The 55606-nt window shown below is 40.6% G+C and carries 69 protein-coding genes and 1 tRNA gene (1 of these 70 cut by a window edge); 53 read left to right on the top strand and 17 right to left on the bottom strand.

The genetic code is table 11. The features are described from left to right. The 6 genes from bla to Q0791_RS02400 form a co-directional block, all read right to left on the bottom strand. Window positions 1-781, bottom strand: partial view of a class A beta-lactamase gene (gene bla / locus Q0791_RS02425; protein ID WP_299002379.1) — the 5' portion only. 104 nt of this gene lie to the left of the window's left edge; only the first 781 of its 885 coding nucleotides appear in the window; its start codon is at window positions 779-781; its stop codon lies beyond the left edge, outside the window. Window positions 782-991: 210 nt separating this feature from the next. After that, window positions 992-1591 carry a LysE family translocator gene (locus Q0791_RS02420; RefSeq protein ID WP_299002378.1) on the bottom strand — a complete coding sequence of 200 codons (600 nt, stop codon included), beginning with the start codon at window positions 1589-1591 and terminating at the stop codon, window positions 992-994. 274 nt (window positions 1592-1865) lie between these two features. Further along, complete coding sequence (locus Q0791_RS02415; RefSeq protein ID WP_299002376.1) at window positions 1866-2075, bottom strand: hypothetical protein; 210 nt, start codon at window positions 2073-2075, stop codon at window positions 1866-1868. Between the two features lie 163 nt (window positions 2076-2238). After that, window positions 2239-3264 carry a hypothetical protein gene (locus tag Q0791_RS02410; RefSeq protein ID WP_299002374.1) on the bottom strand — a complete coding sequence of 342 codons (1026 nt, stop codon included), beginning with the start codon at window positions 3262-3264 and terminating at the stop codon, window positions 2239-2241. 290 nt (window positions 3265-3554) lie between these two features. Beyond that, entirely contained in the window at window positions 3555-4280 is a 726-nt protein-coding gene (locus tag Q0791_RS02405) for an EboA domain-containing protein (RefSeq protein WP_299002372.1), read from the bottom strand. A 146-nt stretch (window positions 4281-4426) separates the two neighbouring features. Next, entirely contained in the window at window positions 4427-6313 is a 1887-nt protein-coding gene (locus Q0791_RS02400; RefSeq protein WP_299002371.1) for a VTT domain-containing protein, read from the bottom strand. Between the two features lie 834 nt (window positions 6314-7147). Here Q0791_RS02400 and Q0791_RS02395 point away from each other — a divergent pair. The 3 genes from Q0791_RS02395 (at window position 7148) to Q0791_RS02385 (ending at window position 8517) form a co-directional block, all read left to right on the top strand. Then, a complete protein-coding gene (locus Q0791_RS02395) occupies window positions 7148-7303 on the top strand; it encodes a hypothetical protein (protein WP_299002370.1) in 156 nt (51 codons plus the stop codon). Between the two features lie 130 nt (window positions 7304-7433). After that, a complete protein-coding gene (locus Q0791_RS02390; protein ID WP_299002369.1) occupies window positions 7434-7607 on the top strand; it encodes a hypothetical protein in 174 nt (57 codons plus the stop codon). Window positions 7608-7632: 25 nt separating this feature from the next. Further along, the gene (locus tag Q0791_RS02385) at window positions 7633-8517 is read left to right on the top strand and encodes a hypothetical protein (protein ID WP_299002367.1); all 885 of its coding nucleotides are present in this window, start codon (window positions 7633-7635) and stop codon (window positions 8515-8517) included. A gap of 72 nt (window positions 8518-8589) precedes the next feature. On the opposite strand, the gene Q0791_RS02380 is transcribed toward Q0791_RS02385, so the two are convergent. Then, the gene (locus Q0791_RS02380; protein ID WP_299002365.1) at window positions 8590-9210 is read right to left on the bottom strand and encodes a hypothetical protein; all 621 of its coding nucleotides are present in this window, start codon (window positions 9208-9210) and stop codon (window positions 8590-8592) included. Window positions 9211-9418: 208 nt separating this feature from the next. Between Q0791_RS02380 and Q0791_RS02375 the strand changes: the two genes are divergently transcribed. The 3 genes from Q0791_RS02375 to Q0791_RS02365 all read left to right on the top strand — a co-directional run bounded on the left by Q0791_RS02375 (window position 9419) and on the right by Q0791_RS02365 (window position 10610). After that, a complete protein-coding gene (locus Q0791_RS02375; RefSeq protein ID WP_299002363.1) occupies window positions 9419-9718 on the top strand; it encodes a hypothetical protein in 300 nt (99 codons plus the stop codon). An 87-nt stretch (window positions 9719-9805) separates the two neighbouring features. Further along, a complete protein-coding gene (locus Q0791_RS02370; protein ID WP_299002361.1) occupies window positions 9806-10297 on the top strand; it encodes a hypothetical protein in 492 nt (163 codons plus the stop codon). Next, the gene (locus tag Q0791_RS02365; RefSeq protein ID WP_299002359.1) at window positions 10290-10610 is read left to right on the top strand and encodes a hypothetical protein; all 321 of its coding nucleotides are present in this window, start codon (window positions 10290-10292) and stop codon (window positions 10608-10610) included. The genes Q0791_RS02370 and Q0791_RS02365 overlap by 8 nt, the downstream gene beginning before the upstream one ends. A 43-nt stretch (window positions 10611-10653) precedes the next feature. Here the strand turns inward: Q0791_RS02365 and Q0791_RS02360 are convergent, their stop codons facing one another. After that, entirely contained in the window at window positions 10654-11133 is a 480-nt protein-coding gene (locus tag Q0791_RS02360; protein WP_299002358.1) for a helix-turn-helix transcriptional regulator, read from the bottom strand. Between the two features lie 168 nt (window positions 11134-11301). Here Q0791_RS02360 and Q0791_RS02355 point away from each other — a divergent pair, with 168 nt between their 5' ends. The 12 genes from Q0791_RS02355 to Q0791_RS02300 all read left to right on the top strand — a co-directional run bounded on the left by Q0791_RS02355 (window position 11302) and on the right by Q0791_RS02300 (window position 16885). Next, window positions 11302-11598, top strand: coding sequence for an AlpA family transcriptional regulator (locus tag Q0791_RS02355; protein ID WP_299002357.1), 297 nt, complete (start codon window positions 11302-11304; stop codon window positions 11596-11598). A 13-nt stretch (window positions 11599-11611) separates the two neighbouring features. Next, window positions 11612-11878 carry a pyocin activator PrtN family protein gene (locus Q0791_RS02350; protein WP_299002356.1) on the top strand — a complete coding sequence of 89 codons (267 nt, stop codon included), beginning with the start codon at window positions 11612-11614 and terminating at the stop codon, window positions 11876-11878. Between the two features lie 3 nt (window positions 11879-11881). Then, on the top strand, window positions 11882-12343 hold the full coding sequence (locus Q0791_RS02345; RefSeq protein WP_299002354.1) for a hypothetical protein: 462 nt from the start codon (window positions 11882-11884) through the stop codon (window positions 12341-12343). Window positions 12344-12408: 65 nt separating this feature from the next. Continuing rightward, a complete protein-coding gene (locus tag Q0791_RS02340) occupies window positions 12409-12654 on the top strand; it encodes a hypothetical protein (RefSeq protein WP_299002353.1) in 246 nt (81 codons plus the stop codon). A 1-nt stretch (window position 12655) separates the two neighbouring features. Then, window positions 12656-12913, top strand: a complete 258-nt coding sequence (locus Q0791_RS02335) for a hypothetical protein (RefSeq protein ID WP_299002352.1) — start codon at window positions 12656-12658, stop codon at window positions 12911-12913. Next, a complete protein-coding gene (locus Q0791_RS02330) occupies window positions 12913-15294 on the top strand; it encodes a replication endonuclease (protein ID WP_299002350.1) in 2382 nt (793 codons plus the stop codon). The genes Q0791_RS02335 and Q0791_RS02330 overlap by 1 nt, the downstream gene beginning before the upstream one ends. Continuing rightward, on the top strand, window positions 15281-15496 hold the full coding sequence (locus Q0791_RS02325; protein WP_299002348.1) for a hypothetical protein: 216 nt from the start codon (window positions 15281-15283) through the stop codon (window positions 15494-15496). The genes Q0791_RS02330 and Q0791_RS02325 overlap by 14 nt, the downstream gene beginning before the upstream one ends. Next, on the top strand, window positions 15493-15675 hold the full coding sequence (locus Q0791_RS02320) for a hypothetical protein (RefSeq protein WP_299002346.1): 183 nt from the start codon (window positions 15493-15495) through the stop codon (window positions 15673-15675). The genes Q0791_RS02325 and Q0791_RS02320 overlap by 4 nt, the downstream gene beginning before the upstream one ends. A gap of 103 nt (window positions 15676-15778) precedes the next feature. After that, a complete protein-coding gene (locus Q0791_RS02315) occupies window positions 15779-16015 on the top strand; it encodes a helix-turn-helix transcriptional regulator (RefSeq protein WP_299002345.1) in 237 nt (78 codons plus the stop codon). After that, a complete protein-coding gene (locus Q0791_RS02310; RefSeq protein ID WP_299002344.1) occupies window positions 16012-16167 on the top strand; it encodes a hypothetical protein in 156 nt (51 codons plus the stop codon). The genes Q0791_RS02315 and Q0791_RS02310 overlap by 4 nt, the downstream gene beginning before the upstream one ends. A 78-nt stretch (window positions 16168-16245) precedes the next feature. Continuing rightward, window positions 16246-16425, top strand: a complete 180-nt coding sequence (locus Q0791_RS02305) for a type II toxin-antitoxin system HicA family toxin (RefSeq protein WP_299002342.1) — start codon at window positions 16246-16248, stop codon at window positions 16423-16425. A gap of 49 nt (window positions 16426-16474) precedes the next feature. Next, the gene (locus Q0791_RS02300) at window positions 16475-16885 is read left to right on the top strand and encodes a type II toxin-antitoxin system HicB family antitoxin (protein ID WP_299002340.1); all 411 of its coding nucleotides are present in this window, start codon (window positions 16475-16477) and stop codon (window positions 16883-16885) included. A 34-nt stretch (window positions 16886-16919) separates the two neighbouring features. Here the strand turns inward: Q0791_RS02300 and Q0791_RS02295 are convergent, their stop codons facing one another. The 5 genes from Q0791_RS02295 to Q0791_RS02275 form a co-directional block, all read right to left on the bottom strand. Further along, window positions 16920-17165 carry an ogr/Delta-like zinc finger family protein gene (locus tag Q0791_RS02295; RefSeq protein ID WP_299002338.1) on the bottom strand — a complete coding sequence of 82 codons (246 nt, stop codon included), beginning with the start codon at window positions 17163-17165 and terminating at the stop codon, window positions 16920-16922. Window positions 17166-17539: 374 nt separating this feature from the next. Then, entirely contained in the window at window positions 17540-18010 is a 471-nt protein-coding gene (locus Q0791_RS02290) for a hypothetical protein (RefSeq protein WP_299002336.1), read from the bottom strand. Continuing rightward, the gene (locus Q0791_RS02285; RefSeq protein WP_299002334.1) at window positions 18010-18336 is read right to left on the bottom strand and encodes a phage holin family protein; all 327 of its coding nucleotides are present in this window, start codon (window positions 18334-18336) and stop codon (window positions 18010-18012) included. Before Q0791_RS02285 ends, Q0791_RS02290 begins: the two co-directional genes overlap by 1 nt. After that, entirely contained in the window at window positions 18333-19376 is a 1044-nt protein-coding gene (locus tag Q0791_RS02280; RefSeq protein WP_299002332.1) for a phage portal protein, read from the bottom strand. The genes Q0791_RS02285 and Q0791_RS02280 overlap by 4 nt, the downstream gene beginning before the upstream one ends. Continuing rightward, entirely contained in the window at window positions 19376-21139 is a 1764-nt protein-coding gene (locus tag Q0791_RS02275) for a terminase family protein (RefSeq protein WP_299002331.1), read from the bottom strand. The genes Q0791_RS02280 and Q0791_RS02275 overlap by 1 nt, the downstream gene beginning before the upstream one ends. A 211-nt stretch (window positions 21140-21350) precedes the next feature. On the opposite strand from Q0791_RS02275, the gene Q0791_RS02270 reads away from it, so the two are divergent. The 21 genes from Q0791_RS02270 (at window position 21351) to Q0791_RS02170 (ending at window position 38776) form a co-directional block, all read left to right on the top strand. Continuing rightward, window positions 21351-22250: a GPO family capsid scaffolding protein gene (locus Q0791_RS02270; protein ID WP_299002329.1), complete on the top strand. Its 900-nt coding sequence runs from the start codon at window positions 21351-21353 to the stop codon at window positions 22248-22250. 62 nt (window positions 22251-22312) lie between these two features. After that, window positions 22313-23347 (top strand): phage major capsid protein, P2 family, encoded by a 1035-nt coding sequence (locus Q0791_RS02265; protein WP_299002327.1) that lies wholly within the window; start codon window positions 22313-22315, stop codon window positions 23345-23347. 9 nt (window positions 23348-23356) lie between these two features. Continuing rightward, window positions 23357-24127, top strand: a complete 771-nt coding sequence (gene gpM, locus Q0791_RS02260) for a phage terminase small subunit (RefSeq protein ID WP_299002325.1) — start codon at window positions 23357-23359, stop codon at window positions 24125-24127. Window positions 24128-24238: 111 nt separating this feature from the next. Continuing rightward, window positions 24239-24685, top strand: a complete 447-nt coding sequence (locus Q0791_RS02255; RefSeq protein WP_299002323.1) for a head completion/stabilization protein — start codon at window positions 24239-24241, stop codon at window positions 24683-24685. Then, on the top strand, window positions 24682-25167 hold the full coding sequence (locus tag Q0791_RS02250) for a phage tail protein (protein WP_299002321.1): 486 nt from the start codon (window positions 24682-24684) through the stop codon (window positions 25165-25167). The genes Q0791_RS02255 and Q0791_RS02250 overlap by 4 nt, the downstream gene beginning before the upstream one ends. Then, window positions 25167-25790 (top strand): phage virion morphogenesis protein, encoded by a 624-nt coding sequence (locus Q0791_RS02245; protein ID WP_299002319.1) that lies wholly within the window; start codon window positions 25167-25169, stop codon window positions 25788-25790. Before Q0791_RS02250 ends, Q0791_RS02245 begins: the two co-directional genes overlap by 1 nt. Before the next feature lie 14 nt (window positions 25791-25804). After that, window positions 25805-26908 (top strand): DUF2586 domain-containing protein, encoded by a 1104-nt coding sequence (locus tag Q0791_RS02240; RefSeq protein ID WP_299002317.1) that lies wholly within the window; start codon window positions 25805-25807, stop codon window positions 26906-26908. A 9-nt stretch (window positions 26909-26917) separates the two neighbouring features. Continuing rightward, window positions 26918-27370 carry a phage protein gene (locus Q0791_RS02235; RefSeq protein WP_299002315.1) on the top strand — a complete coding sequence of 151 codons (453 nt, stop codon included), beginning with the start codon at window positions 26918-26920 and terminating at the stop codon, window positions 27368-27370. After that, a complete protein-coding gene (locus tag Q0791_RS02230; protein ID WP_299002314.1) occupies window positions 27370-27990 on the top strand; it encodes a hypothetical protein in 621 nt (206 codons plus the stop codon). Before Q0791_RS02235 ends, Q0791_RS02230 begins: the two co-directional genes overlap by 1 nt. 35 nt (window positions 27991-28025) lie before the next feature. Next, window positions 28026-28328 carry a putative phage tail assembly chaperone gene (locus Q0791_RS02225; protein ID WP_299002312.1) on the top strand — a complete coding sequence of 101 codons (303 nt, stop codon included), beginning with the start codon at window positions 28026-28028 and terminating at the stop codon, window positions 28326-28328. A gap of 5 nt (window positions 28329-28333) precedes the next feature. Further along, window positions 28334-28483, top strand: a complete 150-nt coding sequence (locus Q0791_RS02220) for a hypothetical protein (protein WP_299002311.1) — start codon at window positions 28334-28336, stop codon at window positions 28481-28483. After that, on the top strand, window positions 28483-30927 hold the full coding sequence (locus Q0791_RS02215) for a phage tail tape measure protein (protein ID WP_299002309.1): 2445 nt from the start codon (window positions 28483-28485) through the stop codon (window positions 30925-30927). Before Q0791_RS02220 ends, Q0791_RS02215 begins: the two co-directional genes overlap by 1 nt. Beyond that, on the top strand, window positions 30924-31244 hold the full coding sequence (locus Q0791_RS02210) for a DUF2590 family protein (protein ID WP_299002308.1): 321 nt from the start codon (window positions 30924-30926) through the stop codon (window positions 31242-31244). Before Q0791_RS02215 ends, Q0791_RS02210 begins: the two co-directional genes overlap by 4 nt. Then, window positions 31241-32380: a baseplate J/gp47 family protein gene (locus Q0791_RS02205; protein ID WP_299002307.1), complete on the top strand. Its 1140-nt coding sequence runs from the start codon at window positions 31241-31243 to the stop codon at window positions 32378-32380. Before Q0791_RS02210 ends, Q0791_RS02205 begins: the two co-directional genes overlap by 4 nt. Continuing rightward, window positions 32377-32898: a phage tail protein gene (locus Q0791_RS02200; protein ID WP_299002305.1), complete on the top strand. Its 522-nt coding sequence runs from the start codon at window positions 32377-32379 to the stop codon at window positions 32896-32898. Before Q0791_RS02205 ends, Q0791_RS02200 begins: the two co-directional genes overlap by 4 nt. After that, complete coding sequence (locus Q0791_RS02195) at window positions 32895-35621, top strand: phage tail protein (RefSeq protein WP_299002304.1); 2727 nt, start codon at window positions 32895-32897, stop codon at window positions 35619-35621. The genes Q0791_RS02200 and Q0791_RS02195 overlap by 4 nt, the downstream gene beginning before the upstream one ends. 39 nt (window positions 35622-35660) lie before the next feature. Beyond that, on the top strand, window positions 35661-36011 hold the full coding sequence (locus tag Q0791_RS02190) for a hypothetical protein (protein WP_299002303.1): 351 nt from the start codon (window positions 35661-35663) through the stop codon (window positions 36009-36011). A gap of 9 nt (window positions 36012-36020) precedes the next feature. Further along, window positions 36021-36662, top strand: a complete 642-nt coding sequence (locus Q0791_RS02185) for a hypothetical protein (protein WP_299002302.1) — start codon at window positions 36021-36023, stop codon at window positions 36660-36662. Between the two features lie 4 nt (window positions 36663-36666). Continuing rightward, window positions 36667-37149: a hypothetical protein gene (locus tag Q0791_RS02180; protein WP_299002301.1), complete on the top strand. Its 483-nt coding sequence runs from the start codon at window positions 36667-36669 to the stop codon at window positions 37147-37149. After that, on the top strand, window positions 37149-37856 hold the full coding sequence (locus tag Q0791_RS02175) for a hypothetical protein (RefSeq protein WP_299002300.1): 708 nt from the start codon (window positions 37149-37151) through the stop codon (window positions 37854-37856). Before Q0791_RS02180 ends, Q0791_RS02175 begins: the two co-directional genes overlap by 1 nt. Continuing rightward, complete coding sequence (locus Q0791_RS02170) at window positions 37829-38776, top strand: hypothetical protein (RefSeq protein WP_299002299.1); 948 nt, start codon at window positions 37829-37831, stop codon at window positions 38774-38776. Before Q0791_RS02175 ends, Q0791_RS02170 begins: the two co-directional genes overlap by 28 nt. Here the strand turns inward: Q0791_RS02170 and Q0791_RS02165 are convergent. After that, a complete protein-coding gene (locus Q0791_RS02165; protein ID WP_299002298.1) occupies window positions 38756-39850 on the bottom strand; it encodes a site-specific integrase in 1095 nt (364 codons plus the stop codon). The two genes, Q0791_RS02170 and Q0791_RS02165, sit on opposite strands and share 21 nt — an antisense overlap. Before the next feature lie 125 nt (window positions 39851-39975). Here Q0791_RS02165 and dusA point away from each other — a divergent pair, with 125 nt between their 5' ends. The 3 genes from dusA (at window position 39976) to Q0791_RS02150 (ending at window position 41823) form a co-directional block, all read left to right on the top strand. Continuing rightward, on the top strand, window positions 39976-40962 hold the full coding sequence (gene dusA / locus Q0791_RS02160) for a tRNA dihydrouridine(20/20a) synthase DusA (protein WP_299002297.1): 987 nt from the start codon (window positions 39976-39978) through the stop codon (window positions 40960-40962). Window positions 40963-41187: 225 nt separating this feature from the next. Then, complete coding sequence (locus Q0791_RS02155) at window positions 41188-41493, top strand: hypothetical protein (RefSeq protein ID WP_299002296.1); 306 nt, start codon at window positions 41188-41190, stop codon at window positions 41491-41493. 138 nt (window positions 41494-41631) lie between these two features. Then, the gene (locus tag Q0791_RS02150; RefSeq protein WP_299002295.1) at window positions 41632-41823 is read left to right on the top strand and encodes a PspC domain-containing protein; all 192 of its coding nucleotides are present in this window, start codon (window positions 41632-41634) and stop codon (window positions 41821-41823) included. Between the two features lie 114 nt (window positions 41824-41937). Here Q0791_RS02150 and Q0791_RS02145 read toward each other — a convergent pair whose 3' ends face one another. Continuing rightward, window positions 41938-42693: an enoyl-CoA hydratase-related protein gene (locus tag Q0791_RS02145; RefSeq protein ID WP_299002294.1), complete on the bottom strand. Its 756-nt coding sequence runs from the start codon at window positions 42691-42693 to the stop codon at window positions 41938-41940. Window positions 42694-42734: 41 nt separating this feature from the next. On the opposite strand from Q0791_RS02145, the gene Q0791_RS02140 reads away from it, so the two are divergent. Genes Q0791_RS02140 through Q0791_RS02130 form a run of 3 tightly spaced genes read left to right on the top strand, consistent with a single transcriptional unit; the run spans window position 42735 to window position 44933 of the window. Beyond that, entirely contained in the window at window positions 42735-43205 is a 471-nt protein-coding gene (locus tag Q0791_RS02140; RefSeq protein ID WP_299002293.1) for a copper chaperone PCu(A)C, read from the top strand. A gap of 16 nt (window positions 43206-43221) precedes the next feature. After that, a complete protein-coding gene (locus Q0791_RS02135) occupies window positions 43222-44193 on the top strand; it encodes a DUF2333 family protein (RefSeq protein WP_299002431.1) in 972 nt (323 codons plus the stop codon). Between the two features lie 2 nt (window positions 44194-44195). Next, window positions 44196-44933: a TIGR04219 family outer membrane beta-barrel protein gene (locus Q0791_RS02130; RefSeq protein ID WP_299002292.1), complete on the top strand. Its 738-nt coding sequence runs from the start codon at window positions 44196-44198 to the stop codon at window positions 44931-44933. An 86-nt stretch (window positions 44934-45019) separates the two neighbouring features. Here Q0791_RS02130 and tolC read toward each other — a convergent pair whose 3' ends face one another. Next, window positions 45020-46354, bottom strand: a complete 1335-nt coding sequence (gene tolC, locus Q0791_RS02125) for an outer membrane channel protein TolC (RefSeq protein WP_299002291.1) — start codon at window positions 46352-46354, stop codon at window positions 45020-45022. A 267-nt stretch (window positions 46355-46621) separates the two neighbouring features. Here tolC and Q0791_RS02120 point away from each other — a divergent pair, with 267 nt between their 5' ends. From Q0791_RS02120 to parC, 7 genes are all read left to right on the top strand, one after another. Then, complete coding sequence (locus Q0791_RS02120) at window positions 46622-47266, top strand: NUDIX domain-containing protein (RefSeq protein WP_299002290.1); 645 nt, start codon at window positions 46622-46624, stop codon at window positions 47264-47266. After that, entirely contained in the window at window positions 47253-47726 is a 474-nt protein-coding gene (locus Q0791_RS02115) for a DUF1249 domain-containing protein (RefSeq protein WP_299002289.1), read from the top strand. Before Q0791_RS02120 ends, Q0791_RS02115 begins: the two co-directional genes overlap by 14 nt. Before the next feature lie 21 nt (window positions 47727-47747). Further along, complete coding sequence (gene cpdA, locus Q0791_RS02110) at window positions 47748-48587, top strand: 3',5'-cyclic-AMP phosphodiesterase (RefSeq protein WP_299002288.1); 840 nt, start codon at window positions 47748-47750, stop codon at window positions 48585-48587. 67 nt (window positions 48588-48654) lie between these two features. Then, window positions 48655-49233 (top strand): YqiA/YcfP family alpha/beta fold hydrolase, encoded by a 579-nt coding sequence (locus tag Q0791_RS02105; RefSeq protein ID WP_299002287.1) that lies wholly within the window; start codon window positions 48655-48657, stop codon window positions 49231-49233. Window positions 49234-49280: 47 nt separating this feature from the next. Next, window positions 49281-51167, top strand: coding sequence for a DNA topoisomerase IV subunit B (gene parE / locus Q0791_RS02100; RefSeq protein ID WP_299002286.1), 1887 nt, complete (start codon window positions 49281-49283; stop codon window positions 51165-51167). Between the two features lie 55 nt (window positions 51168-51222). Beyond that, complete coding sequence (locus Q0791_RS02095) at window positions 51223-52347, top strand: PQQ-dependent sugar dehydrogenase (protein WP_299002284.1); 1125 nt, start codon at window positions 51223-51225, stop codon at window positions 52345-52347. Further along, window positions 52348-54615: a DNA topoisomerase IV subunit A gene (parC, locus tag Q0791_RS02090; RefSeq protein ID WP_299002283.1), complete on the top strand. Its 2268-nt coding sequence runs from the start codon at window positions 52348-52350 to the stop codon at window positions 54613-54615. A gap of 79 nt (window positions 54616-54694) precedes the next feature. Here the strand turns inward: parC and Q0791_RS02085 are convergent, their stop codons facing one another. Then, a complete protein-coding gene (locus Q0791_RS02085; RefSeq protein WP_298773229.1) occupies window positions 54695-54829 on the bottom strand; it encodes a DUF3149 domain-containing protein in 135 nt (44 codons plus the stop codon). Window positions 54830-55183: 354 nt separating this feature from the next. On the opposite strand from Q0791_RS02085, the gene Q0791_RS02080 reads away from it, so the two are divergent. After that, window positions 55184-55268, top strand: a tRNA-Leu gene (locus Q0791_RS02080). Window positions 55269-55606: the final 338 nt, after the last annotated feature.

Genomic DNA, 55606 nt, shown 5'->3' with positions numbered 1-55606 from the left:
AATATACACTGAGTATGAAAGGGTTATATTTAGGTGGCCAGAGTACTGCAATGTCATTCGTGGCGCCAAAACGACCGCTACCGGTTTTGTCACCAATGATCCAAGTGCTTGGTACCATGGCACGAATTTTTGTGTCGCCTGTTGTATTATTAATGAGCCAGTTTTTGAGTTTATCTCTTTGTGGTTTTTGCAATATATCACCTAAGACTAATTTTTGCAGGCTTAAGGACATAGCATTGGGCGTTGTTGTGTCTTGCGTTTCTCCTGGGTAGACAAGATTAAGTTGTGGCTCCCAGCGAGTGAGATTAAATTGTGTGTCTCCTATATGACGTGCAAATGCGGTCACCTCATCAGGGCCGCCCAGTTGTTGCATCAATAAATTTACTGCAGCGTTATCACTAAATTGAAGCGCTGCGGCGCATAAAGCCTCAATGGTCATCCCTGTTTTTAAATGTTTCGAGGTGATAGGCGCATAGCCAGAATCTTTCACTTCTTGTTCTGTATAGGCAATCTTTTTTGCTAATAATTGAGGCTGAGACTCACTTTCTTTTAACATGGCCGCGACTGCCATGACTTTGAAGGTACTGGCTAATGGAAAACGTTCAGAGGCACGGTAATGAATAGCACTATTATTCTGAGTATTCATTAAAGACAGACCAATGCGGCCGCCATATTGGTTTTCAAGGGCGAGTAGTTTTTGCATTACTTGTACGTCGATTGAATGCTGCGTGAGTGTCGTGTTGGTGTGTGGTGCCTTTATAGCGGGGTTGGCATATGACATTAGTGGCGTCACTGATAGCAAATATACACTAAATAGGCAGAGAGTGATGGTTTTTTGTAATTCCATATAGGGCCAAAGAGAGAGTGTTATATGAGGCATTAGAGCATATTTTAAATTCAATATGCATTATTTAATAAAGGTGATATGAAGATAGAATATGTCAATAAAATGAATTGAGTCGCATTTCTTTTTACCTTCACTTCAGGTTTATTAGGTTATGAAGGTCCAAATAACGGTAAGTATCATGAGAATAGCAAAAGTGACTCTTAATATTCTTGCTTGTATAGGGTGACTAAAAAGAGGACGTAACAGCCCGCCAAAGCATAACCATAATGTATCGACAATCGCTGCGACTATTAAGCAGACGATGCCCGTGGCGATATAGGAATGAGCCTCATTGGAGAAGGGGAGAATGAACTGGGAGAAAATAGCCAAAAATGCAACATAAGCTTTTGGATTGAGCAGGTTTAAAATAAACCCGTCACTTAATAAAGGTGTCGACTCCTTTGTCGTGTTAAGTGGTGAGGTGATTGGTGCAGTGGCAATTTTAAAGGCAACATAAGTAAGGTAGAAGGCGCTAAGTAATTGCATGCTCCATTGTAGTTCAGGCCAGTAAGAAAAAAGTGTGGTGAGTCCCAAAGTGGCTCCAACAATGGCAAAGGATAAACCCAGTAGAATACCGATTAAAAAGGGCGTGCCTTTCTTAATGCCATGTGTCGCGCCAGTTGCGGCTAACGCAAGTGGTGCAGGACCTGGAGAGCCGAGTAATAAGGCTGTTGTGGTGATTAGAGTGATGATTGCTTCAATCAAAATCTGACTCCTTGATGCGATTGATTTAATTTTTATCGTAAAAATATAGCGTTACAATTATGTTAACATTATTTTGAGGAGAGGGATATGCTCCAATAGAAGATGACTTTTTAATGGTCAGCTTGAACATTGAGGCTAGTCATTTTAAGCCGGTTAAGCCGATGCTTAATAACACAGTATAAAAGCACCGACTTCTACCTTGCGTTATCTCATTTGATGTTAAGCGTTTCGTTCCCTTTATCTTTAAAAAGAGCACGCCTTGAATGAGGCATTTTTACGCATTTCGAAAACAGGCATCTTGAAGTATCAGGGGGATATATTGATTGAAGTTGGTCATTGCGCCTTCTGATGAATGAGGTGCGTTATTGGGAAAGGGGCTGGGGGTATTTGAGGTGGTTTGTGTAGAATGTTGAGGGGAGAAAATCAGTGATAAAACACAAACAATAATGATGGCAAGCGCTAAATAAACAATAATTTTATTCATAATTTATCCCTTTACATGGCTTTTTTAAGTCAGGTTTATGTTGCATTTTATCTATGTTTTAGAACAATTAATGTGCGACTTTATGATGAGAATCAAAACAGCAAGTAAGGACTTTTTGAATGAAAGCGTCCACAACAATAGAGATCCTTATTAATAATTAGCATCAATTAGTTTCGGATTTAATTTTGTCCCAGCCAGAACCTGCTGGCAGTATTTTTAATTGATTTTCATCTGTTTTTAACAAACTTGAATAATTAAAAAGCTGGCAAGGCTTAGGCGTGACTGGACACATCCTAGATACACGTTCCCAGGTGTGTTCTGGATCGGGTTTCTCGGTTCTAAAACTGGTGTAGTTCTGACTGACTATGGGAGCGTTCGCAGTATTAAAGTCGCCCGAGAAAAAGTAGGAGTGAGGGTGCTGGTATCCTGGCATGTTAAATGCGTCGGGTGAGACCGCTTTGTTAAAGGCGAATCCAAAAAGTACTTGTCCATGCATGGTTAACTGTTGTCTTGAATACACCAAAACTGAATGATTAAGTTGCTTGCTGCGTAAAAAATCATAGTTTAAATGTTTGACAAAATCGGGACGCATTGCGTGATGATTGGAGGAGAATAAACAACAAGCAGGCATGTATTTAGGTCTATTATGTTGATAGGTTAGAAAGTAGGTTTTGTTACCTAAGGAAATAAAGCTGCATGTGTAATTATTATCTGCAATGGGAAAAATAGGTAAGCAGTATTTATCATAATGCACCATCATGGCGCCAATTCCGTCCCCATGTAGTGGCAAGTAGTTAGCGTCATAGAAAGTGGTTCCATAGGAAACACTGTAATCTTCAGGATCCAATGTTGAAGGTGGGTTTGTGTAAGGTGGAGGATTATCTTTGTAACCTTTTTTCACTCTAAACATAACCCAGTCACTGATCCATTCTAATGGAAGAACAGGGTTGCTAGGCGCATTTCTAGAACGAGGAGCGAGGCAGTATGCATTATCTTTATTACAGCCGAGATTATTATGTACACCGTAAGTTTCGTAATGATTAGCAGGTTTATTGATGTTTATCTCTTTTTTAGGGTTTAATGCGTTTGCAAGGAGCGGAGGACTAAAAAATAGTAGGTAAGATAATAGCAATAAACTCGATTTTAATATTAAGTTGAGAAGATAAGTGATGCGGTAAAATGGGGGCATGCTCGCTTCCTTCTTTCCTACGGGATCATGGTGGGCTGCAAATGGTTTAAACAATCTTTTATTCTTGTTGTTTATTTTAGCTTCTGGAGTGATATTTCGCTGAATAATATAGCGCGAAATATTATTAATCCAATATTATTCGTTTTTGGTAACAGGTTCAGGGATCTAGGTTGGGGACCTCAATCGGCTCAGATTATCCTTAATCTCATTCAATTTTCTGAACGAATTTGGCATATATAATATTGATATGCGTTAGCCTGATTGTGGTGTTGTTTTATTAGAAAAACATTTTAGGCTGGGATCCCTTCTAAACAAAAACGATTGATTAAGGTCTTATCATTGATATTTAGATGTTGAGGGTTAATGACGGATAAGATTGCTTGGGGTGGTTGACGTTTACTTGATAGACGGTCGCGCAATAAGTCTGCGGCTAAGATTGATAATGCTGGATTTTGTCTTTTTTTGAGATCTATGATTTCAGAGGCATCTAAATCAAGAAATAAAGCTTTTAAGACGAGTTGATTAAATTCTTCAGTACTAAAGTAAGCGGCTGGCCAAGGATGTTTGAGTGCAATAGCAGAAAATAGCGGTGGGTAGTTAGTATGGCTTAATTGAATAAATTGTTGGACTAATTTCCCTTCAGTATCGGCGAGATGTAAGCCTTTTACAATGGATATGGCTTCTAAATCATCTGCAAAGTGAAAGCATAATTCACATAATTCTTTTCTTTGAAGTTCATGGCAGCAAGATAATGTATGAGTAAAAAGTAAAAAGCGTGCCAAATGATCGCATTCCCAAGTGGTTGTCTTATATTGTATGGGGGCTTTATCGAGGTAATGGGATATTTGACTACTGGCTTTGCTCCATAACTTAGCTAGTTGTATTGCTGTATTATTTGGAAGCGTGGCTTGTATTTGACCTATGACGTCATAAAACCAATGAGTTTGCTCGATATTCAATGTTTCTGTGAGTTGTTGTGTTAATTGTTTAATTGCTTTTTTATTTGATGAAACCATCGTAGCTCCTTGCATTCTTGTGTCTTTAACTATGATTATTCGACTTCATTTTCAAATAATAGGGTTCATTTATCATGGGACTTTGCGCTGTATCTCGTCTCATTATTTTTAGAAGAGGGCAGAATGCTCTCTTCTCACTATTACCTTTAAGAGATGAACACCTTTCTTAGAGGTAGTTGTGTTATTTGATCTTCATTGTTAGATAAAGCGTTAAGTACTTTTTCTATTACATTCAGTTTAATACCGTGAACTGTTTTACTGTATCCGATTGTGGTTAATAAAGGAATGGATAAGTCTGATAAAGGCTCAACGGCTAATGTTTCGATAATACTTTTATTTTTTTGTTTATTCTTTAGCTTTGAATACCATGACGTTATCCCTAATTTATTGAATAAATTTACGATCCTTAAAGTATATTCTTCACTGAGCAAGCCAATATAACTGGAATAATAGGCGTCTAATAGGATCCCCGTTGCGATAACTTCAGCATGATCTAACGGGAGTGTTAGCCAATTTGAGATGGCTTGATGACTCCATTGTCCATATTCTAGTTGGCTGGTTTCCTCTTGATGATAAAAACGTGATGAACTCTTGATATGTTGAAGGATGAGTTGCGTGCATCGTGAAATGGCATATTGGGTTTCATTGGGCTGGGCGATAAGCAGTGTGTTGAGATTTCTTTCAATCCAATTAAAAAACTGAGCATCTTTGAGCAGTGCGACTTTGATGATTAATACCAGTCCTCGCAAGTGCTCTTTTTCTTGAATGGGGGTTAATAAATTAAAATCATTAAAAATTGCTAATGGTGGTATGGCGTTTTCAGACACTTTGTGCGAAACCGCTTGAATGAAGGTATTGTCATTAATGATACTGGTATAAGCTTGTGCCGATAACGTCGACGGTATAGGCACTATGGGAGGCTTAAGGTGCTCCCTATCTAGTGTTAGATTGAGTGCACTAAAGATGTTTTCAGTGCCAATGGCAAAGAATAAAGTGGTTTTATTGATTTCTTTTGCTTTAAAAAAGGGAGCGAGCTCTTTGATTATTTCTGTTGGGGACGCCTCAGTGATGATGGGGTAACAAAGAAGATTTAAGTGTGAATGGAAATTGAAAAAATCTTGGATTTTTTCAATTAAATGAGGATGTTTTTTAAGGACACTTGTTTCAATCACGCAGCAAAAAGGAGAATGATTATCTTGAGTATTTAAAAAGGCTAGCAATGGTGAATGATTATTGGAGTGGGTTGACCATAAATACTCCATAAAGAAAATAGGATAACTGGCTTTAGGTGCGCGTGAACTTTGTATTGAAGAGGTTTTCTTTGCAGTATGGGGGGCTCTGTTCATCTGATTGACGGCCCCTCTTTTTCTTTGATATTGCAATACACTTTTTATTACGTAGAAACTGCTTTGTATAGCAATGGCGCAGCCTGGTAAAATGGCACCAGCAATGATTAAGAATAAAATTGAATGACTACTTGAGGCTAATACACCTAATTGATAGTAGGCTATGGCTAATCCTATATTACTTAAGCTCATGATCCATATAAATTGTTTAAAAGGCAGTTTTATGATCCCTGCGGTGATGACAGAGAGTTCTGCTAGGACAGGAATAGCACGAAATAAAATAAGCAAAATGATTGAAGCATGATGAGTACCTCTTTGTGTTTTATCTGTCGCTTGATAATTGGGACTGGGCTGAAAGGTTATTTTTTTAAGTGAGCCGCCAAGCCAATAGCCAAAAAAGGCGCTGATGGTGAGCCCCAAGCATATCATTGTGGGGGCTAAAAATTGATTAAAGTGACTTGTTGCAATAACGGATGCTAAGCTGTCGGGAACGGGTAAAATGACATTGAGACTTAATATCGCGGTTAAAAAGATCATTGATAGATAAGGTTGCTGGTTTTCTTGTTGTAGCTTTTGAAAAATACTTGTAATGATTTCGGTGGTATTTTTTTCAAGGAAGAGAAAAGAGAGAATGACCATTAAAGTTAGGCTGGTTAAGAGTATGCAAAGGTGAGCCGAACGAAACATGTTTATCTCCTATGTAAATTGGCCCTAAAAGTGACTGCCCTAAATCAAATAAATGGCGAGCATTGATACTCAAGATCGCAATAGGTAGTTTGGTGTAACCTCAGTGCGACTCAATATGCCTTAGTCTGTGCTATTGATTCGCTAATTGAGTGAAAATTGATACCAAATAAGCCCTGTTGATACAAAATATACAATTAGACATTCAATCCCAACATAAATCAACATAATGGTTACATTTGATTAGCGCAATAGTGGTAATCATTAAAATGTGAAATATGTCACTTTTCTTACATTGACTATTAATGAGTAGATAACAGCAAGTAGCTAGTTGAGAATGTGTTGTTTCTACTTATTGTGTGGTGAAACTTTGGAAGTCTTCTCGTCAAATATTATAACGAACTCAATTAAATAAGGTGATTTTTGCATTATTAAAACAGTATATTGCGTTATTGGTGTTTTTGAACTTTTAATTTTGTAATAAGGATTCATTTAGTGGGTGAAAAGAAACTATTTTTTATTTCATATTGATAAAGACATTTAAAAAATCACATTAGGTTTTTGTACTTGAGTGATCAAGGCAAATATATAAAGTCAATTTCATTGCATTATTCACTCTGGTTGATTTTTTGGTGATTTGACTTGCCAGCCTGTATAATTCGGCCAGATTTTTTAATGATAACTGTGCCACAGTGGTCAGTATTAACCGTTTTATCGGTTATTGACTGTGTTGAGCGGTTTGATGACCATAAAGTTATTTTTCATCAACTTGGCAAAAACTATCAGTATTTATAGGCAGTTTTCGTTAATTGTAAAGCAGTATTTTTAAGGTAAGTCATGAAAAGTAAAGAAAAAACCATTGATAGGACGCTTTCCGTTGCGCCCATGCTGGATTGGATGGATTTTAATGCTTTTACTGGCTTTCAAAGGTTTAAGGGGGCTTATAGGGGTACCGTTAAAATGTCATTAATTTTTCGGTACCCCTTTTCATGAGGAGGCGGCTTCTCTTAAATAGGTTATTTTAGTATGAAAATAGTACGTATTTTTATACTGTGTTGATTGTTAGCTATACTCAATGTAAGCTGGCTTTACATGTAGGAAGTTGTTTAATAAGGAGCTCATAATGTTATTTGAACAGTATTTTGCTAAAAAGAAGCGTAAAGATAAAGAAGTTCGCGCTCAAACAACGTTTGAAAAGTTAACGGCTGACGGTGAATTCTCATTGGATTTATCAAACGCAGGGAATCGCAAAATTATTATGGAAAAAATAGAGAGATTTAAAGATTTGAAGGTGTAAATAGGAGAACCTAAAAGGAATTTTCATGGGGGCCTTAATTGTTATATTTATCCTGATATCAGGATATTTTTTTGTACATAATTCAAAAAAAACAAGGTTTAAGTCTAGAAGAGAGGAAGCTCAACGATACTATTTTCGATGTGGCGCGGTAGGTACTGCATTCATTTTTATAGGGATAATATTTGCTTTTTTTATTGATCATTTCAACTGGGCTTCTTGGCTTTTAAGATTTACTCCTTATTCAATAGAAAACTTCATCTTTACTCAAGATGAACATTTTACAGTTAGGGATTATTGGCAAGTAAAAATAATTATTGGTGCACTTCTAGCTGTACCTTTATCGCTTCTGTGTGCGAAAGTAAATAATTTTTTCACAGATAAAACGGGTATGTTCAAAAAACTGAGAGATGAGTACTTTTCAGATATAGAGAAATTCTTAGCAGATTGTGGAGATGAGTATAGGACAATACTTATTACACTTTCAAATAATAAGGTTTATGTTGGCTTACTTGTTGATATAAGGTTAGAAAACAAAGAGATTGAATATTTTACAATCATTCCAATTTTGAGTGGTTATAGGGAAAAGGATACCTTAACGGTGACCTTCACAACTAACTACTATGTGCATTATCATCACAATATTGATCATCAAGGAAACCCAGTAGAAGAAGGGGCTGCTTTCGATGATTTTATTGAGTTAATCAAGGTTTCTGAAATCATTCATATTGGTAAATTTGACATAGAAACATACAAGCAATTTCAGACACCAACAGAGCCTGTAAAAGAACACCTCTTATCAATGGAGTGGATGGATAATGGACATTTATCAGGTAATGAACAATGGAACAGTAATAATTGGTTTTTAAGTGTTGGGTATCAATACAACGAAGGTATTCAGAAACCTTCTTAAGCCTCATTGCCTAGTCTTAGGGGGTTAAAGAAGTACATAAGGGTACCGTTAAAATTTCGGTACCCTTTTTTATTATAGTTTGTTAGAGCAGTAGCTAGAAGTTGTTTTTGCTGCTAAATTTATTTTAGTCAGTAGAGGTTCGATTTCTTCCTTTTTGTATTGTTCATTTTTATCTTCAAGAAATGTTGCTATTTTCAATGGTAGTTTATTTATTTGGTACATGTAGTCAGTAACCATGAGTCTTGATCTAGTATAATTTTCCATTCCTGCACCAATTAGAGGGTATTGGCCAAGATGGTCATTATAGCGTTTTGTGAAATTGGTGTTTTCATCCCAGTTAAAAAAATCTTGCTTGGTTGCAGGGTTTGTTGTATCTAAAAACTGAATCAATTCGTTTAAAAATGGTGTTGAGTTTATATACATGTGATCTGCTAATTGGCAATCTGAAAAATCAGATAAAGATAAGTTTTTCTCTTGAGCTTGCATTGAACTTTCCTTTGCCAAATTGCTACTTTCGTTTGAATTACCCATGGTCAGAATAAGTGATACGACCAACCAGACAAACGAAATCCCTCTGGCTCGTTTTGAGTACCCATCTTTTAATGTAAACCACGCGAAAACGATGGGTAGGCATACAATTCCAATAATCAGCAATATGCTGACTTTTCTATTAACGTCTTTTTCTAACATCATATATCCTTATCTAGTTGAATTTAAGCATTTTAAAATAAGTAAATATGTTTAGTAACACTAAAAGGTAATAAAAATGCAACTTTAGTAGGACTTTTTTGGGAGATGGCTTGTTTTTTTATTTAATGCTGTGGTTACATACAGTACACTAAACCGTGTTTATAATATGTTGTAATTAGTTACAGTTTTAATGTAAGGGATCATTTTAAACATGAATGTTAATAATAATAGCAATAACCTAGTTAGTAGTTATCAAACCTCTGAAACCCAAGTGAAGCATAGCCAAACCAATCAATCAGAAACACCCCAGAAAGCATTGCGCACAGAAAGCGCCACTATTAGTCAAGAAGCATTAGATTTAGCGTCAAAGGCGAAAGTAATGAGTGGCGGAACTCGGCTACCGAGTGAAAATGTTGAAGGCGTAAAGGCTTATTTAAGTGTCGCGGCATTATCCGATGATATTTCGCCCCAAGGTGGTGGTGGTGCAGGTGGTGTAATTCCACCTCTTTAAGTTTTCATTTTTATTCAGGGTTGATTATGAATGATTTTTTATATGGAATTGACTGGGTAGTTCGAGGAGTTAGAAGCCGCGACAGTATTGCTAATTGTTTATTTGAGTTACCAACGGGCAAAGGTGTTATTTTTTGGCGGTAAAACGGACATTAAAACTCAGAGCGATGCTTTACTGCATTCATCCTTTTTATGTGCGTTTACTGTGCTATTTTTTCATTTTACTTCATGGGGGGTGGGTCGTTATATTTTGGCGTTCGATATGGAAGTGATGGCACGGCGACAACTGTTTTTTTTCATGATGTTTATGATTGAATTTTTATTTATGATCACCTTGTTTGTGTTACATAAAATAAGACGTTGCAGCTTTTCTAAAGTGGCTATCTATTGCCTAAGATTAAGCTTATTATTTGAGCTTTTATTTGTCATTGAACTTGTTTTGTACGGTGTGTTAGATATCACTGAGTTTAATAATGTTTACCAAGTCTTAATACCAATCATGAATATAATAACATTGGGGTTGATTGTGGCTTACCCTGTTAAACATATTAGGGATAAAAGGATAAAAATATATGAATAATTTAAGCTTTATGTTTTTTTTAATCAGTATCAGCAGCTTTTTATCTATTTTTGTTTGTCGATATTCAGAACAACAAGAAAAGGAACGTGCTGAGCATATTACATTTATCGATGGCCGAGCAAAAATAGCGCACGATCTGGCTTACAATCTAGGTAAAGACCAAGTAACCTTGAAAGGAACGGCTAAGTTTGACGCCACACAAGCATCAATAAAAAGCTGCGTTGGTTATTTTAGGAATTGCCAGACTCACAACGTTATCCCTAAGCCAGAATTAGCAATTCATAGAAAGCCAAGGCTAGAAGTGATCAACTGACGCAGAAAGAGTTAACAAGAAACCCGCTATTTAGCGGGTTTTTTTATGCGGATTTTATGGCTTGGATTTTTTGGTCAGTGTCAAATCGTTGGTTGATCACTGGCTGCAAATCTTTAAGTAGCAATTTAGCACAATCATCAAATTCCATTTTATCTGTGTGAGCAGTAAACCAATCGAGATAACAGAACATCATCAATGCATCTGTAATGACCTTAGCGGCTTGGGCTTCGTATTCTTCTTGCTTTAACTGTGCTGCTTTTTTTGTTTGTTCAGGCTCCAAATCACCGGGAGCTATTTGACCGTTTTCTGGATCTGTAGAGTCTGAAATTAACCATAAAGCGTATTTTTTGTAATCAGGATGAGATCCTATTTTTATTAAAGAGAGGCTACTTACCTCGCTTTGATTTAACTCATACCCCTTTAGGGTGCCTAATTTCATATCAACTTTTTCACAGAATTTGAGTTGAGTTAACCCATCATTCTTTCTTATTTTTTTTACTTTATCCCCAAGAGATGTTGACAAGGTATTAATCTCCGTACTATTATTTGGCAAAAGTATTAATGTTAGTGCTTTTTAAAATAAAGGCACTGCATTAAAGTCTTTATGAGCGAAAAGGCTCTTATCATAGCCAATGTTAACACTTTTGGTTTTTAATCTGAACCCGACAATTCATCTCAACAAGGAAGAAAAATGACGAATACAACAGAAACAGAGACGGTCAATATGGTGCTGAAAACACTCGCAGCGCAATTGTTATCTATTGCTGAGCTCGCTAAACAGGATAGTTTTCTTGGATTAGAGGAAGTGATGCAGCGTACCAAGTTAAAGAAAGTCACTATTTACACTCAAATGAGTAAAGACCTATTTCCAGCTAACACTAAAGCTGATGGCTATCGCGCCGTTTGGCGAGCCAGTGAAATCCAATCTTACATCGCGCTGGGCCCTAAACGCTGGGCTGAACTTCACGCCGTTGCCCACACTCATTAAAGGACTTTTTATTATGAATACTGCCTATGCATTGCTTGCACGTTATGAAACTCCAGTGATTGAACTTGCCAAAGTCTGCGAAGAACATTTTAACCTTGCTGCTAAAACAGCAGAGCAGAAAGCCAAAGTACATGGCTTACCCGTTCCCACCTTCAAATTAAGAGAGTCAAGTAAGGCGCCTAGCTTTGTGCACATTGATGACTTGGCGGCCTTTATTGATAAGCAACGACTTGAAGCCAAAAAAGATTGGGACATTATGCAAGCAGCGAAGGGAGCTTAAGTTATGCCGGTTAATTGTGAGCAGTCAATAAAAGCGAAAAGCCAATCATCAAACGCTGGACAAATAGCGATTGCCCGAATACGAGCCAAGTTAGGTAGTAGTAGTGTAGGCCATCGTTATAACCAACTTAACCGCCAGCAAAAAAGCATGGTGTTATTTGGTGCCAAGTTAAAACCCGCCACTTTTATCAATTATTCGTTTGAGCAGTTTGATACTGAACAGCGAGAAGCCATTCGCGGCGCCATTATTGCCATGTTTGATGTCAGTAAAAGTTTTAATGCACTGGCTATGACTCGTGATCAGTTTAGACAAGACAGTGCAGCGAATAAGGTTATTGATGAAGAGAACGAAAGCCTAACGAGTGAGTTGAATGATGTTACTCAAGCAACGGCGGCGTTAATCAGTCAATTTGAAACCACAGCATTACAAGCCAATGGGGTAGAAGCCATAAAAAAAGTGCAATAAAAAAGCCATTTCCTCTGGTACAGGTAATGGCCCTATCGAATTAATCATTTTAACTAAGGAAAGTTATGACTCCATCGACACCCCAAAGTGTATCAATATCTGATGCGCTATTACAACAAGCCAATCAATTAATTAAAACGTTTAATACTGATAAAAACCAGCTATCAGTATTAGTGATTGAGAACACGCTCGAAACATTACACGCCACCGCTGAAGCCTTGGAACTCCCCGTTGCTCATCATCTTTTATCACGCATGGTTGAATTTAGAGATCTTTTTCAGTTAACCCCAATTTCAGCAAAGGTGGTTTGATATGGCAAAAAAAAAGAACAAGCATTCCCCCGCTTATCTGCATTTGCAGCGTCACTTTCGCAGTTATAAAAAGTCAGTGATAACGCTTAGTCAAAACTCATCATTTTCACGCCCAGTTGAAATGCGCTTATCAAATCAACTAGGTGCAATTGAATGCTTATATTGGCAAGCTTTGGGCAATGGTGAGCAGCTACTTGCACAAGGTATTCGCCGCTTTATTGAAAAAGCCAAAGCTCATTTTAATATAGCGGGGCTTTGATGGATTTAAGTCAGTTGTCTGCAAGTGAGGTTGCTTTTGAAGAGCAGAAGTGTTTTTTGCAATGGTTAAAATCAGAAGAGCAAGACAACTCTATAAAACTCACTATGCACGCCGAGGGGTTACTCTCGGCGCTTTTTATTACCGAGCATGATAAAAACGATTTAGCTTGGGCACGCACTCAATTGAACGAGGTGCCCGAACATATTGCCAATTACTTTTTTAAACAGTGGGTCAACCGCCGTGTAAAGTATCAACATAGCCCTAAAAGCAAAACTAGCAGTGCAAATATTTGGCTACGCAAACAGATAAAAATACTTCAACCTGTTTTAAATCAATTCCCTCTGCCTATTCAACTGATTAATACCGAAGATCGCCGCATAGCTGTTAGTAAAGAGTGGTCTGCACGTTGTGCCACTTTGCTTGAAAACATGACACCGCATGATGGTGAAAGCGTCGATGCAAGAGAGTTAATCAATAATGTGAAAACGCCCGCCGACATGTGGGGCTTTACCCCCGCCTTACCCAGTTTCAAAAATTACGAAAGCCGCAAGCAAGCAGGAGAGTTTGACAAGGATCCTGCCATGTACGATGCAATCAGTAAAATTATTGTGCGACTTATTGATGATAAATGGTGGGCAAGAAAGTTAGAGCGCGCCTACCGTCAATACCTTGAGCATATCGCTATTATTGTCGGTAAGGTGCGCAAGGGCGTATCACCTTATGTGAGCTATCAATGTTTGCTGGATTTTAAGGCTCGCAAGAAGGCGCAAGCGCTTTGGCTTGAGCAAATGCAAGTGGTAAATGAAGAGCAAGAACTTACCCTTACTTTAAGTGAAGCGGTAAAAGCCTCTATTTCAAACCCTAAAAATCGCCGTGTTGAGCTTATGGTGCGCATGCGCGGCTTTGAAGATTTAGCCATGGCTAATGGCTATGTCGGGGAGTTTTACACTATTACCACCCCGTCACGTTATCACGCTTTTACTGTTACAAAAAAAGGTAAGGCGATAGCGAATAAAAAATACCAAGGCACCAACCCTAAGCAAGCGCAAAAATATTTAACCAAACAATGGTCAAAAACTCGCAGTAAGTTACAGCGTGATGGGATCACCCCTTTTGGCTTTCGTGTGGTTGAGCCTCATCATGATGGTACCCCTCATTGGCACATGTTGCTGTTTTTTAAACCAGAACAGCTTGAAGCAGGTAGAGCAATAATTCGTAAATATGCCATTCAGCATGATAAAGATGAGCTGATAAATAATGAAGAGGCTCGCTTTGACTTTAAGACCATCGATCCTGATGAAGGCAGTGCAACAGGTTATATCGCTAAATACATAGCAAAAAATATCGATGGGGAATATGTCGATAATGATCTTGAAGCTGAAACCTCGGGGGAGCATGGGGCGCAAGGTGTCGCGGCTTGGGCGAGTACGTGGAACATTCGACAATTTCAACAAGTTGGTGGCCCCTCTGTGACCATCTGGCGTGAGTTAAGGCGGCTTAGCGATGAAATTGAGCATGACGAGATTTTAGAGCGTGCCCGTGCCGCTGCTGATAATCCTAACTGGCAGAGCTACGTCGAGGCTATGGGCGGCATTGAATGCAAACGTGCCGACAGACCGATTGTATTGGCTAAGGTAGTTAATGAAGCCGTCAGCCAATACGGTGAAGACGTTTCTAAGATCATGGGCGTGATGTCGCGTCTTAATCATACCCCCATTTATAGTCGCTTAGAGGGATGGCAAATTCGCCGCACACCTTCTGATACTTCAAGCTCTCAAGCTGTTGATGTTGCTTTTGATCTTGCTTCTAAAAGCGACGACAGTCGCGCCCCTTGGAGTACTGACAATAACTGTACGCCCCAACAAAATCAAGAGGATAGGATGAGGGAGACAGCCCGCAAGTATGGCCTTGATGACTTCATGACAGACCGCTTGTTGGCAGGCTCAACAGTAGAAACCAATAAATACATAATTAGCTTTAAAAACAATCAAATAGTGAGAACTAGGAAGCGCAAGATTGCTAGCGAGCGTGAGCAAAATGGGTGGCGCGAAGGTGAGCAGTTAAGAGCATTACAGCAGTATCATGATCATGTTGCCAATCAAGGCGAAGTGAATAAAGAGCTACGCCGTCAAGCGTGGGACTTGTTGTCAAAACAGAAACAAGCCAAAGATAGTGGCGAGGGTAATATTAAAGCTTGGCTGTCAACACTGGCCCCTAACTTACATAGACGTGCACTCGAGCAACTACAAGAAGTCGTTGATTTGCAATCATACGAAAACAGCTTTACTGAAAACCAGCCTGATGACAGTCATGTTGATTACTGGGCTGATAATTTCGAGCAATATCATAATGACACGGAGAGCATGTATGAGCACTTTTAATCACGAAGCTGAGTGGGTAAAGCAAAAGGAAGAGCATTTAGCCCGGTATCACCGCTGTAAAAATAAACTTGATATGTTCAGCCGCGCGGAGATTCAGGCTTGGTTATCGCATCTGGATGCACAAGAACGCGAGTTGTGCAGAACAACATTAAATAATTTATTAGACAAGAGAAGACAGAAAAGACAAGGAGTGAAGTTGTGAGCGCAATTCAGAAGTCTGGACCAGGATTAAAACCTATCGTTAAGACCCACATTAAGTGGTGGGTAAAGCCCTACGTTAATTCACTCGACTTTTTCTGTGAATTAATGGGAACTCAAGCAGATCCAGTTAAAAAAAGAAAAATCATAGCCAAAGGGATTAGTTGGGAGCGTATTCAATGAGTGGGGTAAGTGAAGTGGCGGCGAACGCCACCGATGATATCGAATCATCATTTTTTGAAATATTAGTTGAAATATTTGGCTGTAACAAAGAGGACTTAACAATATGAGTGATATTTTTCCAGAAAGTGTTGTGCAAACATATCAAGTGACACGGTTGGGCCGAAAGCTAAGGCAGTATCGTGTCGATAATGAAATGATCCTCAAAGATATGGCCGATTTATTGGGCGTGACTTGCGTTTATCTTTCTTCAATCGAACTGGGTAAATTACCTGTTTCAGCAGAAATGGGAGAGAAGATCACTATGCTGTTTTTTAATCCAACAAAGGCCAAGCCACTATGAGTCAAGTTTTCATAGACACAAAAAAGACGTTAAGCGATGGCGAAAGCCCGCAAATTCAATTAACCGATGCTGATAAAGAAATCATTCAACAGTGTATTGATGAAGCAACACAGTCGATTGCTGAATATCAAAAGCAGTTTAACAAAAAATAGAGTTATCAGGGTTATTTTATTGCGTCTTGTTTAACTTGGGGTTATAATAACCCTAAGTTAAACAATCATGAGGATACAGTGAATAGCAGGGAGTTAATTAAAGAACTACAAGCGGCAGGTTGGGTGCTAGTGAGGGTGAAAGGAAGTCACCATCAATTCAAACATCCAGATAAAAAACTACCGCTAACCGTTCCTCACCCTAAAAAGGATTTAAAAATAGGGTTGGTTAAGGCAATAAGGAAGCAAGCGGGGCTGTAAGCCCCTCTTTTCCAGTCAATTAACACTGTAAATTACTGTTATAAATATTATGTTATATCCGATAGCAATCGAAAAAGGATCAGATACAGAAGCGTTTGGGGTGGTTTTTCCTGACGTTGAAGGCTGTTTCTCTGCCGGTGATTCATTTGAAGAAGCGCTGATTAATGCTAAAGAAGCGTTAACCATGCATTTAGAGCTGTTAGCCGAACAAGGAGAGCTTCCGCCTTTAGCCACAAGCGTTGATCAACATATTGATAATCTTGATTATCAAGGTTGGGTGTGGGCCTTGGTGGATATTGATGTTGAGCCTTATATGGGGAAAGCCAATAAAGTCAATGTGACTCTACCTAATTTGTTAATTAAAAAAATTGATGATGCAGTAGAAGGCGCGTCGCAATATAAAAATCGCTCTCATTTTCTGCAAGTTGCAGCCGCTCATGAATTATCGGCGAATATCTAAAAACCCAAATTTACGCGTTAGCATTACTTGATTGTTACAAATCGAGTAATTCTAACTGCTGTTCCCTGGGCAGGTTCTTTAACAGTTGTTTGGCCATTTGCGCTGTGGTCATTAATGGTGGATTGATGTAGTGATCAAAGCCCAGTGTCATTCTAAAAGATGCGCCACATTCTTTCGTATTAGTGCAGACACAATACAAATGAGCAGCATGACTCGATTGAGTTTCACGAGATGTGATCACCGCTTTAGCCTCACAATTAGGACAATTTACTCTCGCCATACTCACCTCATCACTTATTCTTATACTGTAATTGTATACAGTACGTTAATGCTTAACAACCTCATTACTGACCAGCTTAGAGTAAGAAGACGTCAACGCTCAAACCTGCCAAAAATTCACTCCTCTTCGCCTGCCGCTTTCGTAACAAAAATGTGTGTTTTTGACATTGGTTTTGACATTGATAATGAGTGATATCTTGATGTTTGTTGGATCCGAGCGATCTAGTTAAATGATCTGAATGTCATGTTTTTGACATTTAAAGACAAAAAAGGATCTAGAGCAGGAGGCTTTTGCGATGATTTATGAAAAGGTGCTTTTATCTTATTTTACACCACTCTAAAGGTGTATTTAAAGTGGTGTTTAGTATTGTACTGTTAAGATTGCGTAGAACTTTTTATCTGCTTTTTATTGCTTGTCTTTTGTCGCCAAAAGATTCTAAAGAGCCCCATTAAGCCGAGCGTACTGACTGCTATGCCGACGATAATAAATTCAAACCACCAAGGCGCCCCTCTGTATCCCATAGCTAACCACCCCTTAGCAATATAGGGTTGTAGTGTTGATATGAAATGAGCTATCAGTAGAGCTGAAAAAATAATGATAATAAAATTATCCATTAGGCTTTCATTGCGGTTTTTTAATACCTGCATATCGTAATCAGCATCATTATTGGCAGTTTGCTCAAATCGTCTGGCCTTAGCTTCAAGTTTAGAAATCTTTAATTTTATCTCGGCATCAACAAGCATTTTTGCTGACTCTGCCGCAAGTCGCTTTCGTTCACGATAGCTCCCCGCTAGATCGGCAATCGGGTTAGTAAAAAAATTGAGTATTGATGTGAATATGCCCATTATTTTCCCCTGAAAAATAGAGAAATGAGTTTAGATGGGTGTTTAGCAATGTACTTACCAAAAGTATCAAGGCCGTCCATCATGTGTGGGGCACAGTAAGCAGATACGCCTATAACACCTGTTTTCAAGCTGTCGGCTAACATTAAGTAAGTGCAAAAACTATCGGCAAGGTAAGCTGCAAAGATGGCCATAAGTACTGACATAAAATAATGTGTAAATGTAAATTTTCTTTTGCTGATATACATTTGTACCGCAGCGGCTAAGGTGGCCACACCACAAAGTTGAGACCAACGTTCTATTAACTCAATAAATTCGCCCCAGTTCATGCGTTTTCCTTGTTGAAGTCTGAATATTCAGGCTCAAAAAATTCAATGTGTTGTTGTCTTGGTAGGTAGTCATTGATGGTGCGCATGTCGTTCTGAAGCGGAACGACTTCATTGTTATAATAGGCTCGAGTGATTTTATCTAAATCACCAAAGCCTGGGCTGTCACCTGATGATTGTCCCGATAATGCTTCTTGAGCACGATGCATGGAAAGCATGTCATTTGTGGTGATTTTTTTAATACGCTCAAATTCATCTTTGGTGGCGATATCACCTACGGGGGTGATTTTTACGGTCTTTTCGGCATCTCCCTTTGGGGAGCGATTATTTAAAAAGAGTGATCTAAAGTTACCCACGCCGCGGCTTTGTAATATTGCATCTCTCAGTTTTTTTTCATCATCGTGGGTAATAAAAGGATCTGCCATTGAAAACACAAATCCCATATGTGAGCCATTTTTAAAATAGCGTCGGCGAAATAGTGTTGCGTCTTCATTTAATAAAGCAGATTGAATACCACCGTAATACTGTGGAACCCCATATATACCTTGCTTGGGGTGATATTCTTTTATATGAATAATTTCACCTGGATTAAAAAACACTTTGTTACCATTTTTTTGAAGTTGTGCATACACCCCTGATTGTGTTGTATAACGCATGGTGACGGCGGGTAAGTGCTTTAATTGAATGACTTGATTAAATGGATTGGTGATCACTTGCAAATATGCATTTGCTGACCAAGCAAAATCAAATGCAACACGTTTAAATGCACGATAGTTAAGCAGTGAGTTAGGCTTAAACCACTTGGCAATCATGTTGGCTTTAAAATATAAAATGGGCCCGTGTTGAGCATTCACACTGAGTAAATTGATTAAACCATTTAAACTGATGGGTGGTTCATAAATGCCATCCATATCAGCCCAAATGCCCACATATTCGGTCATTCGATTATCTAAGCAAGGCTCAGGATCACCTAAAGCAAAATCAATCATACTGTTTCGGTAATTTGGGGTATCACCCGCGCGAACGGTCATTCTTGGAGTCATTAAGCGGCAATTCCTATACTTGTTTGTGAACTCATGCTATCGCCAGACAAAGGCTCATAAATCATGGCGTGCATAATGGCCCATGCAATATCGGCATGGCCTGTGGATGCGGTGCGGTTGGTGGCATAACTAATCTGATCGCCAACAACTTTTTTTCTAATATTTAGAAAACTAGCTGCGACTGTTGGTGCGTTTTCATCAAATTCAAAGCGTTTATTATTAATCACGTTCACGGCTTTAATAACGAGCTTATTTTTAACCATAGGGTTGTAATGAAGTGGCATAGCCATAGGGTAGAATTTTTGAATTAATTCAAACACGCCATAGCCGATCCCCGTGGTATCAACGCCAATATGCTGCACATTGTATTTAAATGTGAGCGCTTTTATGGACTCTGCCATGGCTTCAAAATCGTTACCGGTTAAATCTAAGGTTTCTAATAATCTAAATTTATCGGTATTTTTAAGTGGGCAACTCAGTACAACAACGGTGGCTTTATCGATTGTGCGAGCAGGATCAAAGCCTATCAGCACAGGGTTCATGGCAAACGGGCGTTCCCATTCGGGGTTAAAATCTTTCCACTTTTCTTTATCACCAACACAGGCTAATAAGGCTTTTAAGTTAAAGGCGGAATGGGCATCATCAATGAATTTACCCATGAATAAATTGTTATATTCATCCCTGGAGTATTCATTTTTAAGCAGCTCAATGTTAATTTTATCAAAGCCTGATTTGACCACATCGACAACGGTTAACAACTGTCGCCATATTCCATCGTCACACAGCAAGCCATTTTTTAATGTTTTATGTTCAACATCAATTTCAAAATTAGGGTCGTTACAGGCCATGGTCTTTTTAAACCACTTGCCAGACCAATAGTCATAAGCTTCGTGGCTTTTTACCGATGGTGTAGAAAAGTAAGTGACTTTATATTCTGCATGGGTTGCCATGGCTTGGGCTAAGCCGCGTAGCTCTTTAAATTTAGGGATCCAAAAAACCTCATCGACATATAAGTCGCCTGATGCTGATTGTGCGGTTCGAGCATTGGTGGATTTAAAATATAAACTGGCACTTTTACCGTTCGGTAGGCTAAGTACCAAAGGTGAGCCTGATAAATCAATATCAAAGTGCTCTTTACAAAGGGAAATAATATTAGCTTTAAAAATCTCAGCCTGATCTCGTGAGGCTGAAATAAAGATTTTATTCTTACCGTTTACTACCGCATCATAAAATGCTTCAAAGGCAAAATAGAAAGTCGCACCAATTTGACGAGGCTTTAATATAAAACGGGTGCGGTGATTCTGATTATCAAACCAAAACAATTGATGTGGATAAAGTAGGCTATTTTTAAGCTCATCCAACATGTCTTTGGTTATTTTACTGCAATCATTTTTAACACGTTTCTTACGCTTTTTAGCTGGCTGATTCTCGCCTTGTTCCTTGTGTTTATCTTGTCGAGTTTTGACTGGAGCTTGTTTTGCTTGAGTGAGCGTTGCTAATTGCTTTGTTAAAAAGTTTATCTCTTTATAGTCAGCATCACTTTTATTGTCTTTTTCTACTAATAAGCAAAGACGTCGGCTATAAGAGGTTTCTACATCAATGACTGGGCATAGCTCTGTCCAGTTTTCATCAATGGCCCAGCGTCTTAATGTCCGCGCACAGGGCATGTCATCTAATGCGGCGATTTCATCAAATGTCAGTCCGCCATACACATAATGTTGCCGTGCGGTTTTTACAATTTCAGGGCTGTATCTGAGCTTCATAGGCTGCCAATGATTGAGTCAATACTGGCAGTTTATAGGGCTAAAAGCGTGAATTCTTTATGTGCTCATCCTGTCTATTCCTAAAAGGTAAAAATAGGAATTTCAAAAAGTTAAACAGTTGGAAGAGATGAAAAAACGGGTGCAAACTAGAAATCTAACAAGGTGAAGACATCTTTAAAATTAGCATGCAACACGTTTAGGAACAAACTCTATGCCAGGACAATTACGCACAATACCACTAGCCATTGCCGCAGTCGGAATGACAGTCGATGGCCGCGAAATTACTGACAAAGATATTGATGATATTGTCGAAACCTACAATTACAAAAAATACGGCGCACGTATCAATATTGATCATGAAGGGGAGTGGTCAGGTTGGGGAGCGAAGTTTCTTTATAACGTTGAATTAAACGGTGGCATGTTAGGTGATGTGCTTGAAGTCAGCCAAGGTGTTAATGATGAAGGCGTGAAAGTCTTATATGCCGTGCTTGCACCTAATGCGTCTTTTGTTACGTTAAACCAAGCTGATCAAGCCGTGTATTTTAGTATTGAAATTGACCGCGACTTTATCGAATCAGGCACCACTTATTTAACAGGTTTAGCGGTCACCGATTATCCCGCCAGTACTTACACCCAACGCGCGAAATTTAATAAAACCTCTCCATGTATTGAGTCATTTAAAGTTGAGTTAACTCAAGAGCAAAGCCAAGAGCCGTCACCTAAAAGAAGCCTATTTAAAGGGCTGTTTAATTTCAAAAAGGAAGAAACAGAAATGAAAAAAGAAGACTTTGCCAGTGCATTAACTGAAGCATTGAGCGAACCGCTGCAAAAAATGAATGATGCGATAACAGCAAATACTCAGGCTCTAACCGCACTTAAAGCCAGTGGTACAGAGGGTGGTGCAGATGACAAAGGCGAAGACGATGACTCCACGCCACCTGAAACCGCGATTTTCTCAAAAGAACAGCAAGCCGCATTCGATAAAATTAATAGCTCAGTTATTGCATTAAGCACGCAATTACAAAAAGCGTTAAAAACCCCCAAGTTTAGTACTACGCCCGGTGAAGAAGAGCACTTAGGTGATGAAGCTGAATTAGGTGATTTGCTTTAATTCCATCTTGAATATTTGGTCGAGTGTGTAGGTATAGGCATTAACAGAATAACGGGATAAAGATGAAAACAAAAACGGCAGAAAAATTTAATAAGATCACCATAGCGTTAGCAGCAAGTTATGGTGTGAAAAGTGTGAGTGAGCAATTCAATGTTGAACCCTCGACGGAACAAAAATTGTATGATGCTGTTTATGAAAGCGCCGAGTTTTTAACAAGAATTAACACCGCGCTTGTTGATGATCTTGTCGGTGCATCGGTGATCATGAGGGTTGATGGCGGCGTGACTGGTCGAGCTGGTGTTGAAACAGATGACAATGCTGAGCGACAAACAACGGATGTTTCAGCATTAGATAATCGTGAATACCGTTGCTATCCCGTTGAGTGTGATGTGCATATGGCGTGGGTCAAAATGGATCAATGGGCAAAATTCCCCGATTTTCACACTCGCTATCGAAATCATGTTAAGCAAGCTATTGCGCTGGATATTATTAAAATTGGTTTTCATGGTACCTCGGCTGCCAATAAAACCAATAAAAGCACCAATCCTATGTTACAAGATGTCAATATCGGTTGGTTTGAACTGGTGCGCCGCGATGCACCAGAAAACGCGATTAGCAATGGTGGCAGTGTAAAAATTGGCGTACATGCTGATGCTGATTACCAAAATTTAGATCAAGCTGTGCATGATCTTGTTCAAGGCATACCGCTAGAAAAGCGAATTGGCTTAGTGGCCATCGTTGGTAGCGATTTACTTGCTGATGATAAAAGCAAGCTTTATGCCGCACAAGCTGAAAAGCCGACTGAAAAAACCAAGATTGAAATTGAGCAAGTCATCGGAACATACGGCAGCTTAAAAGCTTATCAAGTGTCCTTCTTTCCGCCGCGAGGCATCATGGTGACCTCATTCGATAATCTCAGTCATTACATTCAAAGTGGTTCGACTCGCATTAGCACTGAAAACAATACTAAGAAAAAGCGGGTCGAAGATTATCAGTCACGCAATGATTGTTATTACGTTGAAGACCTCGAAAAAATTCAATTTATTGAATCCAATAGTGTGCAGCTATACAACGCTAAAGCCGATTCTTGGGAATAAGGAAATCAAATGAGTTTAGTTAAAAAAGCCCAAGCGGCAAAAGCGGCTCGTTTACAAAAGCAATCATTAGAAGCTAACGCAAGCAGTGGTGTTAAATTCGTTAATTTACTTTCTGAAAAAGATAATGTTGCATCAAACAGAACAGAGCAACCTATCGGTGTGGAGCAAGCTCAATTTGAAATAATGAAGGCTGCGATTGATGCGGATTTAGCCCAGCTAAAAACCTTTAATACGTTGGAAGATAAAGCCGAGTATAAACGTGATGCCATCAAGCAAAACGGGTATTTAGCGTATTGTGAACATTATCTGCAAAGTGGTGCCAATCATCCCAACATTATTCTAGCTTGGGTGTTTATCTGGTTGATTGATTTACAGCGCTATACAGAAGCCTTTACGTTTTTACCTTTGCTGATTTCACAGGGGCAAAAGTTACCCACTCGTTTTAAAACAACCCATTGGGGTGAGTTTGTTATTGACCAAATTTATGATGTTGCGGTCGATAAGCTTTCGAAGACAGATGAAATATCGCCAGAAGATTTATTCAATATTACTGAGCATGTTTCCACATTAACGCGCTTTTTTAATGAGCAAGCTTGGTCATTAAATCCCATTGTGTCAGGTAAGTTATTTGCGGTGGCTGGAAAGTTAGAGCAGCAGCAACATAATTATGGCCGCGCACTGAATCACTACCAGCATGCGACATTGTTAAATGACGGTGCAGGCGTGAAAAAGACGGCCAGAGAGCTCGCTAAACACATTGGTGTAGAAATCAATATTTAACCGTCTCCAGCGCCGTGGGCAACTCAGTAACAGTGCTTTGCATATAGACAAAGGTCTGTTAACTGAGTGGCGCCCACCCCCTTTAACGTTAATTGCATTGGGACAGAAATAATGGATTTATCAGGTATGCCCAAGGTAGAGGTAGAAGATAACAGCATTACTAATAATGGCTTTTATCCTGATCTCTCAACGGCGGAGTTAATCAGTGATTATGGTGTATCACCTGAATATCAGCAGGCATCGATTAATCAACTGACATTAGCCATGCACCAAATTAATCGTGAGTTAAGCGCGTTCGCCGAGTTGCACTGGCACAGTGTGAGCAGATTAAAAGACTTGCCCTATGGTGAAACTCTATCGCTATTTTATAAAAAAGCCGTGTATAGCCTAGCTAAAGCCACATTATTAGTTAGCCGATTAGGTGAAAGTCATAGGGACAAAGGGGCGGCGCAGCAAGTACAAGCGGTTGATAACGAGCAATTTTGGCGTATCGAATGTAAAAGCGCGATGCAATATTTAATGGCCGAATCTGGTTATCTATCGGTGTCGTTACTATGAGCAAATTAACTGAGTTAACTCGTTATTTAATTGATGCGAATTACAAAGGCCATAAGTTAGCTCATGCCAATCAATTTGACTCATGGATTGAAGGCGGGGCTATTAAGCCAGCCAGTAAGCGCATTAATGGCACAGGTTTACTGGCTGCACGCTTTACCTATGCGGGAGTGATAAGCATTAATCCCTGCGCGGCGCCTGCGGCACTTATTTGTACTTATATCAGTTTTTGGCTGCAACAAAATGCGGGTAAATACGACGCTGAAATTATTGGGTTTAGTGCTGACCTAAATGATGACAATACGAGTGATATTGAAATTACTATCGAAAATTTTCAAGAAGATATTGAGTTGATTGAGCAAACGGATGGGCCTTTTTTGTTCGGTGATAAACATTATGACTTTGGTGAACAATCAATGTGGATTGCTGAAGCGTTTTTATTAGAGTCTCAAGTTTTAGAAACTCAGGTTAAGGGGGATAGTTGATGCTTAACATCGACATTAATACTGAGTCAGTAAAGACGCTTAACTTACTCACATTACCAGGGAGAAAACGCCGTCAAATTTTACGGGGAGCTGGTCGTAAGGTGCGCCGTGACAGTAGAGACAGATTAAAAGCGCAAAAAGGGCTATATGGTCAAGCATGGGAAGAGCGTAGCAATGGCCGTAAAGACAGAATGCTGAAAAAGCTGGGCAAGCATTTGCAAGTTCATACCAATGAGAACCAAGCCGATGTTACCTTTGCCAGTTCAAGAATCGCTAAGGTGGCGAGAGCCCATCAAGATGGTGAAAAGCTAACGCAAACACCGCCGAAAGGCCAACCAAATTATCAAGGGCCAGCAACTCAGAAACAGGCTAAGGCATTGATAAAAGAAGGCTATAAAATTCGAAGTAAGCCTGGTAAAGGCTGGATAACGCCCAGCTTAAAGTGGATTAAAGAAAATCTAACATTAGGCCAAGCAGGCTTGATCTTGCGAATATTAAGAGAGCAAGAGAAGGGGCCGCAGCAATGGGATATTCAGTTACCCGCCCGTTCATTTTTAGGTCAAAACCAAAATGAATATAAGCAGTTAAAGAATTACATGTTTGATCAGGCGACACGCCATTAATAAAAGGGGACATCATGGCACAAGGTAAGGTTAGTGTCGCCGCGCTCAATACGGGCAGCGGCGCAACAAAAGAGGTTGAGCGCACCATGTTGTTTGTTGGTGTTGCAGCCACAGTCAGTGAGCAAATTGAGCCTATTAATGCGCAGTCTGATTTTGATGCACAATTCGGTGAAGCTGACTCCGATCTAAAAACTCAGCTTAAAGCATGGGTGCGCAATGGCGACGATCTTGTTTCGGGTTATGCACTGGCCATTAATGAAAGTGATAATGTGTTTGATGCCATTAACAAGGCTATGGATGAGAATATTTATCCTGAAATGATAGCCATTTGCTTACCTGTGACGGGTAAAGCAGAGGTGGAAGCCTACCAAGGGGCAGCACTCGAAATGCTATCAAAGCATGCGCGTTATTTACGGTTACTCATTGCGGTGCCAGGCATTGATAGTTTGACTCAAACATGGTCTGAATATAATGCCTCATTGACACCGATTAGTGATGGTGTTGTGGCTGTAAATGTTGCGCTTATCCCTCAAATACACGGAGACGAGTTAGGCGCCGTGGCAGGGCGTTTATGTAAACGCAGTGTCACTATAGCCGATAGTCCCATGCGTGTATTAACGGGGGCCATGTCGTTATCACCTGCACCCCTCGATAAAAACGGTGCGCCATTGACTAATGCCACATTAGCGGCACTGGATGCACAGCGTTTTAGTTGTACTCAATATTATCCTGGATTCGATGGCACTTACTTTGGTGATGTGCAATTGCTTGATGCCGAAGGCGGCGATTTTCAGACCATTGAGATTGGCCGTATTGTCGATAAAGCTGCGCGGGAAGTGCGGATCAAAGCCATTCACCAAATTAAAAACCGTCGTTTGAATAATTCACCATCGGGGATCGCCTTTGGTAAGCGAGTACTGGGTAAGCCGCTGCGTGATATGTCAAAGCCTATCAATATTGGTGCAGATAAATTTCCTGGTGATATTCGTCCACCGAAAGATGATGCCGTGAGTTTAACCTTTATGAATGAACGCCAGCTGCGTGTCATTTTAAAAGTACAGCCCGTCGATAGTCCATCTGAAATATTGGTTGGCATCATGTTAGACCGCAGCGAATAGGAGTTAATCATGACAGTAAAAGCGCTAGGTGGTAAAGATTTTGATTGTTTCATCGGTGACAAAATGGTTCATGTTATCGAAGCGTCCGTAAAAATAACCGATGGTCGTAAAGCGAAAAAAGTGCGCGGAATTACTAAAGGTTTTGTTGATGGTCCAGTCGATGCTGAAGTGACCATAAAGCTAGATCACGAAAATTTTTTGTTAGTGCAAGAGCAAGCAGCGTCGGCTGGGAGCTGGAAAGGCATAGAGCCGTTCGATATTAGTTTTCTAGCCGAAGTGGATGCGGGTAAAAAGAATGTCGAGGCCTTTGGCGTATTACCTCAGCTTGATGATGTGTTGAGCTTTAAGGCGGAAGGGGGCGAAGAAGATGTCACAACCATAAAAGGGCTTGTGACCAGCTCTGATTTTGTCAAAATAAACGGCATTCCGTATTTAACTGAAGATGAAGTCAGGGATCTCTAATGGCAAAAATACCCCCCATTTCAATTGATGTACTTTTAAGCGTGATGAAGCGTAAACAACATTGTGTGTTTAAAGGTGAATTAAACCTTAACATCATTGGTGTTCGCAGTAGTGATTATCGCGCCAATACTTTTAATGACATGATTTGTGTTTTGTATCAACAAAAAAGTAAGTGGCAATTAAAGCAATATAAAGCGACTACAGATGCGGGGCTTTATTTTAGAAAACGCCCTTGTCACGTTGATGGTACAGCCGTGCTTGTACCTATGCAGTACAAAAGTTGTTGGCGTTTGGGGTATCACAGAGGGCAGTATGCTGCATTAGTGCAACGTGGTCCTATGACTGTTTTACGTGATAACAATAAGAATAGTGTGCTTGATACCAGTACCGATAACGCTCAATTACAAATCGGCTATTTTGGCATTAATTGTCATCGAGCCAGTGCACAGCATGAGTCAAAAAGGGTGGATAAATGGAGCGCGGGTTGTCAGGTCTTCGCTAATCCAAATGACTTTGATGAGTTTATGACTCTGTGCCGAGAATCTGCCCAAACATATGGCCCTCATTTTAGTTACACCTTACTTGAACAAGTAGATCTTCAAATAAAAGAAGTCGCTTAAAACCTATTTTATTCATTAATACAGAGAGAACCATTATGGCGTTAGAGCAAACCATTACATTAGAAGTTGACGACAATGAATTTAGTTTTGATGTGGATATCACGTCGTACAACAAGTATATCAATACCAATAACCATCAGAATAAAGTGCAGCCAGCCACTAATTTTTTACTGTCAGTGGTGAAAGAAGAACACCGAAAAAGCTTGAAAGAGTTTTTAACCTTACCTGGTGCATCTATGCATTTAGTGGCATCGGTTGTCGAAGAGTATCAGCCTGAGTTTAATATCACAGTAAAAAAATCGAGCAGCGAGCAAGAGATATCGCTCGGAGCAGAGTAGATCAATTGCTTGCTTATCAGGCTAAGTGGCTTCCCCATCATGATATTACCGAAGACAGCTTAGCCACCGCATTATTTTTAGAAAACGATTATCAAAACCAACAAACTCTCGCCGTGAATAACGGCATTTGTCGAGCATTATCAGGTGAGGATTAATGATGAGTGGATTAAGTCGATTAGAACGACTCATGTACACAATCGGTGTTGTTGATAGAGCCACGGGCCCTGTTAATCAGATCATGAATCGTATTAATCAATTGAGTCAGCGAACCGCCAGCGCTCAACAAACTATGATGCAAGGTTTTGTGGGTGCCGCAGGCGGTGCCATGATGCTGGTTGGCTCCCTTAATCCAGCCATTGCCGCTAATCAGGCGTTAGGTGAGGTGGCATCATTGGGTGTGGCGGACTCATCATTACAACAACTTAATAATACCGCTATTAACTTTACCGCTAAATATGGTGGTAATGCTGCAGATGTCATTAGCGCATCTTATGATATTCAATCATCCATTGCAGGACTAACAGGCAAAGAGTTAAGCGCGTTTACTAATGCTTCGGCTGTGATGGCTAAAGGCACCAAAGCAAGTGCCAGTACTGCTACTAATTATCTTGGAACAATGTATGGCATTTATCAAGAAAATGCCAGGGCAATGGGAAAAAGTGACTGGGTTGAGCAATTAGCCGGTCAAACTGCCAGTGCTGTTCGCATGTTTAAAACCAATGGTACTGAGATGTCAGGCGCTTTTGCTAGCCTTGGTGCGGATGCGCAAAGTCATGGTATTAAAATGGCTGAATCCATGGCGGTACTCGGGCAGCTGCAAGCTACCATGTCGGGCAGTGAAGCAGGCACTAAATATAAAGCCTTTTTATCGGGGGTGGGTAATGCTCAAAAAGCATTAGGTATACAACTTACTGATACCACAGGCAAGCTCTTACCTATGCCGCAAGTGTTAGATCGCTTAACGCAAAAGTTTGGCAATATAGATACTGTGGCTAAATCGGACGCCCTTAAAAAAGCCTTTGGCAGTGATGAAGCTACAGCATTAATTAAATTGCTATTGCCGCAAGTTGATCAATTAAAGAATAATATTCATGAGTTAAATCAACAAACAGGTATGCAAACGGCCATTGATATGGCCGATGCGCAAACATCTGCATGGGAGCGTTTAAGCGGCGGATTTAATGCCCTTGCGACTACATTAGGTCAAGCTGTGTTGCCCATCATAGAACCCGTGGTGGATGTATTGGCGATGATGCTAAACGGTGCTCGGCTCCTCAGTGAGCAATTCCCTATGCTTACAGGAGTAGCGGTGACTTTATCGTTAGCTATTGTAGGTGCAATGCTGGCCATGGGGGCATTTAATATTATTTCGGGGTTATCACGTTACGGTTTGGTTGGCCTAAGTGGTGTCACTCAAGCCTATGCCATTGTGATGAATAAAGCCACTATGGCCATTAACTGGGGCCGTCGAGCCTTACTTCATTGGCAATATCAGGTCATCTGGAGCGGGGGGGTGTTAGCTGCACTTAAAGCGATGTTTATTTCAGCAACGGCTAGTGCGTGGGCCTTTACATATGCGTTATTGTCTAATCCTATTACTTGGCTTGCAATGGCCGTTATTGCATTCGCGGGGGTGATTTCTCATTATTGGCAGCCGATATCAGCTTTTATATCGGGGTTTTGGGATGGGTTTAAGCAAGGTTTTGCCCCTGTTATTGCTATTTTTAGTGCCTTGGGCAGCGCGTTATCATCTGTTGGTGAGCTATTCTCTTGGGTGGCTAGCAAGGTCGGTGAATTATTTTCTTGGTTTGCCAGCTTATTAAGTCCAGTTAATGCCAGTGAAGAAGCACTTGCGAGTGCTGTGCAAGGAGGGGCGCTGTTCGGTCAAGTATTAGGTAATATTTTTGCATTTTTCAACCCTATTGCAGCGCTCATTCAAGTTGTTACTCACTTAATTGAGTTAATAAGCTGGGCCAGTAGTGCCGTAAGTGATTTCTTTGGCATGGGTGATGATATAAAACTTGATGCTAACGTCACTAAAAGCGTGAACACTACTCAGCAAGCACTCACTCAACCCCAAGACTTAACATCAAATAACGCCTTAAGTGCTAATGATATCGTGTCGGGAAACCTTGCGAGTGTTCATGACATTACTAATCGTATTACCAATGCTAATCAAGGGGCGCAACAAGTCGCATCGGGTGAGTCTTCAAATGTGCACGACATTACTAATCGTATTAGCAATATCAATCATCGGACACAACAAATTGCATCGGGTAATACTTCAAATGTGATCAGCATTAACGAGCGTATTGCCCAAGTTAACCAAAATGCAGCGCAGTTTACCCCCCAAGGCTTAGCGAGTGTGCAAGAGGTTAATCAGAAAATTGATAATGCAAATAGCTCAGCTAAAACAATCAATGAAAATGTTGATCGCCGTGTTGAACGTTCATCCTATTTGCAATCACTGTCGAGCAGTAATAATACCAATAATCAAAATTCCACAGATAACAGTAAACGTGTGTATATCGATAATCTCACTTTGCAATCGGATAGCCCAGAGCAAACCGCTGAGTACATGATGGAGTTGGCGGGATGATCCACATTGACTTAAATATTCTCGATGGCGATTTAGATTTTAATAGTGTGTTTGAGCCAAGTCAGTTAACTGAAGCGCAAGTCATCGCTCAAGACATTAAACACCGCATTATTGAATCCGGCATGTTAACGCGTTTAATTAAGCTGCGTAACAACAATGCGATTGCCCCCATTTTAACTGAACTTGAACTTGAAGTTGAAAAAGATGATCGATTAATCCCTGGCACCATCGAGTTGTTTTATAACAGTGACCATACGTTATCAATACATGCAGATACCAGGCAATACCATATTAATACGCAAGCGGGTTCCTTATGAACGAAGTCGATTTTAAACGCATTATGCAGCAAGCGGGCATTCCAACTGATAGTGATGGGATACAAGCCAAGCTGGAATCTATTTTAGAAAGTAGTGATTTTGTGATTAATAACAAATCGCCTATGAGCCCGTTTTGGCGTTTACAAAAAGCCATGGTAACAGAGCCTGCGTTAGATTTGATTAATACCTTAGCAACGCAAATTATGCCGAACTCTTTTGCCAGACTAGCAAAAGATGAATGGCTAGATTTACACGGCGATGCGCGTAATTTACCCCGTTTAACCGATGTAAAAGCCCAAGGACATATTACCTTTAACCGAGCTGATACCACAAGTTCCCTTGTCATCGCGGCGGGAACTCGCATTCATTCAATGCCTATTAATGGAATTGTTTATACATTAATCACTTTATTTGATACTGAATTTCCAGTCAATGAAAGCCAAGTACAAGTGGTGGCGGAGGCAGAATATTCAGGTAAAAATTATAACTTGAGTCGGGGTTATTATGTGTATTTAGACGAACCGATCGAAGGTGTGAGCATTACCAATAATGACGACTGGCTTATTACAGCGGGTCAAGATGTTGAAACCAATGAAAACTATCAACTTAGGTTTCGTGATGCATTCGCTACTTTAGGCAATTATCACGTCGATTCCTTATATCGCACTATGATTGCAACGTATACCGGTATTAGTGCTGACAATATCGTTTTTGATAAAACCGCCCCACGTGGACCGGGCTCCGTTGATGTGTATTTGTATTTAGATGTGGGCCAAGTTAGCCAAGCATTATTAGATCGTATTAATGATTATATTGCAGCGGGGAATCATGGCGACGGTGATGATTTAAAGGTTTTTGCTGTACCACTTTTAAGCATAGATATTGAAGTGAGTTTATTGCAACACATTAATACTCAAGATAAACGCAGTGATATAGAGCAATTTATTCGCGCAGCGTTTAGGCAAAACAATGATTACCAACCCACTCGCTGTAAGCCAGATGAATTATTCAGTTTCAGTCAATTAGAAGCTGAATTACATAATGAATTTTCTGAAATAAAAAGCATTAAATTTGCGAATAATAATATCACGCCATCCTTGTCACTCCCATTGCCAGACAAGGTGACATTTGCATGAATCCATTAGCCTCGCAATTACCTATCTGGCTACAGTCTAACGATGTGAACGCGTTGGCAAAAGTCATAGAACTATTTTGGCGGAATATTGAAAGCTATTTGTATTGGTGGTTGACTCAGCAACACTCTGAAGACAGTGATATTCAAATTTTAGACTTGCTCGCGTGGGAGCGGGGGATCACACGTTTAGAAAATGAATCAATAGAAATCTATGGTAAAAGAGTGATCCATGCCTTTGCCAATGCTAAAGATGCAGGCAGCCCAGCAGGCATGAAGGCCATTTTTGCTCGCTTAGGGCTCGATATTATTGATATTAACGAACGAGTCGAAGGTTTCGATTGGGATCAAATTGAAATCCTGATGCTAGAAAGCCAATTTGCTGAGCGCGAGGAATTAATTAACGCCATTATTGCCAGCTATGGCCGCACTTGTCGCCGCTATTTTTTAAGTGGAGTGGCTACAGCCAATAGCGACGAGCGTTTTGCATTGATTGAATTTGAAAAAGAGGTCATTGGATGAGCCAATTAGTGATTACAAACTCAGGTATTGATTATAAAAATGCCGTATTTGCAGGGGATGAAGTGCAAAATATCACGCACTTTGTGTTTGCCTACATTCCAGAGTTAGACCCTGATTTACCGATTGATCCTGATAGCACAATTGATGCTAGCCATATTGTTGCGTCTCACCCGATTGAGCGAGTCTCTAAGCTCAACGGCAATGCAGTGATCATGAGTACAGTTTTGGATTATAGCGTGGGTGACTTTACCTATAATGCTTATGGCGTCATGGCCACTAAAACCAATGGTGATGAGGTCTTGATTGCCATTGTTCATACCAGTTCGCAAACCAAGACAAAAACCGTTGGTGCGGTCACGGGCAATTATAGCGTGAAAAGTATCGTCTGGCGCGGCGTGAGCGTGGCGGGTGAATTAAATGTCACCTTATCAACACTGCCATGGCAAGTCAGTGACAGTGAATTTTTACGCAGTGACGACTTTGCCGCGCATTTAAGCCACGCTAATCCGCATTCTCAATATGTGTTAAATAACGATGTGCCAAGCATCATGAAGGGCACTATCACGAGTCCCATTTATTTAGCTGATATTAATATTAAATCTCCACCGCTGGCACCTGGATTTTATTATCAAACGGCATCAGCGGCGGCAAAATTTGAGCGTGGGTATCCTATCACCCGTGCGGGTTCGTTAGAAGTGACTAAAGCAACATCACAGGGCGTTGTGTACACATATAAAGAATATGATAGCGGTGAGACTTATGTGTGCGGTTTATACAATGATGTGTGGACAGATTGGCAACGTTTGTTTGATACCAGCAAGCCGCCAACGGCTAGCCAAGTGGGCGCGGTATCGTTGTCAGGCACCGCAGCAAACGCGAGTAAGTTAGAGGGCAAAGCCAAGGCGCAAGTGGTTAGTGAAGCGCGGTCGGGGTTACTTACAACATCGGGAACGGCGGCGAACTCAAATAAGCTTGATAATAAAACCCGCGCTCAATTAGTGGCCGAAGCACGGTCTGGCTTGCTCACTACATCGGGCACGGCGGCAAACGCGAGTAAGTTAGAAAATAAAACTAAAGCGCAAGTGGTCGCAGAGGCCAAAGCAGGGCTTATTCCATCCACAAGCGGCAATCAGGTTTTCAGTGGTCGACTCGTTGCGTCGGCGAGAGAAGGTGGAATGTACGGGGTTTATGACAGCACTAAAACTCAAAATATTTGGTCAATGGGGGAAAGGTACAGAGTTGCAAGCGATGGGGCTAACTTTGGCAGCCTTTATGGTTTAGCTTATAAGCACACTAATAATCTTACTGGCGGCACTATGGCTGGGGGCCATCAAATGGTGTGGTGTGAAAATGGTACTCCAAAAAGTGCTATCGGCTTGCATTTATGGACAAATGGTAATGTTTATGAAAAAGGCGAGATACTTTCTAGTCGATATCTTGCGAAGACAGCGAGAGCCTCCGACACCTCAAAATTTCTGGGCTATGGGTTATCCTCTTCATCAACAGCTAATACTGCTGTTTTGAGAAATGGCAGTGGGAATGTATTAGCACATTCATTTTATGAAGATGGTGTATCACTAGCAGGCAAATACCTTGGGAAAACAGCGAGAGCCTCTGACACCTCCAAATTTTTAGGATACGGATTATCATCTGATCATAGCGCTAATACCGTTGTATTACGATCAATCAATGGCAATATATACGCAAAGACTCTTTATGAAAATAACGTTTCACTTACAAACAAATATTTAGGGAAAACAGCGAGAGCCTCTGACACCTCCAAATTTTTAGGATACGGATTATCATCTGATCACGGCGCTAATACCGTTGTATTACGATCAATCAATGGCAATGTATACGCAAAGGCTCTTTATGAAAATAATATTTCACTTAAAAATAAATATTTAGAAAAAACAGCAAGGGCGCAGGATAGCTATAAATTAGGCGGTTTAACACCTACTTCGGGAGCAACTCCAAGTACGATTATGATCCGTAACAGTTCTGGTGATTCAGCGCTTAGAAAGTTAACTAGTGAATATCAAGATTTTTCTCGAAATACTGAAACATTTAATCATTCAACGCTAGAAGCCGGAAATTTAATGTTTAGAGCATATGGCTCTTTGGCTTTAAGAGTGATGAAAATATCTGATTTTGTTGATTATCTCATATCTGTATTACCGACAAACTCTGGCGGCACTGGCGGTGGTTCTGGTGGCGGAGGTGGTGGAGGTGGTTGTTTTGCATTAGGCACTAAAGTCTTGCTCGCAAACGGTCAAGAAACCGCGATGGAAACTCTGAAAGTGGGTGATGCTATTCGCGCCTTTTCTCATCCTGTATTAGCAACGGGCCGTAATGATGAATCTTGGCGCTTGGCAAGCTCAATAAATCTTGATGGCAGCCTGTTATCAACGGCTATTGTTAAACATGTCATGCTCAATAGCTATGACAATTATTACTTAATTAACAATTCACTTGAAGTGACTTATGAGCACCCATTATTAACTTATTCGCCCCGATTTAACGATTGGCGTTGGCTCGCAGCTGAGCATATTCAGGTAGGTGACAACATTCTAACCGAAGCTGGCGAGATGATGAAGATTGAGTCCCATGTGTTTATTGATGCCCCCTTAAATACGGTCAATATCGATGTTGAGGAACTGGATAACTATTTTGTTAAGTTGAGGGAGCATTGGTTGTTAGCACACAACTCAAATAAAGATTGATTCTAATACTATTTATAAATTTTAAAAGGAAGCAAAAAAATGGCATTTACACACGCATTTACCGATGTACATGGGTTAACTCATACTGCCGCAATTATGGCCATTAGCTACATTGGTCGCAGTGGAAATACAAGTACCGAATTGCAGTTAAACGGTGATACCTATCAGTCCAATATGAACAATTATCATAATATTAATTACCGTGTCGTCTACTGGCCTGATCAAGCCAAGAAAGATGAGGGCGCGTTGCCGATGGAATATATTCATAGTGATAACTCACGTGATTTTAACTCACAAATTACAGAAGAAGCGGGGCTTGATAATGATGCATTAGTTCTGCTTGCTGAAACCCACTTTAAAGAAAGTGTTCTCAATATAGCGCCAGAGTAGCGGTAAGCAATGCACTGTATTAGCCATCACAGTTATGCGCCTAGTTCGGGCGCAACTAGCGCCCAAGGTTTCTTGAGTTTATCGCATGGGTTAAATGATTTAAGCCGATCTCAGCGGCCTGAGCAATTTAATGCGTTATTAGTTTATACATCATCAAAACACGCTGAAAAGTTAGCATCAAATTTAACGGCAATAAATGCATATTGTCCTTTACCTGTATTTCTTGAGGCTGCCCGATTTGCTGTCAGTTGGTCGACGTTAGAGTCAGATAAAATGCAGTGCGGGCTAGCCTGTAGCCAGTCATTAGAGTGGAGGCATATTGCAGATGAAAGGGCGCTGTTACCTTTGGCGCAGCAGTATCATGATATGGGATTATCTCAGGTTAATGATGTCGGTAAAAATCTAATTAGTGATATTGATGGAGCGCTAGCTGAGCTTGAGAGTTTAAAGACGGCTCGTGATGAAAGGCTAACACAGTTTACATTCACACCGTTAAATCATGGTGTAAATGTAGAGCAATTGAGCGCTGCGAGTGCAAGAGGTTTAGCGGAGCAAATCAAAGCGCGAGGTGATAATAATCCCCATTGGGTGCAATGTTTATTTGTCGGTGATGAAAACGAGTTATCACAACTTATGTCAGTTTTAGGGTAGATAAATGATCACATTGAATGGTTGGCAAGTGCCAGGTTATGAAACGAAAGTCAAATGCGGTTTCAAGCTGGCGGGGGAAGACTTGTCGGGCGCCGGCTCTTTTTTAATTAATGCCGATAACGGCATAAAAGCTGCGATATTAACGGTCACGACTAAGGTGCCTTTTGTTGATGTCACACAGTTAAAAGAGCTTGTGACGAAAGCAAAAGCGTTAGATGAAAATGGTGCTCGAGTGGCTTATACCATCAACTGTGATGTGGCTAGTGCGTTTAAGGTTCGTAAGGCTAAATTTGATGGTGAAGTGTCTGCAATCGAAGAAGATGAGGCTAAGGCATGGATGGTCTCTTTTAGATTAACAGAGCTGCTCAGTAAGTCCGAGCGTGAGCAACAGCAATTAGATAAAACGGCGATATCAAATACACAAGTGGTTGCCAGTGATGGCCACAATGAGGTGCAAGATAAGTTTGCGGCGCAGGATGGTCCATAATGACAGACACGGCAAAATTAACTAAAGTGCTCACCATTGACGGACGGCCTGTAATTAACATTGTTAGCGATCATGTGCAGTTAGATTTATTTTCAGCGGGTCGTGCCATCTTTATTGTGAATTGTGAAAGAGAGCCAAGCGGCTTGGTTGAATTGCATCTGGGTTATCAGGTATCTAATTTAACGCCTTATTTTTTAGGTGTCATCGAGAAGAAACATTTCAGCCAGGGAAAGTGGTTTTTAACTTGCCGTGAATTAATCGGGGCCTTATCTTTTCCAGCGCCGTTATCAATACGTTTTGCCACATTCAAGCAAGTGCTTTCGGAGCTATCTAAGCTTGGTGTTGAGTTTGTGCATCCTAATGCTGAATATATTAATTTACCTGTACCCTGTTTCTATCATCATGGCGACGGCATTAGTGCATTGCGCAGTTTAGGCCGTATTTATCAAATTACCGATTATATTTTTCAGCAGCGCCCAGATGGTAAAATTTATGTGGGCAGTTGGCATGATAGCGGCTGGGCTAAAAAACCAATTACAGATTTTTCAGAGCATCCGATTGTCACTAAGACCGCAACAACGGGAAAGCTATTGGTGATCCCTCAATTGCGACCAGGCATAAAACTCAATGGACGGTATATCACACAAGTGGTGTTATCTAAAAATACGCAGGAGATCACATGGTCAAAAACGCTATTAAGCGCTTAATATTGCGTTTATACCCTGAACTTGGTCAGCGAAAGCATGTGCCGCAATTGGCAGAAATCGTGCGCATTTATGATTTACCCGCTGATGTAGCTAAAGTAAGCAGCCCATTTAGAGCCTATAAAGCTGTGGATGTGCAATTGCTCGATGCGGTAACAGGCCAAGCTTTAGCTGTGCCTGTTTTTGAGCAAGTGACCTTAGCCACAGGGCAAGCCAATGACAGGGGCGTTTTTATATCGCCCAATGTTGGCATGCAATGCTTGATTCAATACATAGACGGTTTAGATTCTATGCCAGTGATCACCACGTTATTACCGTTTAATACCTTAGTTCCTGAGCATAGGCAATCAGATGTGACCTTGCAGCAATCAAGCCGTAGCAAAATTAGCGGCACCAATGAAGATTGGCATATTCAAACGGATGGCCGAATTAAGCAAACCACTCAAATATCCAGTGTTAACGCTCAGGTTCGTGAGCAAACTTATCATGAAAGAATGACCAATATCGCCACTCATGATAAAACTCTGATTGATGGCAATCAGATAAATGAAGTGATGGGAGCATTAAAAACTCAAGTGGGTGAAAAGGCATTATTGACAGCATTAGACAATTTATTACTTGGCAGTAAACAGCAAATTGATATTAAAGCCCATGCCAACATCAATATCGAAAGTTTAAAGATATTAGAGGCTAAGGCGGCCGATTTATCACGTGTGCAAGCTCCGAAAATCTGGCTAGGAAGTGACGAGGTTAACTTAGCGCAAATTGTGCTTGATTTAATTGCGGTAGTGAAAAGCATGAATACCACTTTAGCCGCGCACACACACGCGAGAGGTGCGCCACCCGATCAAGCCAGTAGCTTTAGCGGCTATCAATCACAAGCAACAGGATTAGATGGAAAATTAAGCCCTATCACCGCTTAATTCATTGGCAAATTTATCATGTAACTTATGCGGAAATAGTTGCGTGTAAACCGTCCACAAAATATTTAAGTTTCTGTGCCCAGTTACCTGGGCGACTTCTTCTAAAGAATACCCTTTTTCAAAAAGTCGGCTTGCTCCTTCCCGTCTTAAATCATGATAACGCAAATCTTCTATGCCTAGGGCGTTTCTTACACGTTGAAATCCAGCAGTCACAGAAGTGGGTTTGTAGGGGAAAATGAGATCATTAGTTTTTGGTTGTCGCATAGCGATATCGAAACTTCCAGCGAGTAAGGGGACAATCATATGATTGCCTTCTTTCTTCCTTGGGTCTTTGCGATCTCGCACTAAAATGGTCTTATGTTCTTCATTCAAGTCATCCCACCTAAGCTTGCACACTTCACCGATCCGCATGCAGGTTAAAATACTAAAATCGAGAATATCAATAAATGGTATGGTCAATTTCGTATTTGTACTGGCTTCCATTCGTTGTTTAAGACCGATTTTTAATTTATTGATTTCATTCTCGGTGGGGCGTCTGGTTCGTTTCTGGCTTTTACCGACAAGCCCCATTTCTATGAGGACGGGAACCGCATCGTCAAAAATGGCGACATTGGCTTTAATATTCCATACGGGATTAGCTTTTTTCATCACACTACGTAAATAGGCAATATCGTGATATATGGTTGCTGGCCCTGCTCCTGCATCGCGGCGGTTTTTGCAGTGCTCAATGAGATCACTTGTTTTTAGGGCATTTGTTTTGACTTTAGCTATATCGCAATCCATCAACATATTAATGACATAACGCTTAGTGCGGCCGGTCGCATTCCACAACTCATGGTTTTCAAAGTAGAGATTAAGAAGCTCTTTAATGGTGACGACTTTGTCGAGTTCTAAAATGTCATTTTCTTCTAAATACGTACACCGATTTTTCCCCCATGCCACAGCCAATGCTTTTTTAGAGAATGTTTTCTTCTCACGATGTATAATCTTGCCAGATTTTTTAACTCTGACTGTACAATGGTACGTAAAATCACCATTAACTTTTGCTCGTTTTTCGACTGAATATGACGCCATAATATGAAATCGTCCTACTAAAAAAGGGGCCCTATAGGGGCACCATACATCGAAACACGAGGAAGTTACAAGCACTTACAGGCAGTTCAGGTTAAATGCAATAATCAGTATTTTTAAGGTAAGTAATGAAAAGTAAAGAAAAAACCATTGATAGGACGCTTTCCGTTGCGCCCATGCTGGATTGGACGGATAAACATTATCGCTATTTTGCCCGATTAATGTCTGCTAAGGCGCTTTTGTATACCGAAATGGTGACAACGGGGGCTATCATTCATGGAAAAGGGGATTACCTTGCTTACAATGAAGAGGAACATCCGCTTGCTTTACAATTGGGGGGCTCAGATCCTAAAGCTTTAGCCATTTGTGCTAAAGAAGCTTATAAACGAGGTTATGATGAGGTCAACCTTAATGTGGGTTGTCCATCTGATCGGGTGCAAAATGGTCGTTTTGGCGCGTGTTTAATGGGTGAGCCTAAATTGGTTGCTGAATGTGTATCAAGCATGAAGCAAGCGGTTGATATTCCAATTACTGTTAAAACGCGGATCGGAATAGATGAACAAGACAGCTATGCTTTTTTAACTGAGTTTGTTGAAACTGTTACTGATGCGGGTTGCGATACTTTTATTATACATGCCCGTAAAGCTTGGCTTAATGGCCTCAGTCCAAAAGAGAATAGAGAAATTCCCCCGCTGGACTATGCTAGAGTGCATCAATTAAAGCGAGATTACCCACAGCTTAATCTGAGTATCAACGGCGGTATTAAAACATTAGAAGAGGCTAAGGTGCATTTAGACACGCTAAATGGCGTGATGATAGGCCGAGAGGCCTACCAAAATCCTTATATTCTCGCTCAAGTGGATCAGCAATTATGTGGATCAAACAGCGAAATACTCAGCCGTGATCAAGTCTTAGAAGCATTATTACCTTATGTAGAGAAACATGTTAGTCAAGGAGGCAGGTTAAATCATATTACTCGGCATATCATAGGGCTCTATCAAGGTGAAAAGGGATCGCGAATTTGGCGACGTCATTTAAGTGAAAATGCGCACAAGTCCGGTGCTGGCGTAGAAGTCATTTTAGGGGCAAGAGCAAAAATGGAGCAAGTGTCTTAAAAAGATGATTTAGCAAGATTGACCATATGTTGGTCAATTTTGCAAAACTGCATTACATATTGAATCTTCCACTCATAACTTTCCTTCGGTGAATTAATATATCCAAATAAAAACAATTGGTTAATGTTTTTGGCATGCTGCTTGCTTTCTTACTGATTACAATAGTTAAGTAAACCATTAATACTCATTTAATTGAGTGACTCAAACAGGAAAAGGAAGACCATCATGTTGACTTTAACAACTATGATCCATACGGCTAAAAAAGGTTTAGTGTCATTTGTTTTATTTGCTGGATTGACGGTATCGGCTCATGCTGACTCGCTATTGGATATGAATCTATCTCGTCATATTGAAAATAGCTTGGCAACGCAAATGGATGAGGCTGCTAATTCACTTAAATCAGAATTGTCACTTCTCATTCAATTACAAATGGCGGAAATGTTATTTGATCATGAGTTCGAAGCGATATTGGAGACTCAATCGAAAACTGTGATTGATGATGCTGAAGCTGATATGTGGGGGCAAGAATGAGCTTTTTGTCTTTTACGTTAGTGCTATTGCTAACACCGATTGCGAGTTTAGCATTTTTTGCCATGATCATTCGGTATTCCAATATAGTGAAATAATTTGAAAATTTACTGTTTAAATTGACCCGTGAAGGAGGTTCATATGCGTTCAACTTCTGCGAAATCTTCAAATTGTGAGGCTATTTTTTGTGGCGTGGTGGCAAGAGTATCGTCACGATTTGGCTGGTCTTGTTTTTGGACTCGAATTGTCAGTGGTATTTTAATTGTTATTAATCCCCTATTGGGTCTACTGACTTACTTGGTGCTTGCATGGTTATTTTCAAAATATGAATAATGGAGAGGGCATAGTCTGGTTTAATAGTTTGATTTAAAGGAAGCCAAGCAGATATGCGTCATGAACCCGCTTCCTCATTGGGCTATTGTGTTAAATTGTGTGTTAAATTGTGTGTTAAGTTGGCTTATGGCTTTTTTTGTTTAAAAAAGCATGAAAGCGTGTTTTGGCCTCATCACTTTTTAGTCGAGTGCTAAATTCTTCTAATTCGGCATGCATTTGTAAGCGGATCCCATCAATATTTCCTCGCATTAATCGGCGACTCGCCTGTAGTGCTTGAGGCGGCAGTGATGCCAACTTAGTGGCCTGATCTAAGGCAAAATCAAACAAACTGTCTGATGGTAATATATCATTGATAAGGTTTAATTTATTAGCAGTTTCAGCATCGAAGCTGTCTCCTAATAATAATAACTCAGCGGCTTTTTTTGGCCCGACGGTTTGGGCTAAGAGTAAACTGGATGCCGCTTCTGGCACTAGGGCTAAGTGAACAAAAGGTAGCTGAAATTTTGCGCTTTTGTCAGCGTACACTAAATCACAATGCAGTAACAGGGTTGTGCCTATTCCCACAGCGGCTCCCGCAACAGCAGCCACTATGGGTTTAGTGATATCCAGTAATGTAAATAAAAATCGAAAAGCGGGATGCTGGGGATCTATGTCAGTGTGTTTTAGAAAGTCTGTCAGATCATTTCCTGCGGTAAAACAATCAGCTTGCCCTTGGATCATAAAGGCGCGAATATCATTGTCTGAGTTACCTTGAATGAGGTATTCTGTTAATTGTGTATACATTTCTAGGTCAATTGCATTACGTTTTTCTGGTCGATTAAGTATCAATACGCGCACACCATTAACATCTTTAGCCTGGATTTTGCTCATACGTAATTTCCTTTATGACAATATGATAAATATAAGTTTAAATGGAGTTTAAGACATTGAAGCCAATATTCAAACACTTGTTTAATTTCCTTGTTCTGTTTAGTGTATCTTTTTCAGCTTTGGCAAAAGTTGAATTGTTAACAGGATATGTAAGAGCCATGCCGTCGAGCGTTCCCAATTCGGCAGCGTATTTGAGCTTAGGCAATAGCGGGAAGGCGATGGATTTAGTCTCAGTTCGAACTGATGTTGCAAAAGAGGCTCAATTACATCGCTTGATCGAAGACAATGGCATGATAAAAATGCGACAAGCTGATAAGTTTATTTTGCCGAGCAAGGGGAAGTTGACATTATCAGAAACAGGAAATCATATCATGCTTATAGGGCTTAATCGCACTTTAGATGTGGGTGATACTGTCGATTTAGTTTTATTGTTTGATAATGGTGAAACATTGCCAGTGAGTTTACCTGTAAAAAAACAACAGAGTGCATCCGCTGCACATTCTCACCATTAACGGGAGTGTTATTTTGATGAAATTGACTTGGAAGAAACTCATAGCCTTAGTGAGTGGCTTAATTATTCTTGGTTATTTTGTAAGTGTTTGGTGGAGCATAGAGCCTTCGGTGCTTGAGCCGAGAACTTATACCACGGCGAGTGAACGCAAAATTGTTGGCTATACCACCACATCATCACTCATTATGACAATGGATACCTTATTGAATAAATCGGGAGGCTGGTTATCCAATGATGTGATGCCGCCTTCTGTTTTCATGGATAATATGCCTGCATTTGAATTTGGTGCCTTAGAGCAAGCACGTGATTTAGCTTTGGTGATGCGCAAAGAATTTAGTCGTTCTCAATCTCAATCAACCGCCGATAAAGACTTATTAGCGGCGCAAGCAAAATTAAATATTGAACATACAAGTTGGTTAGTTCCAAGTGCTGAGGGTGAATATAAACAATCAGTGAAATTGTTAAAGCTTTATCGCGCCAGATTAGCCGATCCAAACTCTCCCAATGCACAATTTTTCGCTCGTGCCGATAATTTGAATGAATGGCTAAAAGAGGTGCAAAAACGTTTAGGTAATTTATCTCAGCGTTTATCAGCCAGTGTCGGCCAAGAAAGATTAAATACTGATTTAGCGGGAGATTTAAGCGCGAAGCAGTCTACACCCAATGCCAGTATCGATAGGGTGAAAACCAGTTGGTGGAAAATTGATGACGTTTTTTATGAAACGAGAGGGGCGAGCTGGGCTTTACTCAATTTTATGAAAGCAGTGGAAATCGATTTTGCGGATGTTCTAGAGAAGAAAAATGCAAGAGTCAGTTTACGGCAAATCATTCGTGAATTAGAAGAAACACAGCAAACGGTTTGGAGCCCAATTGTGCTCAATGGGTCAGGCTTTGGTTTGATGGCCAATCATTCCTTAGTGATGGCTAATTATATTTCTCGTGCCAATGCGGCCGTTATTGATCTTACTAACTTATTAACTCAAGGTTAACTATGAAAAAAACGTTATTAGCGTGTGCATTATTCAGTAGTTTTGTTGTTTCAGGGGTTCAAGCATCGACTTTGCTTGGTTTTAAAGCTGGCGCAGATTACTGGAGAGCTGATACAAGTGGTACGTTAGGCAGTAATGGAAGTTCACAACAAGGGTTTAATTATAGTGACGGCTCTCAAGGCAGTATTTGGTTTGCCTTTGAGCATCCCGTGCCTTTTATCCCTAATGTAAAAATTCGTGAAAATCGTCTTGTGAATGATGGCAGTACGTCAGCTGCGAGCTTTACCTTTAATGGTGTCAATTACTCTGGTGCGGCAAACACGCGAACGGATCTGAGTAACACAGATTTTATTTTTTATTATGAGCTGTTGGACAATGATATCGTTGCATTGGATGTAGGGGCTGCCTATAAAAAGATGCATGGTTCTATTAAAGTCAGTGATACTAGCGCAAACACTACAACGAATGTCAATAGTGGCATTGTGATGGGTTATGTGGATGCAACGGCAAGCGTGCCAGGCATGGGATTATATGGTTTTACTAATATCATGGTTGGTGCCAATGAATCCAATGTGTATGATTATTCATTGGGTTTAGGCTGGAAAATTGATGGGTTAGCATTGGATTATAATGTGCGTGTGGGTTATCGCGAATTGATGTTTGATGTAAATGATTTTTCCGATGTGACGACCGATCTCAAATCCAGTGGTTACTTTGCGGGTGTTGAAGTGGTTTTTTAATGGAGCTTGTTTATTCATAGTAACAAGTTTATTCACAGGAAAAAAACCGCGAAGATCGCGGTTTTTTTGTAAATATAAATAATGTCTTATTGTGTTTCAGTGTCTTTAGGCGGTGTAGTTAATCCACGGTTGATTAAAGCAAGATCGTTTTCATTTAAGGTGCCAGCGGCTTGTTTAAGCGCCAGTACTGAATTAATGTAGTTGTAACGGGCTGTGGACAATTCACTCTTAGAGCTATAGAGCGTACTGGTGCTATTGAGCACATCAACAATAGTACGGGTGCCCACTTCAAATCCGGCTTGCGTGGCTTCTAATGCACTTTGTGATGAAATGACCGATTGTTCATAAGCGCGAATAGAGCTGATAGCAGCGTTGACATTATTAAAGTAGCTACGAACATTTTGTACTACACTGCGATGGGTTTCTTCCAGTACTTCACTGGCATTAACATAGTCATATTGCGCTTGTTTGACTTGCGAGGTGACGCTCATGCCAGAGTAAATCGGAATGCTTAAAGTGACGGCTGCTGTGGAAGTATTATAATGGCTGGGGTAGCTCGATATATTATCGGTATATGTATTTGTTTCTAAACTTAAATTTAGTGTAGGTAAGTGACCTGATTTATAGAAGCTAATAGTCTCTTCGGCAATCTCTTTGCCGATTTTATCGGACAATAAGCTTAAGCTGTTCTCTTCTGAGGTTTTGACCCAGTCTTTAACGTTAGTGGGAGAGACCGCCGTGGCGGAAAAGCGACTGGTATCGAGAATATCGATACTGTCATAATCCACGCCCGTAATCGCTGTTAGTGACTCATAGTTATTGATTAAAGTGTTTTTGGCGGTGATCTCAGTGGCGGTGGCTAAATCAAATTGCGCCTGAGCAGAATGCACATCGGTAATGGCGGATAAGCCCACGGCGAAACGTTGTTTGGTTTGCGCCAATTGGCGCTCATAGGCGCGTCTTTCCGCCCCTTGAAACTCATAATCGTCTTGGGCGCTTAACACATTAAAATAGGCGGTGCTGACGCGAATAATTAAGTCTTGCAGCGCGGCGGCGTAAGTGGCATCCGCTTGAGAAGCGGTTTTTTCCGCTATGGTCAAGGTTGACCATAAGCTGTTATCGTACAGGGTTTGCGATAAAGATAAGGTGGCATAATTAGTATTGCCATCTGTACTATATTCTGCGTTTAGATCATCTTTTGTTTCTGATACTGTGATACTACCGCTTAAAGTGGGCAGTAAATCCGCACGAGATTGGGCGATTTGTTCGTATAAGGAGTTACGTTGAGCTTTTGCTTGTAAGGTTGCTGGATCGTTCGTTAATGCTTGCTCATAAATTTGTAAAAGGTCGGTCGCCTGAACAGTATTGGCTGATGCTGCAAGGGATAAAGCGATGCAGAGAGAACGGAGCTTAAATTTCATTTTATGTCCTTGTTAGGAAAAACGCTTCCAGAGGAAAGGCTATGTGTAGCCATGCGTTAATTAGAGTTAGACGATTGCGTTTCCCGACGCTTCTCAAGTTAATGTCAAATTAACGGGTGTTTAGATTCTAAAAAAAATCCACTTTCTAAGTCAACTAGCAAGTGTAACAGTTTTTTTCAAAATAACTAATTTTTCTATTCTTTCTATCTAGTTAGAATAACAATTGTAGGTGAGTAATCATTCTAATTGAGTTTGAGGATGCAGAATATGACATTAAATGAAACCTTTACTTTGAAAGATGTCAAATTGATGAATAAAAAAGTCAATTACCACGGTTTTTTTCATGTTGATGAGTTGACCTTTAAGCATAAACTTTTCTCTGGTGGATGGAGCGCCGAGGTAAAGCGAGAAGTGTTTGAAAGGGGTGATGCTGTCGCTGTGCTGGCTTATGATCCACAAAGTGATCAAGTAATATTAGTGGAACAAATCAGAGTGCCTATTTTATCGCGCATTCACTCAAAGCATGAACAATCACCTTGGTTATTAGAGCTGGCTGCTGGTATGGTAGAGCCCAATGAAACGCCAGAGGAAGTGGCGAGACGCGAATTATTGGAAGAAACAGGCCTTGAGGCGATACAGCTTAATAAAATTACTCATTTTTATCCCAGCCCTGGAGGATGCAGTGAGCGGATTGATCTTTATTTGGCTTGGGTTGATGCAACGAAAGCGAAAGGGATACACGGGCTGGCCAGTGAGCATGAAGATATACGTGTTCATGTGATGAGTCGAATTAATGCGTATAATAAAGTGGTATCAGGTGAAATTGTCAGTGCACCAACGATGATAGGTTTGCAGTGGCTAATGATGAATTATAGTGCGTTAGAGGTCGTAGTGAAAAGTGACACAATCTAGATTTGCAAAGAAAACAAAATATCAACCTAACATAAGTCGCTTTCTTGCTTTGTGTGGGCGAAATTATATCAATATTTTACGTTGGTTACCGACAACTTCACCGAAAGGCCATCAATGGCAGGTTGTGGGAGAGTTTGGTCGTTTAAATGTGCATATATTAGAAGATACGCCTTATACTCAAGTCATTAAAATTTCTCGTGATCTTGATTTAAAAAAGTCTTCTGAGACACGTCATAGACAAGTTGGAAGCGTTAATTTATTACCCACACCTTATGTTTCTGTGCGCATTTTTCATGATGCTCAATTAGCAGAAGTGTTAACTAGTCAACAGATTTCTCAATTACGTCCAGTGTATGATTACCCTAATGTTGAAATGCATCATGAAGATGAAAAGTACCGTGTTAATGCTTTTCTAGAAGAATTATTGAAAATAGGCGGATTAGTGAAAACCGTCTGTTAATCATCAGCTAGGTAATCAATTGTGTTGAAAGAGGCGATCTCTTATTCCGTTGCAAACAGTCAAGCAGTGAGATTGGTACAGATCACCGATCCTCATTTATTTGCCGATCCTGATGCGCAATTACTGGGTGTGAATACCGCCCAAAGTTTAAAGGCAGTGCTCGATACTCTTCTTGCGACCGCTTATCCTGCCGATTTAATGTTAGTGACGGGGGATATCAGTCAAGATTATAGCGATAAATCTTATCATAACTTCATTCAAGCGATTAAGCCTGTGGGATTGCCATGTCATTACTTACCGGGTAATCATGATGATTTACGCTTAATGAATTTACACATGCAAGGTGAGAAGATCTATGGCCATAAATGTATTGATATTGGTCATTGGCAAATTTTAATGCTCAATTCCACGATAAAAGGATCCCCAGGAGGGGAGATGTCTGAATTCGAGTGTGAATTTATTGAGCAAGCGATAGAAGCTGCACCCAATAAGCACGTGTTGCTGGCTATGCACCATAATCCGATTTTGGTGGGGTGCTTATGGCTTGATAATCATTGGATGAAAAATGGCGATGCGTTTTTAGCCCGTGTATCACGCTTTCCTCAAGTCAAAGGCTTGCTGTGGGGCCATGTTCATCAAACCATAGAAGAAACATATAGCGGCCAATTTGGTAACATAAAGTTAATGGCTACCCCTTCCACTTGTATTCAATTTAAGCCTAAATCAGATTATTTTGCTTTAGATGCGCTCCAGCCGGGTTATCGTTTGCTGGATCTCCATGCAGATGGTAGCATTCTTACTAATGTGTATCGTGTGCCAGGTGAGTATTTTTCACCTGACAAGGACGCTGGCGGTTATTAGTCTTTTTCGCATTATTCAAACTAGGATGAAATGAGAAAAGGCGAATCTAACCGCAGCATGGGGATGTATGCTGCTCTATATTCATGGTTTTAATAGTTCGCCGTTATCCGATAAAGCTGTGATAACGGCGCAATTTATGGCCCAAAATTATCCTGATATGACATTTTGTCAGCCTCAGCTGCCCAGTGATATTCAAGAAGCAATGGCATTGCTTGAGAGTATTGTTGAAAACGCTAAAAAAGAAGGGCAAAAATTACACTATATTGGCTCGTCATTAGGCGGCTATTTCGCGAGTTATTTGGCTGAACATCATGGTGGAAAAGCGGTATTGATTAATCCCGCAGTGGAGCCTGATGTGCTTTTGGATGACTTAATCGGCGAGCAATATAATCCTTATACGGATGAAACATATCGAATAAAGCCTGAGCATAAAGCTCAGCTTATCGCCTATAATACACCTGTTATTTTGCACCCCGATCGCTTTTTAGTATTGTTACAAACCGGTGATGAAGTGCTGGATTATAAGCTTGCGGTAAAAAAATATCACTGTTGCCAACTGCTTATTCAGCCAGGTGGGGATCATAGTTTTACCGAATATGCTCAGCAGTTAACATCTATTTGTGACTTTTTGCAGTTAGACCATTAAACTTTAGGGGCAATCAAGCCCTCATATTATAAGAATTTAAGTTTGCCATGACGAATCAATATACCTCTGATGCCATTGAAGTGCTCAATGGACTGGAACCTGTAAAACGCCGGCCCGGCATGTATACCGATACCACTCGCCCGAATCATTTAGGTCAAGAAGTGATCGATAACAGCGTGGATGAAGCACTTGCCGGTCATGCCAGTAAAATCGAGGTTATTTTACACAAAGATAATTCCCTTGAAGTGATTGATGATGGTCGAGGCATGCCTGTGGATATTCACCCAGAGGAAGGTATTCCTGGGGTTGAATTGATCTTGACTAAGTTACATGCGGGTGGAAAGTTCTCCAATAAGAATTATCAATTTTCGGGTGGGCTTCACGGCGTTGGGATTTCCGTTGTTAATGCGCTATCGAGTCGAGTTGAAATTACGGTCAGACGAAATGCTCAAGTCCATGAAATGGCGTTTGAGCACGGCGATAAAGTGGAGTCATTAACCGTAACAGGCACTTGCGGACGGCGTAATACGGGCACTCGCGTGCATTTTTGGCCCGATTCGAGTTATTTCGATTCAGACAATTTTTCCATTTCTAAATTAGTCTATTTATTGCGAGCTAAAGCAGTACTTTGTCCGGGCTTAAGAATAAAGTTTGTCAATAAGCAAACCAATGAAACCCAAGAATGGTGTTTTGAAAGTGGCTTAGAAGATTATCTGAAAGCTACGGTAAAGGGAGCGTTAATGCTACCACAAGCCCCTTTTATTGGCAGTTTTAAAGGTAATTTAGAAGCGGCAGATTGGGCGATTACTTGGTTGCCTGAGGGGGGAGATTATCTTAACGAAAGTTATGTTAACTTAATTCCAACCGTGTTAGGCGGAACCCATGTTAATGGCTTTAGACAAGGCTTGTTAGAGTCTATGCGGGAATTTTGTGAGTTTCGTAATCTTATTCCTCGTGGTTTAAAGTTGAGCCCTGAAGATATATGGGATCGCAGCTCTTTTATTCTATCGGTAAAAATACAAGATCCGCAATTTGCAGGCCAAACCAAAGAAAAACTGTCTAGCCGACAATGTGCCGTCTTTGTATCCGGAGTGGTTAGAGATGCCTTTAGTCTGTGGCTAAATACCCATACTGAGCAAGCGTTAGCTCTGGCTGATATGTGTATTAATCACGCTTTGAAACGGTTAAAAGCCGCTAAAAAAGTGGCCCGCAAAAAAGTCACCTCGGGACCGGCTTTGCCTGGAAAACTGACTGATTGCAGTGGTCAAGATCCGATGAAAAGTGAGTTATTTTTAGTGGAGGGTGATTCGGCGGGAGGCAGTGCGAAACAAGCTCGAGATCGTGAATTTCAAGCGATTATGCCGCTAAGAGGAAAGATCCTGAATACGTGGGAAGTGGATGCCTCTCAAGTATTAGGATCCAGTGAAGTGCATGATATTTCAGTGGCGATTGGATGCGATCCTGATAGCGATAATATTTCAGAATTACGTTACGGTAAAATTTGTATTTTAGCGGATGCAGACTCCGATGGTTTACACATTGCAACTTTGCTTTGCGCCTTGTTTTTAAAGCATTACCGTATTTTGGTTGAGCAAGGGCATGTTTATGTGGCTATGCCGCCTCTGTTTAGAATTGATATTGGCAAAGAGGTGTTTTATGCACTGGATGAAGCCGAAAAAGAAGGCATACTTGACAGATTGGTTGCTGAAAAACGTAAAGGAAAAGTGCAAGTGACGCGCTTTAAAGGATTGGGTGAAATGAATCCTTTACAATTGAGAGAAACGACCATGGATCCCAATACTCGTCGTTTAGTGCAGCTGACTATTGATGATGCTGAAGATACCATGGCTTTGATGGATATGTTACTTGCTAAAAAACGTTCTAATGATCGTAAAGCCTGGCTTGAAACGAAAGGTGATTTAGCGCAACTCTAATGTTTTAATTTCTGGCCTCATGAAGGGTTAAGGGAATAATCTAAAGGTAATAAGCATGATACGTATTCATAAAAAACAATGGCTTGGATTATGGTTGTTCATCGTTTTTATATGGAGTTTGCAGTCTCATGCTGTTGACTTATCTAAGATTAAAGTGGCTGATGGTTTTGCGCTTAGCTTATATGCTTCTAATTTAGGGGATGCAAAACAATTAGCCATAGGTGACAAAGGCACCTTATTTGTTGGTACGGGAAAAAGTGGGCTGATCCACGCGTTGGTTGATACGAATGGCAATGGCCGAGTCAATAAACGCTACGTGGTGGCCCATGGATTGAACACGCCGGAAGCGATTGCTTTTTATCAGGGTGATTTGTTTGTGGCGAGTGAGAAGAAAATTTTACGTTATCGCGATATTGAAAATAATCTCAGGCGGCGGATTAGGCCCGAAGAGGTTTATAACAAACTTCCCGCGGAAGTAATAAAGAGTCGCCGAGCGATGCAATTTGGCCCTGATGGGTATTTATATATTAGCTTAGGTGTAGATTGTAATGTTTGTGAGGCCAAGCCGCCGTTAGGTCAGTTATTAGCAATTAATATTGATACTGGCGACAGTGAAGTGATTGCTAGAGGGATTCGACGAGTTACAGGGTTTGATTGGTCTAAAGAGCGTAAATTGTGGTTTGCTGATTTAGGGCGAAACTGGTTAGGTGATAATTTACCTGCAGATGAAATTAATCGAGTGGATCAAGTGGGGGCACATTATGGTTTTCCTTACTTTCATGGCAAGTCCCTGCTAGAACCTGCTTTTACTAAGCCTAAAGGTTTGAAAGTCACAGAGCCTGTGTATGAATTGCCGGCGCACGTGGGGCCGATGGGGTTGCATTTTTATCGCGGACATCAATTTCCGAGTCAGTATCAAAACCAACTCTTTGTTGCTGAAAATGGCTCTTGGAATCGTTCAAGTAAAGTGGGCTATCAGGTCATGTTATTGACGCTTGAGTCTCAACGAGTGATTAAGCGCAAAACCATAGTGAGCTTTTTAGACAGTGAGTTTCCAATAGCTCAACCCTATTCTTTAATCACAGCACCCGACGGTGCTTTGTTTATTTCTGATGATTTTAAAGGTCGAGTTTATCGACTCTTTTATAAAAACAATCATCAAGTACAGGATATTTTATAGATGAGTGATGCAATAGATTTAAGTCTTGATGGGGTAGAGCAGATGCCGCTGCGCCGCTTTACCGAAGAGGCTTATCTGAATTATTCGATGTATGTGATTATGGATCGCGCATTACCCCATATTGGTGACGGATTAAAGCCAGTACAGCGCCGCATTATTTATGCAATGAGCGAATTAGGGATCACTGCGCAATCTAAGCATAAAAAGTCAGCCCGTACTGTGGGTGATGTGTTAGGTAAGTATCATCCTCACGGCGATAGTGCGTGTTATGAGGCCATGGTATTAATGGCCCAACCTTTTTCCTATCGTTATCCGCTTGTGGATGGGCAAGGTAACTGGGGGGCACCGGATGATCCTAAATCTTTTGCCGCCATGCGTTATACCGAAGCTAGGCTGTCAAAATGTGCTGAAGTCTTACTTGGAGAGTTAGGCCAAGGTACGGTTGATTGGGGTGTCAACTTTGACGGTACCCTGAAAGAGCCTCTAGTGTTACCGGCTCGTTTGCCTCATATTTTAATGAATGGCATTACGGGTATTGCGGTGGGCATGGCGACGGATATACCGCCGCATAATGTTAACGAGTTAGTGTCTGCCTGTGTGGAATTACTGGATAACCCTAAGGCCGAGTTAGAACGCTTGATGGAGTGTTTACCTGGACCTGATTATCCCACAGATGCGGAAATCATCACGCCTGTTGCCGACATAAAAAAAATGTATGAAATAGGAAAAGGCTCTATTAAGCAAAGAGCAGTCTATCGCATAGAGTCCGGTGAAGTGGTGATAACAGCTTTGCCCCATCAAGTGAGTGGTGCCAAATTATTAGAACAAATTGCTGGGCAAATGCAGGCAAAAAAATTACCTATGGTGTCGGATTTACGTGATGAGTCGGATCATGAAAATCCAGTACGCATAGTGATTGTTCCTCGCTCTAATCGTGTCGATTGTGAGCAATTAATGGCGCATTTGTTTGCGACAACGGATCTGCAAAAAAGCTATCGAGTTAATTTAAATATTTTAGGATTAAATGGCCGTCCACAGGTTAAGGGGTTAAAACAGATCTTAACCGAGTGGCTGGAGTACCGTTTTAATACCGTCAAACGTCGATTAGAGTATAGATTGGATAAAGTCTTAGCCCGACTGCATATTCTCGATGCATTGATGATTGCTTTTTTAAATATTGATGAAGTCATTGATATTATTCGTCATCATGATGATCCTAAAACTGAACTTATGAGTCGTTTTGCGCTCAGTGAGCTGCAAGCTAATGCCATTTTAGACTTAAAATTACGTCATTTAGCAAAGTTAGAAGAAGTTAAAATCAAGACCGAACAGAGTGAACTTGAGGCTGAGCGCGATAAGTTACAGCTCACGTTGAGCTCAGATCGCCGCATGAAAACCTTGATTAAGAAAGAACTGCAAAAAGATGCACAGGCTTATGGAGATGAAAGGCGTTCGCCATTAGTGGTGCGGGCTGAAACCAAAGCGCTCACTGAACAAGAATTGATCCCAGTTGAAGCGGTGACAGTCGTGTTATCTGAAAAGGGTTGGATACGTTGTGCCAAAGGACATGATGTTGATGGTAATACTTTGTCCTATAAAGCAGGTGATAGCTTCTTAGGCTCTGCGGCGGGGCGCAGTAATCAGGCCTGTGTGGTTATTGATTCAGGTGGTCGTGCTTTTACGACAGACACTCACACTTTACCTTCAGCACGCTCACAGGGTGAGCCTATTACTAAGCGCTTCAATTTGGCGCCAGGTATGAGTGCGCAACATGTGCTTCTCAGTGATGATGAGCAATGCTACTTGCTGGCCAGTGATGCGGGCTATGGTTTTATCGCCAGTTATAAGGATATGATTTCAAGAAATAAAGCGGGTAAAGCTTTACTCACTTTGCCAAGTAACGCTAAGGTATTAGCGCCTCAAAAAGTCAGTATCGAACGCAATGAGTCTATTCTGGCCATTACGAATGAAGGGCGTATGTTGCTCTTTGGTCTCGACGCTTTACCTCAATTGTCTAAAGGTAAGGGGAATAAGATTATCGGCATTCCCACTGAGCGGGCGAAAAATCGAGAAGAATTACTGATCCATTTGCAGCTTGTGCCTGTGGATACGCCTGTCACCTTGTGGGCGGGTAAACGCAAACTCACTTTAAAACCCAGTGATTTAGAGCATTACCGTGGTGAGAGGGGACGGCGAGGGGCCAAGTTGCCTCGAGGTTTACAAAGAGTGGATCATGTTATGTTAGGAGATGATACTACCTCGATATAAACTTATAGCATGTTAATGATTTAGCCCTTACTTTTGAGTAAGGGCTTTTTTGTTGAGTAAGGGCTTTTTTCTGCGGGTTTTACTTTTCTGGCTCTGCCGATTTTTTAACGAACATCCACAGAATATAGCTCACAATACCAATGGTGCTAAAAATGACAATCATAGACAGTAAGCCGATGGCGTTGCCAAACATGAGATCAAGCCAAAATGCCATTATTAAATCCTTTTTCTTTATTCTTCTTTAGTGTGAACAATATAACGTTGCTGATAGTCTGAACCATTGATCTGGATCAATCAGCTTAGCCTCAACAGAGTTGAGCCAATAAAATCAATACATTTTGTTAACATGCTCACATTTTTTCGATCAAGGTGATGCAAAGGAGGCGGAATAAAGAAGGCGAAATTTAGGATTTAAAAAGTCTGCAAGCGGGCTTCTGAGTGAATTTCGCGCGGTCAGTGAGAAACTTCAAGTAAAGTGCTTGCCATCGTGCCGAGCATGAGTATAATTCTCTGCAACTTAACGAGTCAAAGTGTTCAAACGCTTTTGTTAAGTCACAGTATTAATGAAGCCGGTGTGGTGGAATTGGTAGACACGTCGGATTCAAAATCCGATTTCTTCGGAAGTGACGGTTCAAGTCCGTCCACCGGTACCATTAATACTCATTTCAACTTTTTAACGTTGAAAGCTAACAAGCCGACATCAAGTCGGTTTTTTTGTGTCAAAAATAAGCCTATTATCACTGACACTTTGAACTCCCCCTCTTTATCTTCCTTTGCTGCCCATTTTATATTTGTCCGCTCTACCAGGTGGGAATTAGCCTCTAAAGACAGGATTAGGTGCGGCAATTGTTACCTCCATTGATGGCTTACTTATATGGCACAGAGGGGATGTGTGTTGTGGCTGCCAAATGACAAAATGACAAAATGACAAAATGACAAAATGACAAAATGACAAAATGACAAAATGACAAAATGACAAAATGACAAAATG

The organism is uncultured Shewanella sp. (assembly GCF_947495455.1).
Taxonomy (GTDB): domain Bacteria; phylum Pseudomonadota; class Gammaproteobacteria; order Enterobacterales; family Shewanellaceae; genus Shewanella.
Note: the sequence above shows the minus strand (reverse complement) of the source record. Positions and strands in the feature narration are given on the sequence as shown.

Bases quoted from the DNA above. Each gene is read 5' to 3' on its own strand.
- Q0791_RS02415 (WP_299002376.1), bottom strand. From the start codon at position 2,075: ATGAATAAAATTATTGTTTATTTAGCGCTTGCCATCATTATTGTTTGT.
- Q0791_RS02410 (WP_299002374.1), bottom strand. From the start codon at position 3,264: ATGCCCCCATTTTACCGCATCACTTATCTTCTCAACTTAATATTAAAA.
- Q0791_RS02405 (WP_299002372.1), bottom strand. From the start codon at position 4,280: ATGGTTTCATCAAATAAAAAAGCAATTAAACAATTAACACAACAACTC.
- Q0791_RS02400 (WP_299002371.1), bottom strand. From the start codon at position 6,313: ATGTTTCGTTCGGCTCACCTTTGCATACTCTTAACCAGCCTAACTTTA.
- Q0791_RS02395 (WP_299002370.1), top strand. From the start codon at position 7,148: ATGAAAAGTAAAGAAAAAACCATTGATAGGACGCTTTCCGTTGCGCCC.
- Q0791_RS02390 (WP_299002369.1), top strand. From the start codon at position 7,434: ATGTTATTTGAACAGTATTTTGCTAAAAAGAAGCGTAAAGATAAAGAA.
- Q0791_RS02385 (WP_299002367.1), top strand. From the start codon at position 7,633: ATGGGGGCCTTAATTGTTATATTTATCCTGATATCAGGATATTTTTTT.
- Q0791_RS02380 (WP_299002365.1), bottom strand. From the start codon at position 9,210: ATGATGTTAGAAAAAGACGTTAATAGAAAAGTCAGCATATTGCTGATT.
- Q0791_RS02375 (WP_299002363.1), top strand. From the start codon at position 9,419: ATGAATGTTAATAATAATAGCAATAACCTAGTTAGTAGTTATCAAACC.
- Q0791_RS02365 (WP_299002359.1), top strand. From the start codon at position 10,290: ATGAATAATTTAAGCTTTATGTTTTTTTTAATCAGTATCAGCAGCTTT.
- Q0791_RS02355 (WP_299002357.1), top strand. From the start codon at position 11,302: ATGACGAATACAACAGAAACAGAGACGGTCAATATGGTGCTGAAAACA.
- Q0791_RS02350 (WP_299002356.1), top strand. From the start codon at position 11,612: ATGAATACTGCCTATGCATTGCTTGCACGTTATGAAACTCCAGTGATT.
- Q0791_RS02345 (WP_299002354.1), top strand. From the start codon at position 11,882: ATGCCGGTTAATTGTGAGCAGTCAATAAAAGCGAAAAGCCAATCATCA.
- Q0791_RS02340 (WP_299002353.1), top strand. From the start codon at position 12,409: ATGACTCCATCGACACCCCAAAGTGTATCAATATCTGATGCGCTATTA.
- Q0791_RS02335 (WP_299002352.1), top strand. From the start codon at position 12,656: ATGGCAAAAAAAAAGAACAAGCATTCCCCCGCTTATCTGCATTTGCAG.
- Q0791_RS02330 (WP_299002350.1), top strand. From the start codon at position 12,913: ATGGATTTAAGTCAGTTGTCTGCAAGTGAGGTTGCTTTTGAAGAGCAG.
- Q0791_RS02325 (WP_299002348.1), top strand. From the start codon at position 15,281: ATGAGCACTTTTAATCACGAAGCTGAGTGGGTAAAGCAAAAGGAAGAG.
- Q0791_RS02315 (WP_299002345.1), top strand. From the start codon at position 15,779: ATGAGTGATATTTTTCCAGAAAGTGTTGTGCAAACATATCAAGTGACA.
- Q0791_RS02310 (WP_299002344.1), top strand. From the start codon at position 16,012: ATGAGTCAAGTTTTCATAGACACAAAAAAGACGTTAAGCGATGGCGAA.
- Q0791_RS02300 (WP_299002340.1), top strand. From the start codon at position 16,475: ATGTTATATCCGATAGCAATCGAAAAAGGATCAGATACAGAAGCGTTT.
- Q0791_RS02295 (WP_299002338.1), bottom strand. From the start codon at position 17,165: ATGGCGAGAGTAAATTGTCCTAATTGTGAGGCTAAAGCGGTGATCACA.
- Q0791_RS02290 (WP_299002336.1), bottom strand. From the start codon at position 18,010: ATGGGCATATTCACATCAATACTCAATTTTTTTACTAACCCGATTGCC.
- Q0791_RS02285 (WP_299002334.1), bottom strand. From the start codon at position 18,336: ATGAACTGGGGCGAATTTATTGAGTTAATAGAACGTTGGTCTCAACTT.
- Q0791_RS02280 (WP_299002332.1), bottom strand. From the start codon at position 19,376: ATGACTCCAAGAATGACCGTTCGCGCGGGTGATACCCCAAATTACCGA.
- Q0791_RS02275 (WP_299002331.1), bottom strand. From the start codon at position 21,139: ATGAAGCTCAGATACAGCCCTGAAATTGTAAAAACCGCACGGCAACAT.
- Q0791_RS02270 (WP_299002329.1), top strand. From the start codon at position 21,351: ATGCCAGGACAATTACGCACAATACCACTAGCCATTGCCGCAGTCGGA.
- Q0791_RS02265 (WP_299002327.1), top strand. From the start codon at position 22,313: ATGAAAACAAAAACGGCAGAAAAATTTAATAAGATCACCATAGCGTTA.
- gpM (WP_299002325.1), top strand. From the start codon at position 23,357: ATGAGTTTAGTTAAAAAAGCCCAAGCGGCAAAAGCGGCTCGTTTACAA.
- Q0791_RS02255 (WP_299002323.1), top strand. From the start codon at position 24,239: ATGGATTTATCAGGTATGCCCAAGGTAGAGGTAGAAGATAACAGCATT.
- Q0791_RS02250 (WP_299002321.1), top strand. From the start codon at position 24,682: ATGAGCAAATTAACTGAGTTAACTCGTTATTTAATTGATGCGAATTAC.
- Q0791_RS02245 (WP_299002319.1), top strand. From the start codon at position 25,167: ATGCTTAACATCGACATTAATACTGAGTCAGTAAAGACGCTTAACTTA.
- Q0791_RS02240 (WP_299002317.1), top strand. From the start codon at position 25,805: ATGGCACAAGGTAAGGTTAGTGTCGCCGCGCTCAATACGGGCAGCGGC.
- Q0791_RS02235 (WP_299002315.1), top strand. From the start codon at position 26,918: ATGACAGTAAAAGCGCTAGGTGGTAAAGATTTTGATTGTTTCATCGGT.
- Q0791_RS02230 (WP_299002314.1), top strand. From the start codon at position 27,370: ATGGCAAAAATACCCCCCATTTCAATTGATGTACTTTTAAGCGTGATG.
- Q0791_RS02225 (WP_299002312.1), top strand. From the start codon at position 28,026: ATGGCGTTAGAGCAAACCATTACATTAGAAGTTGACGACAATGAATTT.
- Q0791_RS02215 (WP_299002309.1), top strand. From the start codon at position 28,483: ATGATGAGTGGATTAAGTCGATTAGAACGACTCATGTACACAATCGGT.
- Q0791_RS02210 (WP_299002308.1), top strand. From the start codon at position 30,924: ATGATCCACATTGACTTAAATATTCTCGATGGCGATTTAGATTTTAAT.
- Q0791_RS02205 (WP_299002307.1), top strand. From the start codon at position 31,241: ATGAACGAAGTCGATTTTAAACGCATTATGCAGCAAGCGGGCATTCCA.
- Q0791_RS02200 (WP_299002305.1), top strand. From the start codon at position 32,377: ATGAATCCATTAGCCTCGCAATTACCTATCTGGCTACAGTCTAACGAT.
- Q0791_RS02195 (WP_299002304.1), top strand. From the start codon at position 32,895: ATGAGCCAATTAGTGATTACAAACTCAGGTATTGATTATAAAAATGCC.
- Q0791_RS02190 (WP_299002303.1), top strand. From the start codon at position 35,661: ATGGCATTTACACACGCATTTACCGATGTACATGGGTTAACTCATACT.
- Q0791_RS02185 (WP_299002302.1), top strand. From the start codon at position 36,021: ATGCACTGTATTAGCCATCACAGTTATGCGCCTAGTTCGGGCGCAACT.
- Q0791_RS02180 (WP_299002301.1), top strand. From the start codon at position 36,667: ATGATCACATTGAATGGTTGGCAAGTGCCAGGTTATGAAACGAAAGTC.
- Q0791_RS02175 (WP_299002300.1), top strand. From the start codon at position 37,149: ATGACAGACACGGCAAAATTAACTAAAGTGCTCACCATTGACGGACGG.
- Q0791_RS02170 (WP_299002299.1), top strand. From the start codon at position 37,829: ATGGTCAAAAACGCTATTAAGCGCTTAATATTGCGTTTATACCCTGAA.
- Q0791_RS02165 (WP_299002298.1), bottom strand. From the start codon at position 39,850: ATGGCGTCATATTCAGTCGAAAAACGAGCAAAAGTTAATGGTGATTTT.
- dusA (WP_299002297.1), top strand. From the start codon at position 39,976: ATGAAAAGTAAAGAAAAAACCATTGATAGGACGCTTTCCGTTGCGCCC.
- Q0791_RS02155 (WP_299002296.1), top strand. From the start codon at position 41,188: ATGTTGACTTTAACAACTATGATCCATACGGCTAAAAAAGGTTTAGTG.
- Q0791_RS02150 (WP_299002295.1), top strand. From the start codon at position 41,632: ATGCGTTCAACTTCTGCGAAATCTTCAAATTGTGAGGCTATTTTTTGT.
- Q0791_RS02145 (WP_299002294.1), bottom strand. From the start codon at position 42,693: ATGAGCAAAATCCAGGCTAAAGATGTTAATGGTGTGCGCGTATTGATA.
- Q0791_RS02140 (WP_299002293.1), top strand. From the start codon at position 42,735: ATGGAGTTTAAGACATTGAAGCCAATATTCAAACACTTGTTTAATTTC.
- Q0791_RS02135 (WP_299002431.1), top strand. From the start codon at position 43,222: ATGAAATTGACTTGGAAGAAACTCATAGCCTTAGTGAGTGGCTTAATT.
- Q0791_RS02130 (WP_299002292.1), top strand. From the start codon at position 44,196: ATGAAAAAAACGTTATTAGCGTGTGCATTATTCAGTAGTTTTGTTGTT.
- tolC (WP_299002291.1), bottom strand. From the start codon at position 46,354: ATGAAATTTAAGCTCCGTTCTCTCTGCATCGCTTTATCCCTTGCAGCA.
- Q0791_RS02120 (WP_299002290.1), top strand. From the start codon at position 46,622: ATGACATTAAATGAAACCTTTACTTTGAAAGATGTCAAATTGATGAAT.
- Q0791_RS02105 (WP_299002287.1), top strand. From the start codon at position 48,655: ATGCTGCTCTATATTCATGGTTTTAATAGTTCGCCGTTATCCGATAAA.
- parE (WP_299002286.1), top strand. From the start codon at position 49,281: ATGACGAATCAATATACCTCTGATGCCATTGAAGTGCTCAATGGACTG.
- Q0791_RS02095 (WP_299002284.1), top strand. From the start codon at position 51,223: ATGATACGTATTCATAAAAAACAATGGCTTGGATTATGGTTGTTCATC.
- parC (WP_299002283.1), top strand. From the start codon at position 52,348: ATGAGTGATGCAATAGATTTAAGTCTTGATGGGGTAGAGCAGATGCCG.
- Q0791_RS02085 (WP_298773229.1), bottom strand. From the start codon at position 54,829: ATGGCATTTTGGCTTGATCTCATGTTTGGCAACGCCATCGGCTTACTG.